This window comes from Myxococcus xanthus (assembly GCF_013116825.1).
GTDB lineage: Bacteria > Myxococcota > Myxococcia > Myxococcales > Myxococcaceae > Myxococcus > Myxococcus xanthus_B.
Window position 1 is genome coordinate 1 of sequence record NZ_JABFNS010000033.1, and the last position, 57,543, is coordinate 57,543.

46 protein-coding genes (1 of these 46 only partly in view) are annotated in these 57,543 nt (G+C 68.9%); 24 read left to right on the forward strand and 22 right to left on the reverse strand.

Translation table 11 applies throughout. The features are described 5' to 3' along the window. The first annotated feature begins 216 nt into the window (after positions 1 to 216). The gene (gene carB / locus HNV26_RS12060; protein WP_171441734.1) at positions 217 to 3,468 is read left to right on the forward strand and encodes a carbamoyl-phosphate synthase large subunit; all 3,252 of its coding nucleotides are present in this window, start codon (positions 217 to 219) and stop codon (positions 3,466 to 3,468) included. A 77-nt stretch (positions 3,469 to 3,545) separates the two neighbouring features. Here the strand turns inward: carB and HNV26_RS12065 are convergent, their stop codons facing one another. Further along, on the reverse strand, positions 3,546 to 4,631 hold the full coding sequence (locus HNV26_RS12065) for an NADH:flavin oxidoreductase (protein ID WP_171441735.1): 1,086 nt from the start codon (positions 4,629 to 4,631) through the stop codon (positions 3,546 to 3,548). A 294-nt stretch (positions 4,632 to 4,925) separates the two neighbouring features. On the opposite strand from HNV26_RS12065, the gene HNV26_RS12070 reads away from it, so the two are divergent. Beyond that, positions 4,926 to 6,077, forward strand: a complete 1,152-nt coding sequence (locus HNV26_RS12070) for a fatty acid desaturase family protein (RefSeq protein ID WP_171441736.1) — start codon at positions 4,926 to 4,928, stop codon at positions 6,075 to 6,077. Positions 6,078 to 6,164: 87 nt separating this feature from the next. Here the strand turns inward: HNV26_RS12070 and HNV26_RS12075 are convergent, their stop codons facing one another. Then, positions 6,165 to 6,644, reverse strand: coding sequence for a hypothetical protein (locus HNV26_RS12075; protein WP_011553425.1), 480 nt, complete (start codon positions 6,642 to 6,644; stop codon positions 6,165 to 6,167). 519 nt (positions 6,645 to 7,163) lie between these two features. Here HNV26_RS12075 and HNV26_RS12080 point away from each other — a divergent pair. After that, a complete protein-coding gene (locus tag HNV26_RS12080; protein WP_253816493.1) occupies positions 7,164 to 7,877 on the forward strand; it encodes a ferritin-like domain-containing protein in 714 nt (237 codons plus the stop codon). 22 nt (positions 7,878 to 7,899) lie between these two features. Next, positions 7,900 to 8,505: a peptide deformylase gene (def, locus tag HNV26_RS12085; protein ID WP_171441738.1), complete on the forward strand. Its 606-nt coding sequence runs from the start codon at positions 7,900 to 7,902 to the stop codon at positions 8,503 to 8,505. Between the two features lie 18 nt (positions 8,506 to 8,523). Here def and HNV26_RS12090 read toward each other — a convergent pair whose 3' ends face one another. Further along, on the reverse strand, positions 8,524 to 9,018 hold the full coding sequence (locus tag HNV26_RS12090; protein ID WP_090491336.1) for a PaaI family thioesterase: 495 nt from the start codon (positions 9,016 to 9,018) through the stop codon (positions 8,524 to 8,526). Positions 9,019 to 9,121: 103 nt separating this feature from the next. Between HNV26_RS12090 and HNV26_RS12095 the strand changes: the two genes are divergently transcribed. Beyond that, positions 9,122 to 9,970, forward strand: coding sequence for an MBL fold metallo-hydrolase (locus HNV26_RS12095; RefSeq protein WP_171441739.1), 849 nt, complete (start codon positions 9,122 to 9,124; stop codon positions 9,968 to 9,970). Between the two features lie 136 nt (positions 9,971 to 10,106). After that, on the forward strand, positions 10,107 to 11,264 hold the full coding sequence (locus HNV26_RS12100; RefSeq protein WP_171441740.1) for an FAD-dependent monooxygenase: 1,158 nt from the start codon (positions 10,107 to 10,109) through the stop codon (positions 11,262 to 11,264). Positions 11,265 to 11,283: 19 nt separating this feature from the next. Here HNV26_RS12100 and HNV26_RS12105 read toward each other — a convergent pair whose 3' ends face one another. From HNV26_RS12105 to HNV26_RS12125, 5 genes are all read right to left on the reverse strand, one after another. Further along, complete coding sequence (locus HNV26_RS12105; protein ID WP_171441741.1) at positions 11,284 to 11,994, reverse strand: hypothetical protein; 711 nt, start codon at positions 11,992 to 11,994, stop codon at positions 11,284 to 11,286. Positions 11,995 to 12,086: 92 nt separating this feature from the next. Then, positions 12,087 to 13,643, reverse strand: coding sequence for a DUF4139 domain-containing protein (locus tag HNV26_RS12110; protein WP_171441778.1), 1,557 nt, complete (start codon positions 13,641 to 13,643; stop codon positions 12,087 to 12,089). Next, a complete protein-coding gene (locus tag HNV26_RS12115; RefSeq protein ID WP_171441742.1) occupies positions 13,643 to 15,850 on the reverse strand; it encodes a DUF4139 domain-containing protein in 2,208 nt (735 codons plus the stop codon). The genes HNV26_RS12110 and HNV26_RS12115 overlap by 1 nt, the downstream gene beginning before the upstream one ends. A 123-nt stretch (positions 15,851 to 15,973) precedes the next feature. After that, positions 15,974 to 16,522 carry a M15 family metallopeptidase gene (locus HNV26_RS12120; protein ID WP_171441743.1) on the reverse strand — a complete coding sequence of 183 codons (549 nt, stop codon included), beginning with the start codon at positions 16,520 to 16,522 and terminating at the stop codon, positions 15,974 to 15,976. A 176-nt stretch (positions 16,523 to 16,698) separates the two neighbouring features. After that, on the reverse strand, positions 16,699 to 17,229 hold the full coding sequence (locus tag HNV26_RS12125) for an FHA domain-containing protein (RefSeq protein WP_171441744.1): 531 nt from the start codon (positions 17,227 to 17,229) through the stop codon (positions 16,699 to 16,701). A 190-nt stretch (positions 17,230 to 17,419) separates the two neighbouring features. Between HNV26_RS12125 and greA the strand changes: the two genes are divergently transcribed. The 5 genes from greA (at position 17,420) to thrC (ending at position 23,615) form a co-directional block, all read left to right on the forward strand. Then, positions 17,420 to 17,938, forward strand: a complete 519-nt coding sequence (gene greA / locus HNV26_RS12130) for a transcription elongation factor GreA (RefSeq protein ID WP_140862600.1) — start codon at positions 17,420 to 17,422, stop codon at positions 17,936 to 17,938. 112 nt (positions 17,939 to 18,050) lie between these two features. Next, positions 18,051 to 20,948, forward strand: coding sequence for an ATP-dependent DNA helicase RecG (recG, locus tag HNV26_RS12135; protein ID WP_366816855.1), 2,898 nt, complete (start codon positions 18,051 to 18,053; stop codon positions 20,946 to 20,948). A 27-nt stretch (positions 20,949 to 20,975) separates the two neighbouring features. Further along, complete coding sequence (locus HNV26_RS12140; RefSeq protein WP_171441745.1) at positions 20,976 to 21,614, forward strand: protein-L-isoaspartate(D-aspartate) O-methyltransferase; 639 nt, start codon at positions 20,976 to 20,978, stop codon at positions 21,612 to 21,614. 100 nt (positions 21,615 to 21,714) lie between these two features. Then, complete coding sequence (locus HNV26_RS12145; RefSeq protein WP_171441746.1) at positions 21,715 to 22,278, forward strand: hypothetical protein; 564 nt, start codon at positions 21,715 to 21,717, stop codon at positions 22,276 to 22,278. After that, the gene (gene thrC / locus HNV26_RS12150; protein ID WP_171441747.1) at positions 22,275 to 23,615 is read left to right on the forward strand and encodes a threonine synthase; all 1,341 of its coding nucleotides are present in this window, start codon (positions 22,275 to 22,277) and stop codon (positions 23,613 to 23,615) included. Before HNV26_RS12145 ends, thrC begins: the two co-directional genes overlap by 4 nt. A gap of 33 nt (positions 23,616 to 23,648) precedes the next feature. Here thrC and ribB read toward each other — a convergent pair whose 3' ends face one another. After that, positions 23,649 to 24,800 carry a 3,4-dihydroxy-2-butanone-4-phosphate synthase gene (gene ribB, locus HNV26_RS12155; RefSeq protein ID WP_171441748.1) on the reverse strand — a complete coding sequence of 384 codons (1,152 nt, stop codon included), beginning with the start codon at positions 24,798 to 24,800 and terminating at the stop codon, positions 23,649 to 23,651. Positions 24,801 to 24,977: 177 nt separating this feature from the next. Here ribB and HNV26_RS12160 point away from each other — a divergent pair, with 177 nt between their 5' ends. Both HNV26_RS12160 and tmk read left to right on the forward strand, forming a co-directional pair. Next, the gene (locus tag HNV26_RS12160; protein ID WP_216612149.1) at positions 24,978 to 25,316 is read left to right on the forward strand and encodes a hypothetical protein; all 339 of its coding nucleotides are present in this window, start codon (positions 24,978 to 24,980) and stop codon (positions 25,314 to 25,316) included. Then, the gene (gene tmk, locus HNV26_RS12165) at positions 25,313 to 25,978 is read left to right on the forward strand and encodes a dTMP kinase (protein WP_171441750.1); all 666 of its coding nucleotides are present in this window, start codon (positions 25,313 to 25,315) and stop codon (positions 25,976 to 25,978) included. The genes HNV26_RS12160 and tmk overlap by 4 nt, the downstream gene beginning before the upstream one ends. A gap of 4 nt (positions 25,979 to 25,982) precedes the next feature. Here tmk and HNV26_RS12170 read toward each other — a convergent pair whose 3' ends face one another. The 6 genes from HNV26_RS12170 to HNV26_RS12195 form a co-directional block, all read right to left on the reverse strand. Beyond that, the gene (locus HNV26_RS12170) at positions 25,983 to 28,448 is read right to left on the reverse strand and encodes a heavy metal translocating P-type ATPase (protein ID WP_171441751.1); all 2,466 of its coding nucleotides are present in this window, start codon (positions 28,446 to 28,448) and stop codon (positions 25,983 to 25,985) included. Positions 28,449 to 28,798: 350 nt separating this feature from the next. Further along, on the reverse strand, positions 28,799 to 29,425 hold the full coding sequence (locus HNV26_RS12175) for a DUF305 domain-containing protein (protein WP_366816856.1): 627 nt from the start codon (positions 29,423 to 29,425) through the stop codon (positions 28,799 to 28,801). Positions 29,426 to 29,734: 309 nt separating this feature from the next. After that, positions 29,735 to 31,135 (reverse strand): sigma-54-dependent transcriptional regulator, encoded by a 1,401-nt coding sequence (locus HNV26_RS12180; protein ID WP_171441753.1) that lies wholly within the window; start codon positions 31,133 to 31,135, stop codon positions 29,735 to 29,737. Further along, positions 31,132 to 32,559, reverse strand: coding sequence for a sensor histidine kinase (locus HNV26_RS38955; RefSeq protein ID WP_171441754.1), 1,428 nt, complete (start codon positions 32,557 to 32,559; stop codon positions 31,132 to 31,134). The genes HNV26_RS12180 and HNV26_RS38955 overlap by 4 nt, the downstream gene beginning before the upstream one ends. A 162-nt stretch (positions 32,560 to 32,721) precedes the next feature. Continuing rightward, the gene (locus HNV26_RS12190) at positions 32,722 to 34,116 is read right to left on the reverse strand and encodes a multicopper oxidase family protein (protein ID WP_253816496.1); all 1,395 of its coding nucleotides are present in this window, start codon (positions 34,114 to 34,116) and stop codon (positions 32,722 to 32,724) included. 167 nt (positions 34,117 to 34,283) lie between these two features. Continuing rightward, positions 34,284 to 34,739, reverse strand: a complete 456-nt coding sequence (locus tag HNV26_RS12195; RefSeq protein ID WP_171441756.1) for a cupredoxin domain-containing protein — start codon at positions 34,737 to 34,739, stop codon at positions 34,284 to 34,286. Between the two features lie 353 nt (positions 34,740 to 35,092). Here HNV26_RS12195 and HNV26_RS12200 point away from each other — a divergent pair, with 353 nt between their 5' ends. The 6 genes from HNV26_RS12200 to HNV26_RS12225 all read left to right on the forward strand — a co-directional run bounded on the left by HNV26_RS12200 (position 35,093) and on the right by HNV26_RS12225 (position 41,988). Beyond that, on the forward strand, positions 35,093 to 37,378 hold the full coding sequence (locus tag HNV26_RS12200; protein WP_171441757.1) for a heavy metal translocating P-type ATPase: 2,286 nt from the start codon (positions 35,093 to 35,095) through the stop codon (positions 37,376 to 37,378). Between the two features lie 186 nt (positions 37,379 to 37,564). Next, entirely contained in the window at positions 37,565 to 37,945 is a 381-nt protein-coding gene (locus tag HNV26_RS12205; RefSeq protein WP_011553456.1) for a cupredoxin domain-containing protein, read from the forward strand. Positions 37,946 to 38,024: 79 nt separating this feature from the next. Further along, a complete protein-coding gene (locus HNV26_RS12210) occupies positions 38,025 to 38,444 on the forward strand; it encodes a hypothetical protein (protein ID WP_171441758.1) in 420 nt (139 codons plus the stop codon). Positions 38,445 to 38,468: 24 nt separating this feature from the next. Beyond that, positions 38,469 to 39,929 carry a TolC family protein gene (locus HNV26_RS12215; RefSeq protein ID WP_171441759.1) on the forward strand — a complete coding sequence of 487 codons (1,461 nt, stop codon included), beginning with the start codon at positions 38,469 to 38,471 and terminating at the stop codon, positions 39,927 to 39,929. 43 nt (positions 39,930 to 39,972) lie between these two features. Continuing rightward, positions 39,973 to 41,295, forward strand: coding sequence for a multicopper oxidase family protein (locus tag HNV26_RS12220; protein ID WP_171441760.1), 1,323 nt, complete (start codon positions 39,973 to 39,975; stop codon positions 41,293 to 41,295). A gap of 57 nt (positions 41,296 to 41,352) precedes the next feature. After that, positions 41,353 to 41,988 (forward strand): RNA polymerase sigma factor, encoded by a 636-nt coding sequence (locus HNV26_RS12225; protein ID WP_171441761.1) that lies wholly within the window; start codon positions 41,353 to 41,355, stop codon positions 41,986 to 41,988. Positions 41,989 to 42,182: 194 nt separating this feature from the next. Here the strand turns inward: HNV26_RS12225 and HNV26_RS12230 are convergent, their stop codons facing one another. Then, on the reverse strand, positions 42,183 to 42,407 hold the full coding sequence (locus tag HNV26_RS12230) for a heavy-metal-associated domain-containing protein (protein ID WP_171441762.1): 225 nt from the start codon (positions 42,405 to 42,407) through the stop codon (positions 42,183 to 42,185). 534 nt (positions 42,408 to 42,941) lie between these two features. Here HNV26_RS12230 and HNV26_RS38355 point away from each other — a divergent pair. Genes HNV26_RS38355 through HNV26_RS12240 form a run of 3 tightly spaced genes read left to right on the forward strand, consistent with a single transcriptional unit; the run spans position 42,942 to position 46,091 of the window. Beyond that, the gene (locus HNV26_RS38355) at positions 42,942 to 43,103 is read left to right on the forward strand and encodes a heavy metal-binding domain-containing protein (RefSeq protein ID WP_253816497.1); all 162 of its coding nucleotides are present in this window, start codon (positions 42,942 to 42,944) and stop codon (positions 43,101 to 43,103) included. Next, positions 43,100 to 44,608 (forward strand): TolC family protein, encoded by a 1,509-nt coding sequence (locus tag HNV26_RS12235; protein ID WP_171441763.1) that lies wholly within the window; start codon positions 43,100 to 43,102, stop codon positions 44,606 to 44,608. The genes HNV26_RS38355 and HNV26_RS12235 overlap by 4 nt, the downstream gene beginning before the upstream one ends. Next, positions 44,589 to 46,091 carry a multicopper oxidase family protein gene (locus HNV26_RS12240; RefSeq protein WP_171441764.1) on the forward strand — a complete coding sequence of 501 codons (1,503 nt, stop codon included), beginning with the start codon at positions 44,589 to 44,591 and terminating at the stop codon, positions 46,089 to 46,091. Before HNV26_RS12235 ends, HNV26_RS12240 begins: the two co-directional genes overlap by 20 nt. A gap of 181 nt (positions 46,092 to 46,272) precedes the next feature. On the opposite strand, the gene HNV26_RS12245 is transcribed toward HNV26_RS12240, so the two are convergent. Continuing rightward, complete coding sequence (locus tag HNV26_RS12245; protein ID WP_171441765.1) at positions 46,273 to 47,460, reverse strand: lipase family protein; 1,188 nt, start codon at positions 47,458 to 47,460, stop codon at positions 46,273 to 46,275. An 833-nt stretch (positions 47,461 to 48,293) separates the two neighbouring features. Between HNV26_RS12245 and HNV26_RS12250 the strand changes: the two genes are divergently transcribed. Next, on the forward strand, positions 48,294 to 49,127 hold the full coding sequence (locus HNV26_RS12250) for a hypothetical protein (RefSeq protein WP_253816498.1): 834 nt from the start codon (positions 48,294 to 48,296) through the stop codon (positions 49,125 to 49,127). Between the two features lie 204 nt (positions 49,128 to 49,331). Here the strand turns inward: HNV26_RS12250 and HNV26_RS39260 are convergent, their stop codons facing one another. From HNV26_RS39260 to HNV26_RS12270, 4 genes are all read right to left on the reverse strand, one after another. Beyond that, a complete protein-coding gene (locus HNV26_RS39260; protein ID WP_171441767.1) occupies positions 49,332 to 53,333 on the reverse strand; it encodes an IPT/TIG domain-containing protein in 4,002 nt (1,333 codons plus the stop codon). Positions 53,334 to 53,383: 50 nt separating this feature from the next. Further along, a complete protein-coding gene (locus tag HNV26_RS12260; protein ID WP_171441768.1) occupies positions 53,384 to 54,514 on the reverse strand; it encodes a peptidoglycan-binding protein in 1,131 nt (376 codons plus the stop codon). Positions 54,515 to 54,530: 16 nt separating this feature from the next. Further along, the gene (locus HNV26_RS12265) at positions 54,531 to 54,920 is read right to left on the reverse strand and encodes a hypothetical protein (RefSeq protein WP_171441769.1); all 390 of its coding nucleotides are present in this window, start codon (positions 54,918 to 54,920) and stop codon (positions 54,531 to 54,533) included. Between the two features lie 148 nt (positions 54,921 to 55,068). After that, positions 55,069 to 56,334 carry a glycosyltransferase gene (locus HNV26_RS12270; RefSeq protein ID WP_171441770.1) on the reverse strand — a complete coding sequence of 422 codons (1,266 nt, stop codon included), beginning with the start codon at positions 56,332 to 56,334 and terminating at the stop codon, positions 55,069 to 55,071. Between the two features lie 162 nt (positions 56,335 to 56,496). On the opposite strand from HNV26_RS12270, the gene HNV26_RS12275 reads away from it, so the two are divergent. After that, positions 56,497 to 57,237, forward strand: a complete 741-nt coding sequence (locus HNV26_RS12275) for a competence/damage-inducible protein A (protein WP_171441780.1) — start codon at positions 56,497 to 56,499, stop codon at positions 57,235 to 57,237. Positions 57,238 to 57,262: 25 nt separating this feature from the next. Here the strand turns inward: HNV26_RS12275 and HNV26_RS12280 are convergent, their stop codons facing one another. Beyond that, on the reverse strand, positions 57,263 to 57,543 hold the end of the coding sequence (locus HNV26_RS12280; protein WP_171441771.1) for a tetratricopeptide repeat protein. It continues 4,798 nt past the right edge of the window; the window shows 281 of its 5,079 coding nt (coding positions 4,799–5,079); its start codon lies off the right edge, out of view; the stop codon is at positions 57,263 to 57,265.

Genomic DNA, 57,543 nt, shown 5'->3' on the forward strand with positions numbered 1-57,543 from the left:
GGGCTGGGCGCCTTCGGGCGCGGGGGCGGCGGCATCCTGGGCGAGGGCAGGTGACGCGAGTGAAACGAGCAGTGCCAGGGACCAGTGGCGCATGGAACCTCCGTGGGCGGCGGAGCCTAACAGAGGACAGCGGGCGCGGGCCCGGCGTCCGTGCGAGCGGGCGGCTTCAACACAGTCCTCGCATGTGGGGGCGGACGTTGGTATGGGGGCGCCCCGATGCCCAAGCGTACCGATATCCGTAAGGTTCTGGTGATTGGCTCGGGTCCGATTGTCATCGGGCAAGCCGTCGAGTTCGACTACTCCGGTACACAAGCCATCAAGGCACTCCGGGATGAAGGCGTGGAGGTGGTGCTGCTCAACAGCAACCCCGCCACCGTGATGACGGACCCTGAGTTCGCGCATCGCACCTACATCGAACCGATTACGGTGGAGGCGGCGGAGCGCATCCTCGCCTCGGAGCGGCCGGACTCACTCCTTCCCACCATGGGTGGCCAGACGGCACTCAACCTCGCCAAGGCGCTGGCGGAGCAAGGCATTCTGGAGAAGTACGGCGTGCGCCTCATCGGCGCGTCCCTGGAAGCCATCAACAAGGCGGAGGACCGCCAGCTCTTCAAGGCGGCCATGCAGAAGATTGGCGTGGCCCTGCCCAGGAGCGGCTACGCGACGACGCTGGACCAGGCGATGAGCCTGGTGGAGGACATCGGCTTCCCGGCCATCATCCGCCCGTCCTTCACGCTGGGTGGCACCGGCGGTGGCATCGCGTACAACCGCGAGGAGTTCGAAGCCATCTGCCGCTCGGGCCTGAAGGCCAGCCCCACCACCACCATCCTGGTGGAGGAGAGCGTGCTGGGCTGGAAGGAGTACGAGCTCGAGGTGGTCCGCGACACGGCGGACAACGTCATCATCGTCTGCTCCATCGAAAACCTGGACCCCATGGGCGTGCACACCGGTGACTCCATCACCGTGGCGCCCGCGCAGACGCTGACGGACCGCGAGTATCAGCGGATGCGGCAGGCGTCGCTGGCCATCATCCGGGAGATTGGCGTCGACACGGGTGGCTCCAACATCCAGTTCGGCATCAACCCGAAGGACGGCCGCATGGTCGTCATCGAGATGAACCCGCGCGTGTCGCGCTCCAGCGCGCTGGCGTCGAAGGCGACGGGCTACCCCATCGCGAAGATCGCCGCGAAGCTGGCGCTGGGCTACACGCTGGATGAGCTGCGCAACGACATCACCCGCGACACGCCGGCCTCCTTCGAGCCGACGCTGGACTACGTGGTGGTGAAGGTGCCGCGCTTCAACTTCGAGAAGTTCCCGCACGCGGACCGGACGCTGACCACGAGCATGCGCTCGGTGGGTGAGGTGATGGCCATTGGCCGCACCTTCCCGGAGGCGTACATGAAGGCGCTGCGCTCCATGGAGCTGGGCCGCGTGGGCCTGGAGTCCCCGGAGCTGCCGGCGGAGAAGGAGGAGCGGGAGAAGGTGCTGCGCGAGGCGCTGCGCATCCCTCGCCCGGAGCGTCCCTGGTTCGTGGCCCAGGCCTTCCGCGAAGGCATGACGGTGGAGGACGTGCACGCGCTCTCCGCCATCGACCCCTGGTTCCTTCGCTACATCCAGATGCTGGTGAACGAGGCGCAGTCGCTCCAGGAGTACGGGCGGCTGGACCAGCTCCCGGACGAGGTGCTCCGGCAGGCCAAGGCGCACGGCTTCTCCGACAAGTATCTGGGCCGGCTGCTCGGCTACCCGGCGGAAGAGGTGCGGGCGCACCGGCACGCGCGCAACATCCGGCCCGTCTACAAGCGGGTAGACACCTGCGCCGCGGAGTTCGAGGCGTACACGCCCTACCTGTACTCCACCTACGAGGAGGAGGACGAGGCGCCGCCCACGGACCGGCAGAAGGTGCTCATCCTGGGCAGCGGCCCCATCCGCATCGGCCAGGGCATCGAGTTCGACTACGCGTGCGTCCACGCCGCCTTCGCGCTGCGCGAGGCCGGGTACGAGACGGTGATGGTCAACTGCAACCCGGAGACGGTGTCCACCGACTACGACACGTCGGACCGCCTCTACTTCGAGCCGCTGACCATCGAGGATGTGCTCGAGGTGTCCCAGCGCGAGAAGCCGGTGGGGGCCATCGTCCAGTTCGGCGGCCAGACGCCGCTGCGCATCTCCGTGCCGCTGGAGAAGGCGGGCCTGCCCATCCTGGGCACGTCGCCGGACGCCATCGACCGCGCGGAGGACCGGGAGCGCTTCGCCGCGCTCATCGAGAAGCTGGGCCTGAAGCAGCCGGAGAACGGCGTCGCGCGCAGCCACGCGGAGGCCTTCAAGGTGGCCGAGCGCATCGGCTACCCCGTCATGGTGCGGCCCTCCTACGTGCTGGGCGGCCGGGCCATGGAGACCGTCTACGACGTGGCCAGCCTGGAGCGGTACATGCGCGAGGCGGTGAGCGCATCGCCCGAGCACCCGGTGCTCATCGACCGCTTCCTGAAGGAAGCCATCGAGGTGGACCTGGACCTGGTGGCGGACCGCACGGGCGCGGTGATGATTGGCGGCGTGCTGGAGCACATCCAGGAGGCGGGCGTGCACTCCGGTGACGCCGCGGCCACGCTGCCGCCGCACTCGCTGTCGCCGGACCTGGTGGAGCGGATGAAGGACCAGGCCATCGCCCTGGCGCGCGAGCTGGGCGTGGTGGGCCTGATGAACGTGCAGTTCGCCATCCAGGGGAAGACCATCTACATCCTGGAAGTGAATCCGCGCGCGAGCCGCACCGTGCCCTTCATCTCCAAGGCCACCGGCGTGGCGATGGCGAAGATCGCCGCGCTCTGCATGGTGGGCAAGACGCTCAAGGAGCTGGGCGTCACGAAGGAGCCGGAGTTCAAGCACGTGGCGGTGAAGGAGAGCGTGTTCCCCTTCGCGCGCTTCGCGGGCGTGGACGTCATCCTCGGGCCGGAGATGAAGTCCACCGGCGAAGTGATGGGCCTGGCGAACGACTACGCGTCCGCCTTCGCCAAGAGCCAGCTCGCCGCGGGCGTGAAGCTGCCCAAGAGCGGCAAGGTGTTCATCTCCGTCAAGGATGACGACAAGCCGGCGGTGGTGGACCTGGCGCGGCGCCTGCGGAGCATGGGCTTCTCCCTCGTCGTCACCTCCGGTACGCACAACTACCTGGCGACGAAGGGCATCGAGGCGCAGGTGGTGCAGAAGGTGACGGAGGGCCGCCCGAACATCGTCGACAAGATTGTCGACGGCGAAATCGTGCTGGTCATCAACACCACCTTCGGCAAGCAGGAGATCGCCGACAGCTTCTCCATCCGCCGCGAGTCGCTGATGCACTCGGTGCCGTACTACACGACGGTGCAGGCGGCGCGGATGGCGGTGGGCGCGCTGGAGTCGCTCAAGTGCGCGGAGCTGGAAGTGAAGCCGCTCCAGGAGTACCTGGGCATCAACGCGGCGCCCCCGGGCACCCGGCGCTGAAACGCAGCGCTCGTTGGACGTGAGCCATGCGGCCCCGCTCCTCCTGGGAGTGGGGCCGTCTGCGTTTCAGGGCAGCCTCAGGCCGGTTGGTCCGTCACGAAGCCGCGCCAGTTGCGCATGTAGTTCACGAAGACGTCGGACAGGCCCTCTGCGTTGAGCGTGGTGGGGGACAGCGGCGGCACCTGGAGCGCGTCGCCTCGCTGCACGCGGCGCGGCCAGTCATGATTCGCGATGGCCGCTCGGCCCACGGCCACGGCATCCGCGCCGCGCGCGAGCTGGGCCTCTGCCTCCTCGCGCGTGCGCACCTCGCCCGCGACCACGATGCGGACACCGGTGCCCACGGCCTGCCGGAAGAGCGGCGTCGCGTGCTGGTCCGGCCGCTTCAGGGTGTTGTGGGCCGCCTTCCATAGGGACAGGTGGAGGATGTCCACGCCCTCGCGCGTGAGCATGCGCGCGACCTCCAGCGACTCGTCCAGGTCCAGGCCCCTGGCCTGCCTCGCGTCCTCCGGCGACAGGCGCACGGCGAGGACCAGGGCGGGCGCCGCGCGCCGCACCGCGCGGACTGTCTCCTGAAGCAGGCGCCAGCGGTTCTCCAGCGAGCCGCCCCATCGGTCCTGCCGGCGGTTGAAGACGGTGCTCAGGAACTGCGAGAACAGGTAGCCGTGTGCTCCGTGGAGCTCCACGGCGTCGAACCCCGCCTCGGCGCAGCGGCGCGCCGCGTTCGCGAAGGCCTCGATGACGCCCTCGATGTCGGCCTCGGTGGCTTCGCGGCAGCGGAGGCCTTCCGCGTCATACGCGCTGGCGCTCCACACCTCGCGCTGGCTGACCTCGGCGTTGGCGCGAAGTCCACCGTGGAAGAGCTGCGCGGAGAGCAGGGCGCCCCCTTCATGGATGCGCGCGGCCATGCGCTTCAGTCCGGGCAGCATCGCGTCGTCGTGAACGCCCAGCTCGCCCGGCCACGTCTTGCCGTCCTGGGACACGTAGGCGGCGCACGTCTCCACCACGCCGAACCCGCCATCGGCGCGCATCGCGAGGAAGCGAAGCTCCGCGTCGGAGAGCGTGCCATCGGGATGGCTCTGGGTGTTCGTCAGGGGCGCCAGCCAGATGCGGTTGGGCGCGATGACGCCCTTTCGGAGTTCGAGGGGAGCGAACAGGTCTGTCATGTCGGCATCTCGCTTTCGAAGTGGACGGGTCCATTCGCTCGGGCTGATGGGGGCGCCAGGTCGCTTGCCTTGCCGCGCGGCGGCCTGCTTCCCCTTGACGTCGAGGTCGCCCTATGGGCCGGACTCGAGGCGCGGGTATAACCTGCGCCTCGGGGCTCCGCATGGCCTCGTTCGAAAGCAGGGGCCGAGGGCAAAGCGTGGCTGGACGCCCGCGGACCCTGGCGGCTACGGTTCGCGCCGAGCTGTTGCCCCCCCTTCGCCCGTGTCCATCTCCGCGACCGAGGAGAGCCGTTCATGCCGTCCCAGGCTGCCCCCGACTTCGACATTTCTTCCGTGGACGTGGAGGGGTTTCACCGTGAGTTGAAGGCGCTTCGTGAGCAACTGGACGCATCGCTGGGCGAGGCGGACGCGGCGCACCTCCGGAAAATCGAGCGTTGGGGTCGGGCGGCGACCGCGCTGGGGGCGGCGACCTGCTGGCTGGCGCCGAACCCGCTCAGCGCGGCGGCGCTCAGTGTCGGGCGGTCCACGCGTTGGCTGCTGATGCACCACGTGGGGCATCGGGGCTACGACCGGGTGCCGGGGCTTCCGGCGTCTCGCACGGGGAAGGGGTTCGCGAAGGGGAGCCGCCGCTATCTGGACTGGCTCGACTGGATGCTGCCGGAGGCCTGGGTGTTCGAGCACAACGTGCTCCACCACTCGCACACGGGAGAGGATGCGGACCCCGACCTCCTGGAGCGCAACGCGGAGGGGACGCTGCGCAACCCGGAGCGCCCGCTGGCGCTGCGTTATGCGCAGCTCGCGCTGCTCGCGCTGACGTGGCGGGCCAGCTACTACGCGCCGGAGACGCTCAGTTCGCTGCGCCGGAAGAGCCGACGCAAGGGCGGGGAGCTGACGCGCGAGGAGCTGAAGGAGCTGCTGCTGAGCTGCTATCTGCCGTATTCGGCCGTGCAGTTCGGGCTCTTCCCGGCGCTCTACCTGGTGCTGGGGCCTTGGGCGTCGTTCAGCGCGTTCTGCAACTCCGTGATGGCGGACATCCTCACCAGCCTGCACACGTTCCTGGTGGTGGGGCCGAACCACACGGGCGAGGACCTGTACCGGTTCGACTCGAAGCCGGAGAGCCGTGGCGAGCGCTACGTGCAGCAGGTGATTGGCAGCGCGAACTACCGCACGGGCGGGGACCTGAACGACTTCGCCCACCTGTGGCTGAACTACCAGATTGAGCACCACATCTGGCCGGACCTGCCGATGCTGAAGTACCGCGAGGTCCAGCCGCAGGTGAAGGCGCTTTGCGAGAAGTACGGCATCCCCTACGTGCAGGAGAGCGTCTGGACGCGCGCGAAGAAGATGGTGGACGTCGTGGTGGGCAAGTCGTCCATGCGCAAGCTCGCGCCGAAGCGCCAGGCCCGTGATGCCGGAGTGGCTGCTGCGCCTGCTCCCGCGGCGTGAGGCAGGGACGTCCGGCTACTCGGTATAGGCCGCGAGGTTCGCCAGGGTCGAGGTCAGTCCCGGCGGCCTGTTCGTGAGCGGTGCGGCTTACGCGCGCCGCGTGGTGCGTGTCAGCGTCTTCCGCGGCGGAGCTTCTGCGGCGTCGTGCCGGACGGCCTCGACATCAACCACGCGTGAGCCATCTGGCGGAACCGGTGGCCCCAGCGTCACCACGAGCACTCGGTAGGACTCCTCCAGCCGCTTGTGCAGCTTGGAGAAGATCAGCTGGGCGGTGCCGGGCATGTCCTCGGTGTACGTGAAGTACCAGCGCAGCTCGTCGAGGCGGCCGTAGAAGTGGTCCACCACGGCTTGTTCCTGTTCGGGCAGGTGGATGAGCTGGTCGAACGCGCCGTCGGCGTACCGTGACGCGATGGTGCCCAGGAGGGGTTCGCGGCTGCGCAGGCGGGAGAAGAGGGCGAACATCTCATCCCGGCGGGCATCGAGCCTGCGCATGATGCCCGCGGCGTCCATCGCGAGCAGGTTTCGGACGCGGGAGGCCATCTCATCGGCCTTCTTGCGACGAGCCATGGCCCGTCAGCCTAACATCTGTAGACGCGCAACAAGTGGGACCGGCACACGAACCGTGGGGTGCGGAAGTCGATGATCTCGATTTCGCCCGTCGTTCGGTCGTGGTGGGCGCTTTCGGCGGCGGGCCTTCTCCTGGATTGCCAGCCGCTCCGAAGCTGCTGGCTCGGGAAGCCCAGGCGGTCCCTGCCTGATTCACCAGGCGGGTTCCTGGGAATACCGGCGCATCGTCGAGGCCCTTCTCAATCGCCTCCCGGAGGCGGCTGAAATACGGGTCGATGAGACCGTTGGTGACGCGGAGTTCGGCCTGATCGCCGTGCGCGCGATTGCGTGCAGTCCCCATCAGGACATGGGGTGCGACCGTGCGGTGTCCAACGCAATGACTCACTGCGACAAGCGACTCCTTTACCGCCGTCTGTCTCGCGCGTCGGCTACGATCAGTGCTTCGAGGCCACCATGAACAATGCTCCTGATGATGGCTGTCCGGCCGACCAGCGCTTGCTGCGGAGACCGGGTAGAACGATGCCAGACGCACTCCGGCGGTTCGTCGCGGAGACCTGGGTCTTCCGCAGGCAGGAGGAGCTGGAGGCGGGGCTGCGCTTCGCCCGATTGGCGGGAGCGCTCGAACAACTGGCCACGCCCGAAACGCTGGTGGAGCTCGCGCGCCGCGCCGCGGAGGACGAACGGCGCCACGCGGGCATGTGCGAGCTGATGGCGCGTACCTACGGACACGCGGTCATGCCCCCCGTTCCCCTGGTGGCGCGGGAGACTGCTCCGCAAGCCCTCGGCTTCCACGAGCGCGTGCTCTACGACGTCGTCGCCGCCTGCTGCATCTCAGAGACGGAGAGCACGGCCGGGTTGACCTCGGTGCTGGCCGTGGACGGACCACCCCGGGTGCGCGCGGTACTCCGAGACATCCTTCGGGACGAGGTCGCGCACAGCCGGCTGGGGTGGGCCTACCTCGCGCATGCAGCCCAATCGGGCTCCGTGGCGTTCCTGTCGCCGTATCTGCCTGCGATGCTGGAGGAAAGCGTGTCGCCCAGGCTCTTCGCGAAGGGCCTGTCTGATGCGGAGGGTTCCATGCTCCTGGCGCACGGTGTGTTGCCGCATGCGCGCAAGCTCGAGGTGTTCATCCAGGCCCTGCACGACGTCGTCTTTCCCGGGCTGGAACGGTGCGGAGTGGACACTACTCCTGGACGGCAGTGGGTGGAGCATTGTCGTCGGTCGGGAGCCTAGCGGGCCCTGCTACGCTGGCGGCATGGTGCTCAAGATTGTCCAGGCAGGGGACCCGGTGCTGCGTCGGAAGGCGCGCGATTTGACGCCGGAGGAGATTGCCAGCCCGGAGACGGCGCGGCTCATCGAGCAGATGCGCGACACGATGCGGGACGCACCCGGCGTCGGGCTGGCGGCGCCCCAGGTGGGCGTGGGCCTGCGAGTCGTCGTCATCGAGGACCGGCCCGAGTATCAGGCAGGCCTCTCGGAGAGCGAGCGGGCGGCGCGAGGACGAAAGCCCGTTCCCTTTCACGTGCTCATCAATCCCCGGCTGGTGGTGGAGGACGCGGCACCCGCGGAGTTCCATGAAGGCTGTCTGAGCGTGTCGGGCTTCGCGGCCCTGGTGCCCCGAGCCAGCGCCGTGCGCGTGGATGCACTCGATGAGCGCGGCCAGCCCGTGACGGTCCAGGCCCGGGGCTGGTACGCACGCATTCTCCAACACGAGCTGGACCACCTGGACGGCACGCTCTACGTGGACCGGATGGAGACACGGAGCTTCACCACCGCGGAGAACCATCGCCGGTACCAGGCGGGGCGCAGCACCGCGGAGCTGCGCGCCGAGCTGGGACTGCCAGTGCCCGACAAGGGGTAGGGCACGACGTCTTTCGCGTCAGCCTTCGCGGCCGTGCGCCGCGGCCTTCAACTGGGCCGTGTCGACGCGGACGAAGATGGAATCACCCACCGCGGTCAGCGTCTCGCCCGCGAAGACTTCACAGAGGACTCGGCTCTTGCGCCCGACTTCGCCTTCGACGCGTGCGCGGAGGGTGAGCGGGACGCCCATGGGCGTGGGTTTGATGAACTTCACGCCCAGGCTTCCGGTGACGCATTCGATGACCGGCGAGCTGCCAGGTGAGCGGCCCTCGGCGCGGTAGTGGTACGCCATGGCCGTCCAGTTCGAGTGGCAGTCGACCAGCATGGCAATCAGACCGCCGTAGACGAGCTCCGGCCAGCCGCTGTACCGGGCATCGGGCGTGTGGCGTGCCACCACGTGGATGCCGTCCTCATCCCAGTAGCTTTGGATGTGCAGGCCGTGAGGGTTCTTGCTGCCGCAGCCGTAGCAGATGCCTTCTGGCGCGACGACTTCCTGGAGAGATGAGGTTTCCATGTGGGGCCCTGATGGGAAGGGAGGCGCAACGATGCGCGCATCCTGGCCCAGCAGGGGCCTTTCGTCGCGTGTCTCGTCCATGCCCAGGATAGTGTCCGTGCCGATGCTCACTGAAGTCCAGGCAGGTCCCTACACCGTCCGAGGTGTGTCAGTGGGCGGCGTGTACACGTCGCTCCAGGTCCCCGAGCTGGACGTCGTGCTCGACGTGGGGCTCCCCATTCGTTCGTTCTGTGGCTCGGACCGCATCTTCTTGAGCCACGCGCACCCGGACCATGCCAGCGGGCTCGGCTCGTTGCTCGGCATCCGTCGGCTCATCGGCAAGGGGGCACCCCAGGTCTTCCTGCCCGCGGAGATCGAGGCGAACGTCCAGGCGTCGCTCGCCGTGATGTCGCGGCTGCACCACACCTCCATGGAGGTGAACACCGTGCCGATGTTGCCAGGGGACGTGCGGCCCCTGGGGCAAGGTCTGTTCGTCCGCGCGTTCCGGACGCATCACCCGGTGCCGTCGCTCGGCTACCAGTTCTTCCGCCGTGTCGCGAAGCTCCGCCTCGAGCACCAGTCACTCCCGCCGCAGGAAATCGCCAGGCGGCGGCGAGCAGGCGAAGCGCTCTTCGACGAAGTGGAGCGGCTGGAGCTGGCCTATGCCACCGACACCCTGTCCCGTGTCCTGGACACGGAGCCAGGCCTCTTCGACTCGCGCGTGCTCATCCTCGAGTGCACCTTCGTCGACGCGCGTCACTCCGTGCAGGACGCTCAGGCGAAGGCGCACCTCCACCTGGACGAACTCCTCGCGCGCGCGGACCAGTTCCGCAACGAGGCCCTGGTCCTGATGCACTTCAGCCAGGCGCTTCCTCCTGAATCCGTCCACGCCACGTTGCGCGAGCGACTGCCGCCATCGCTGGCCGAACGCGTCCGCGTCTTCGCTCCCGAATCGGGCCGCTGGTTCGGGTGAGCCGCGCCCGTGAAGTACGGGTCAGCGAGCCAGGCCCGGTACGGCAACGACGCGGCGGTGGTGCAGCACCGACCTCCCGTCACTGTGTTGCACATGAATCGCGACTCGCCATGGCATACCTGTTAAATCGCGGCGCATGAGCACGTCATCGCCCAGGCATGTTCTCGTGGCTGGGGCTGGAATTGGTGGACTCACGCTGGCTTGCGCGCTTCGGCGCGCGGGCCTCTCCGTCACTGTCTTCGAGCGCTCCGACGCCTTGAAATGGGTGGGCGCGGGCCTCACGGTCCAGATGAACGCCTCGGCGGCGCTGCGCCGCATTGGCCTGTGTGACGAGGTGGCCCAATCCGGTGCGTGTCCCACGGACAGCGCGATTCTGAAGCCGTCGGGTTCGGCGCTCACGCGGCTTCCGGTGACTCAAATTCAGGAGGAGCTGGGGCTGCCGCTGGTCTGCATCCATCGGGCGCGGCTCCAGTCCGTGCTGCTGGCCCATGCCGGGGAGGAGCACGTCCGGATGGGGCTCACCGTGACGGCGTTTCACGACGATGGTCAGACGGTGACGGTGCGGTTGTCGGACGGCAGCTCGGTGACGGGCGATGCGCTGGTGGGCGCGGACGGGCTGCGCTCGGTGGTACGTGGGGCGCTGCTGGGCGACGCGCCGTTGCGCTATTCGGGCTACACGAGCTGGCGGGGCGTGTGCTCGGACGTCCCGAGCGCGACGCCGGGACTTGTTTCAGAGACGTGGGGGCGTGGGGCGCGCTTCGGTGTGGTGCCCATTGGCTTCGGGCAAACGTACTGGTTCGCCACGCAGAATGCTCCGGCCGGAGGGCAGGATGTCCCCGGTGAGGCACGGGCCCGGTTGCAGTCCCTCTTCGGCGGGTGGCACGCGCCCATCAAGGACCTGATTGCCGCGACGGAGGAAGCGAACATCCTCCGCACGGACATCCACGACCGGCCGCCCGCCAGCCGCTGGAGCCGGGGCCGGGTGACTTTGTTGGGAGACGCCGCGCACCCGATGACGCCCAACATGGGGCAGGGCGGGTGTCAGGCCATCGAGGATGCCGTGGTGCTGGCCGAGCTACTGGCCGCGGAGGGCCCCGTGGATGCGGCGCTGGCGGCCTACGAGCAACGCCGGCTCGAGCGTGCCAACAGCTTCGTGACGCGCTCCTGGAGCCTGGGGCGCGTGGCCCAGTGGGAGAGTTCAGCGGGGCGCTTCATTCGCAATGCGCTCTTCCAACTCGTGCCTCGAGGGCTCGCCGCCCGGCAGGTGCGAGCGATGGTGCTCGACACCGAGTAGGGTTCCCGCGGAGCGGTTTCTAGAGGTCCAGTCCAAGCAGCGCCCCCGCGAACGGGCCATCGAGCGAAACCGTGAACGTGGCCGCATCAGGAGTCGGCTGAAGCCCGTCCGCCTGTTCGAAGTAGCGCGTATAGCCCCCATGGACGCGCGCATGCACGTAGCGACTCAGCTTGACCTGGATCGCCGCCAGTCCGCCCGCGCCGAAGGCCCACTTGCGCATGCGGCCCTCGTAGAAGTTGTTGCCGCCAATGGGCGTGTAGCCCGGCTCCCCTGGCTGCACCTGAGCAATCTGCCCCGTGGGGAGTGAGACCTCCGCCGCGCTGCCGAACGCGCTCACCCCGAGCGTCACGTGTCGCGTCAGCGAGAACCGCTTCTCCAGCCCCGGCCGCAGCGCCAGGACCTGGACGTCTCCACCCGCCAGGTACCAGTCGATGCCGTTCGTCCACCACCAGTCGCTCCGTTCGGAGCCACGGAGGAGGTTGAAGTGGAGTCCGCCGGAAAGGCGCGCGGCTCCGCTTCGGGCGTTCACCGTCTTCACCCGTGAACGCAGCGTTGGCACCTCCGTCGCGGGATGCCGCATCGGAGACAGCGTCCCACCGACCTCCACCGCGAGCTGTGGCGGCGGGGGCGTCGCTTCCCGCTCGGGGGGCGGCTCTGCTCCCAGGGCCGGAGCGGACAGGCAGGCAGACATCAGCAAGCCGAGGGTGGACACCGCGCGAGTGACGCACATGGGGCTTCCTCCGGGGGGATGAATGCTTCCGCCGGAACCCTGGTGGAAGTCCCGGCCCCCCAGGGCTGTTTCGCGGTGGAACCCGGGTCTGCTTAGAGCCCGGCCACCTTCGCCGCGCTCGTCACGACGTAGTCCATCGCCAGCTCCTGCTGCGAGCGGGGCGCCGCCGTCAGCTCGAAGCGGACGATGCCATCCTCGCTGACGCGCGCGGGCGCGGGCTTCGTGCTCTCCTTCTGCAGTTGGATTTCCACCGACTCCACCTCGGAGACGGGAATCCGTTCCTCGATGGCCACCGGCACCGCCTTCGCGCCCATGTTGGAGAGGAACAGCCGCACCTTGTGCGTCGTCACCTTGCGTCCGGTGAGCCGGCTGGCCTCCCGCCCCACGTCCTCGGTTCGCGCCACGCGCAGCGCGTCCTCGCTGCCGAAGCCCAGCTTCACGCGCTCGCCCTTGCCGGTGAAACGCAGCTGCGCACGCCCTACATAGCCGTGGGTCCGCACCAGCTTCACGGGGCCCGCGAGCAACACCGTGGGGCCCGTGTTGTCGAACCGGGCCACCCGGTGCACCAGGGGGGACTGCTCCGGCACGGCCACCAGCTCGGAGGCCGCGGGCGCGGTGAACTGGAACAGGGGCACGCGGTAGGGCTCGCCGTCCGGCGGCACACTGGCCCGATGCGGGGCCGTCACCGTCAACGGTTCACCTCCGTCGTCCATGCCCGGTAGCGCATCCTCCCGCCGGGCAGCGCCGGGCTCGCCCGTCGTCTGGATGACCTCCTCACGGATGGCCACCTCCACCACCTGCTTCTCGCGCTCCGTCTTGTCCCGCAGCCACAGCCGGTCCTCCTGGAGCCGCGGCGGCGTGGCGCCCAGCGTCGGCCGCGCGGTGGAGAACGCCAACTCCACGTCCTTCCACTCCTCACCGGTGCGCTGCCAGACGACGGCCTCGCACTCCAGTGTGACGGACTCACCGGAGGCTTCGCGGGACAGCGTGGCGCGGTAGGAAGGCCGCCAGGCCGTGCAGGGGACCAGGTACGTGACGGACAGCGTGGCGGGCCCGCCCGTGGGGTGGCCCACCTCCAACTCGGCCTGGGTGTCGACCGTAGGCTCCAGGAGCTCGACAGCCGTCTGCGAGGCCCGTGCTTCGTCGAACTGCTCCCGCAGTCGCCGCGTCCGGCGCTCAGTCTCTCGGAGCGCCGAGTCCGCCGACAGCTGCTCGCGGCGCACCGTCTCCAACTGCTCTCGCCACGTCTCCGGCCGCGACTGTCCGGCGCCTGCCTGCTCGGAGATGGCGCGGTGGACATCGGCGCGCGCGGTGTCCAACAGCCGCAGCCGCGCCGCCAGCCGGGTTTCGTCCGCGACCGCATTCCGGAGCTCCTGCTCCAGCTCCGCGACGCGCTTTCCGAGCGCCGTGCGGTGTTCGCGCTCGGCCTCGGGTGGTTGGGGCTTCGTCGCCCGGCGGAGGCGCGCCTGGGAGATGGTGCCACCCGCGACCTTCGCCTGGAGCGAGCGGTCCACGGCGAGCGGGGACAGTCCCTGGATGACGAGTCGCTGCGTTCCCACGGACAGGGGAATCTCCCCCCGCCGCTCGACGAGCGCCCGGTCCTCGAGGACGGTGACCTTGACCACGGGCAGGATGAAAGGGGTGCCCATCATGTCCTCCGGTTTCCGCCGCCGAGCATCTTGTTGCCCGGAATCTTGACGGTCCATGTCGCCTTCAGCGTCTGCGCTTCACCTGGCTGGAGCACCACGCGCCACGCGCGCTCTCCCTCCACCTTCGCTTCACCGGGCAAGGGCAGGCGCTTCTGCCAGAGCGGCGCCACTTCCAACTCCTCCACCTTGATGTCCTTCTCCGTGTGGACGGGAACGGTCGGCACGCGCTCGCACACCTCGACCAGGATGCGATTGGCCAACCGGTTGGCCAGCTCCACCGACACGTGGTGCGTGAGCATCGTCGAGCCGCCGAACATGCCGCCCGTGGCCTCGTCGAACCGCGTGTTGCGCGCGACCTTGATGGACTCCTCCACACCGAGCCCCAGCCGCTGCGTCGAGCCCGGGGCCATGGTGGGCAGGGGGGACGTCATCAGGAACTCGTTCTCCAGCGTGACGTCCACGGGACCCGCCAGCAGGGGATACGGCGTCCGGTTCTCCACGCGCACCGTGCGGAACGCACGCGGCTCCACGGAGGGGACGCAGACGTATTCCGCGGACAGCCCCACTGGCACCGACAACACCGGAACGGTGTGCCACGCTCCATCCGAAGGCACGTCCGCGCGCGTCTCCACATCGAAGCGCGCATCGAAGTGAGGCGAGGACGTGCGTGGCGGCTGGGACCACGCCGGCGCGGGGGCCGCCCAGATGGAAGAGGTCTCCTGCAGACTGAGGGCGACTCGCACCGTGATGTCGATCTGCGCGTGGACCTCCGCCAGGGCCACCAGCTCCTGGGTGAGGTGCCCGGGGCGCGGTTGCAGTCTGCCACGCGCGCCCAGGTCATCCGCGGGCGGCATGGTCAGGCGGTCGTAGTCCAGCAGCGTGTCGGAGGGCTCCTGCCTCGGAGGCGTTCGCTCGCCACCACCACCACCGCCCAGCGAGGCGGCATCCATGCTGAGCCCGTCTCCGTCATCGTCGAATGAACTCTCGGGCGCCTCCTCGCGCTCGGCCGGAGGTGGCGGTCGGCGCGCGCGCGACATCAGGCCACCGCCTCGCGATCGCGATCGCGAATACGTCTCCTCTTCTTCCTCGGGGGCAGCGGCGCTGGGGCGCATCGGAGCACTTCGAGGGGCCGCCGCCAGCGGAGGCGCGGCCGCTTCTGCCATGGCGAAGTCGGGCTCAGGCGCGATGGGCACGGCGCTGCGCTTGTTCTTCTGGGGCTGCTCGAGGACGGCGGGCATGGGCTCGGGTTCGGCGCTGACCTCGGGCTGAACCGGCGTGGGCGTCCGCGTGGCGTCGTAGCCCGCGAACAGCTCCTCGAGCCCCGGTGGCGCCTCCCTCCAGCCCGAACGCGCGGGCGCCGGTTGGTGGCGGCCAATGCGCAGCGCCTTCAGCTCGGGGACTTCCGCATGCCGGGCGAGGTCCGCGGTGGAGACGGCGAGCTTCACCCCCGTCCAGTCCTCGCCGGTGCGCTGGAGCACGGAGGCGCGCATGCGCAGCGTTCCCTCTTCCAGCGTGCGCGGCAGGCGCAAGTCGTAGGTGGGCACCCAGCGCGCCCCCTGGACTGCGTATTCGAGCGCGAGCCGCGCCCCCAGGTCCGCGGGAAGGGGGCCCGACAGCGTCAGCACGACCGCGCGGTGCACGCGGGCGCGCTGGCCTCGCACGGACGAAGAGGCTTCGGCCACGCGGTCGCGCCGAAAGCGCAGGTCGGCTTCGGCGTCACGCTGTTGCCGCTCCAGGTCCAGCTTCCGCGAATGGAGCGCGGCGAGCTCGGTGTCCACGAAGGACATGAGCGACAGCATCGCGGACACGGGGGCGTCCCGGGGCTCCTGCGCTTCCTTCGGCCGGGGCGGAAACCCGGGGGACAGCTTCGACAGCGCATCCAGTTCCTGACCCACGCGCGCGAGCTGTTGGGTGAGGTCGGAGAGGCGGTGCTCGGCTTCCTCCAAGGCGCGGTGCTCCGCGGGCACGTCGACTTCTGGCGGGAGCTGGACGTCATAGGTGGGCCGAAGGTCGCGCACGGCGAGCCCCGGCGGGCCGTGCACCACGGACGCCCGCAGCGAGCCGGGTTGCAACGACAGGGGCAGGCCATTGATTCGCACCTGCGAGGGCAACATCCCGCCCGCCGTGGGAATCGTGGCGACCCGCGTACAAAGCGCCCCCTCCGCGTGGACGGTGACTGCTTCGAGGTTCGAGGTGACGACGAGCATGGCTGCTCACCGTAATCGAGGTGTCTGATAAAAATCAGTCCCCCCAGACAAAAGGCACCAACCCGTGAGGTCGGGGTGCCCTTGGGCCGGATTGACGACACGCTGCATTGGAGCTAGCGCGCCTCAGCTCTTCTCGGTGCTCGCCACGGGTGGAGACTGGGGTCGCTGACGTTTCAAGGGGCGGCCCACGCAGTCACGCCCCGGCTTCGGCTCGCGGGTGCTGCGCGGGCGGTACTCCCAATGCCAGGGCTCGGAGCGCACCGTGCGCTTGAAGCCGAAGCGGCATGCATTCGACACGAGCCAGTCATAGGTCGGTGTCTTGACGCCGCCGATGACAAGGTCCACCGCGAGGCCTCGTTGATGGTTGGAGCGCCCGGGCCGTGCCGCCTGGGGCCCCTTGCCCTTGCGGTAGCGCTCATAGAGCCGGCGCTGCTTCGCGGGGGAGCGGTAGCCGCTGTGGACCCAGAGGTAGATGTTCTTCGAACGCGCTTCGGCCTTCATCCGCCGGTACGCGTCCGCGGCGTCGGCATGAAGCAACTGCCCGTTCTTGAGAGGAACGAGCCGAGTGCCCTTCGCCTCACTTCGCCGGGGCTTTCTGTCGCCGGCGACGGCTTGGGGCGCGAACAGACACAGGAGGATGAAGACTCCCCAGCGGAGCAGCGCGAGCGACATGTTTGGACGCCGGCCCCGTGGCCGGAATCCGAACTTTCGCGCGTCTGTGCCTCGACGCAAGCAGACGGGAGGGCGAGCGCCTGTTCAGAACAGATTCAATCGCGCGTCCGGAGTCTTCACTTCGCGCGGAGGCAACGGCTGGAGTAACGCTTGCGGTCCCGCAGCCGGACGAAGGCTCAGCCGCTGCGCGAGCCCAGCCCGGTGGCCTCGCCCACGCGCAGGCGCTCATGCAGCGTACGCGTGAGCAGGTACCAGAACTGCACGTTGCCCACGCTCAGGATGTCACCGTCGCGCAGCACGGCCTCGCGGCCACCCAGGGATCGCGCGTTGAGGAAGGTGCCGTTGGTGGAGCCCAGGTCCTGCACGGTGCAGCGCTGGTCGGCTTCGTTCCACCGCAGCTCCGCGTGCATCTTGGACACGGACGCGTCGTCGACGACCAGGTCGCAGTCCATGCGGCGGCCAATGCGCAGCCGGTCGGTGGCGTTGAGCGGCGGCAGGGTGGCCACACGCAGGTGTTCGAACTCGAACAGCAAGGCCAGCATGCCCTGTTCGATTTCCGAGGGCGCCGCCATGCGGGTGGGGGCGAGCACGGCGGTCGAGGCCTCGGAAGGTGGGCGCTGGATGAGTGCGAAAGGCCCCAGTTGACGCTGGAAGGCACTGGAGGGCAGGGCGGCACCGAGCCCGCGCAATTCCTGGACGGACAGCACGGGGGGCAGACTAGCGGGTCAAAGGGCGCGCGCCCAGCCCATCCCCCGGTTCCTGTACGGGTTTCATTGACCAACTTGTCAGTGGTTCCTTACATTGGGCTTTTATTTGGTCGCGGGGGCCGGGCTCCGGAAGAGGAGCGCCGGCCCTCCATTTTATTTGAACCTGGGAGTGGTGGAAGGAGCTGTGTCGATGAGCAGCGGGAGCGACAACATCCCGATGACCCCGTCCGGACTGCGCAAGCTGAAGGAGGAACTGAAGCACCTCCAGTCCGTCGAGCGGGGGAAGATCTCGCGCGAGATCGAGGTCGCTCGCGCACATGGTGACCTGCGCGAGAACGCGGAGTACCACGCGGCGAAGGAGAAACAGTCGCACATCGAGGGGCGCATCCTGACCCTCAACGACTGGATTGCCCGTGCGGAGGTCATCGACCCAAAGAAGCTCGGCGGCGACAAGGTCATCTTCGGGGCGACGGTGGACCTGCTCGATACCGAAACCGACAAGCCGGTGAGCTACCGGCTCGTGGGGGAGATCGAGGCAGACCTGAAGAAGCGGTGGATTGCCGTCACCTCGCCGGTGGCGCGCGCGCTCATCGGCAAGAAGGTGGGTGACATCGCCACGGTGCAGAGCCCCGGCGGCGTGCGCGAGCTGGAAGTCCAGGAGATCCGCTTCGAGGAGCCCGAGGAAGAGGCCCCGGCGAGCGAGAGCTGAACCGCGGGAGCCGCAGTGAGTTGACGGGGGAGCGGGCCAGGGCTCGCTTCCCCGGTCTCGTTTTGTGGGAGACGTCATCCCCGTTCCGTAGGATGTACGGCGGAACCCCCGCGTGAACCACCCGCTCGCCAGCCTTGTTGGACCCCTCCGGTACGTGTGCCAGCGCGACTTCGCGATGCTGGCCACGGTGAAGTCATTGCGCCCGGTGTTGGAGCGCGCGCTTGAGGGGGCCAGTGGCGTGGATGCACGGGCACTGGACCACTTGAGGGCCGCGCTGCCCGACGTGGACCACGCCATGCCCGAGCGCCGCAAGGCCGCGCTGCGGCGAGTCGTGGCCGGGCTGAAGGTCAGCGGGGTGGCGCTGCCCGCGGAGCTGCAGGGCGTGACGATGGAGGGCGCGGTTCCGGCTCGGCCGAGGTCCCCGCAGGGCGCTCCGGTGGGCGCGGGAGGCACGACGCCCCCGGGGTATGTGCCGCCCTGGAAGTCGGTGGAGCCGCTGCCCACGTCGGGCCCTCGGCCGGACGCGCATCGAGGACCGGCTTCGCGTGGCGCCTCGGCCCCTGCACGTGGAGGCGGCGTTGAGGGCCCCATGCCGCGCATGAGTCCTGATGGGCCGCGGGGACGTCAGGCCGGAATGGACTCGGACCTCCTGCCTGCCCGTCCACCGCGGATGGCGCCGGTGACACGGCCTCCGCCGTCGAATGTCGCCGCGCCGCAGCCAGCCACCGGGCGGCAGGGCGCGCCGCCGTCTCGGGCGAAGGCGGGGCTCCGTCAGGCCGCGCTCGACACGGGGCCAGAGGCGGTTCCCGGAGCGAAGACGCGCAAGGAGAAGGCGCAGCGAAAGAAGAAGCGGGCGGTCGCGGCGGAGGCCTCTCGCTCCGAGGCGAAGCTCCTCTCCATCGCGCCGCGCTCCGGGCCGCTGGCGTCGCCGCTGAAGACGCTGGGCAAGCGGCTGGGGCCCAGGCTCGTCTCGGCGCTCGACAAGAAGGGGCTGCGCCGCATGGGCGACATCCTCTTCATGCTGCCGCGCTGCTACGAGGACCGCCGCCAGTTGCGCACCATCGCCGAACTGGAGCCCGGCGAGCGAGGCGTCACGGTGGGCATCGTCAAGGTGGCCGACTTCGTGGCGGGCCGACAGGGCCGGCGCATGTTCCGCGCCGTCGTGGGGGACCGCTCGGGCTCCATCGCCGCGACGTACTTCAACGCGGGCCCCTGGTTGAAGAGCCGGTTCACCGTGGGCAAGCGCATCGTCCTCTCCGGCGAGGTCCGCGCCACCATGTCGGGCCGGGAGATGCCCCATCCGGAAATCGAACCGGCGGAGGACATCGAGTCCACGACGTCGGTCCACTTCAACCGCATCGTCCCCGTGTATCCAGGCTTCGAGCGCGGCGAGCAGCGCTCGTTCCGCGAGCTGACCTCGCGCGTGGGCGAGCAGTACGCGCACGAACTGGATGACCCGCTGCCCGCCGACCTGCGCCGCCGCCTGGACCTGATGGGCCTGCCGGACGCGCTGCGCTTCATCCACTTCCCGCCAGGGGACGCGGACCTGGAGGCGCTCGACGCGCACCAGAGCCCCGCGCACCGGCGGCTCGCCTTCGACGAGCTGTTCTTCCTCCAACTGGGCATGGCCCTCAAGCGGCAGGGCGTGAAGGCGGAGGTCGGCATCTCCTTCGACGTGTCGGAGCCCCGGCTGGCGAAGGCGCGCAACGCGCTGCCGTTCCAACTCACCGGCGCGCAGGCGCGGGTGGTGGAGGAGCTCTGCTGGGACATGGCGCGCCCGGAGCCCATGAACCGGCTGGTCCAGGGAGACGTGGGCAGCGGCAAGACGGCGGTGGCCATGGTCTCCGCCCTCATCGCGCTGCAGGCCGGCTACCAGGTGGCCGTCATGGCGCCCACGGAGATCCTCGCTGAGCAGCACGAGCGCAACTTCCGCAAGGTGATGGAGCCGCTGGGCTACCGCGTGGGCCTGGTGAGCGCGGCGGGCACAGCGAAGGCCAAGCGCCAGGTGCGGGAGGCCGTGGCCCGAGGCGAAATTCACCTGGCCGTGGGCACGCACGCGCTGCTTCAGGCAGACGTCTCCTTCGACCGCCTGGGACTGGTCGTCATCGATGAACAGCACCGCTTCGGCGTGCTCCAGCGCCACACGCTGATGAGCAAGGGGCCCAAGCCGGATGTGCTGGTGATGACGGCCACGCCCATTCCCCGCACGCTGGCCATGACGCTGTACGGCGACCTGGACTTGTCCGTCATCGACCAGCTTCCGCCGGGCCGCACGCCCATTCAAACGCGGGTGTTCAACGACAAGCAGCGCGCGCTCGTCTACGAGTCCGTGGGCGCGCAGCTGGCCAAGGGGCACCAGGCCTACGTCGTCTACCCGCTGGTGGAGGAGTCGGAGAAGCTGGACCTGGAGGACGCCACGCGCGGCGTGGAGAAGCTCCGGAAGGTGTTCCCCGACGCGAAGGTGGGGCTGCTGCACGGGCGGATGAAGGCGGAGGAGAAGGACTCCGTCATGGAGGACTTCCGCGAGAAGCGCCTGCACCTGCTCGTCTGCACCACGGTGGTGGAGGTGGGCGTGGACGTGCCCAACGCCTCCGTGATGGTGGTGGAGTCCGCCGAGCGCTTCGGCCTGTCACAGCTTCACCAGCTCCGGGGCCGGGTGGGGCGCGGCGCGGCGGCGAGCTTCTGCCACCTGGTGGCTGGAAGCGCCCGCTCCTGGGAGTCCGCCGAGCGCCTGACGGTGATGGAGCAGAGCAGCGACGGCTTCGTCATCGCGGAGAAGGACCTGGAGATTCGAGGCCCGGGTGAATTCCTGGGCACGCGCCAGAGCGGCCTGCCCGAGCTGGCGGTGGCCAACCTGGCGCGGGATGGCGACCTGCTCTCCATGGCGCAGTCCGAGGCCCGGCGCATCCTGGAGAGGGACCCGGAGATGAAGGCGAAGGAGAACCAGGGCCTCGTGAAGGCGCTCGAGGAACGCTGGGAAGGGCGGCTCGCGCTCGCGCGGGTGGGTTAGGGCGCCTGTCATGACTAGGTTGGGGGCATGGGTGACTGGGGAAGGGCCGACTACCTGTCGCGGCACGGCATCAAGGACGCGCGAGTCCTGGAGGCCATCGCTCGGCTGAACCGCGCGGACTTCGTGCCGGAGGACCTGCGCGCAGAGGCGAGCGCGGACTCGCCGCTGCCCATCGGGCATGGGCAGACCATCAGCCAGCCCTATGTCGTGGCGCTGATGACGGAGGCGCTCCAGCTGAAGGGGGACGAGCGTGTCCTCGAAATCGGCACCGGCTCGGGCTACCAGACGGCGCTGCTGTCCCTGCTGTGCAGAGAGGTCTACTCCGTGGAAATCGTCCCCGAGCTGGCCCAATCGGCGCGAGAGGTGTTGCGGCGGCAGGGCTTCGAAAACGTCTCGTTCCGGGAAGGAGACGGCTCACGGGGCTGGCCGGAGCAGGCGCCCTTCGACGCCATCCTCGCCGCCGCGGCGCCACCCGATGTTCCGCTTCAGCTCCTTTCACAGCTCAAGCGGGGCGGACGCATGGTCATTCCGGTGGGCCCCCAGGGGGGCACCCAGCAACTGCTGCGCATCCAGCGAGCCCTCCGGCCCGGAGAGGTACCGCAGGTGGAGTCCCTGCTGCCGGTTCGCTTCGTCCCCATGACGGGGCAGCCGCTCTCCCAGGGGTGACGTCCTGAGCTCGGGTGGCTCCTGACCCAGCGAGGCGGGAGACAGGCTCTCTATCCGCTTGCTCGCCATGTCGGCGGCGGCCCGCTAACGTTCGGACATCATGATCATATGTCCGCTCTGCGACCACGTTCAGCCCGAAGGGACGGAGTGCGACGTCTGCGGCAAGCGGTTCCCCGCGGCCGTGGCGGAGGCCGCGCCCATCGCGACGTTGCCGGAGCTGGAGGTGACACCGCATGCCGGAGGCCGCGCGCCGGTGGTCGCGGCCGTGTTGCCCGACCTGGACGTGACGCGGCTCCGTTCCGGGCCCGATCTTCCGGCGCAGGTGGTTCCCGACCTGCAACTGACACGCGCCAGGGACATGGGGCCCGTTCCCGTGACGCCCATGTCCGAGCTGGACACCGGGCGTGCTCCGGACGACGGAGTGCGCACCGCCGCGCCGCTGGGCGCCGTCGTCTGCCGTTACTGCCGCGTCACCCAGGCGGTTGGCCTGCTCTGCGACAACTGCGGCATGCGCCTGCCTCGGGCGAAGCCCCCGGTGGCAGCGGCGCCTGGAAGACCTTCTGGCGACGACGATGGCTGGCGCTCTTGCGCATCGTGTCATACTCGCGTGCGGCCCGGTAAGGCCTGTCCGGAGTGTGGCACGCGGGCCCAGGAGGAGGCATGAGCGAGGCGTCGGCTTCGGATTTCCGCGCGGAGTACGCGTGCAGTGAGGGCTGTGACTTCCGCGCCTCGCTGATGGACGTGGTGTACCGGTGCCCGCGCTGCGGCGGCCTGCTGGAAGTCGCGCACGACGTGAACGCCCTGCGCACGGTCTCCGCGGCGGAATGGAAGCGCCGTTTCGAGACGCGCTTCGGCTCCGCGCGCCTGCCGGATGGCTCGGGGGTGTGGGGCAAGCGGGAGTGGGCGTATCCGCAATTGCCGGCGGAGGACATCGTCTCGCTCGGTGAGGGGCGCGTGCCGCTCAAGCCGTTGCCGCGCATGGCGACGGAGCTGGGGCTGGCCGCGCTGGACTTGAAGGAGTGCGGCGTCTCGCCCACGGGCAGCTTCAAGGACTGGGGGATGACGGTCCTGGTCTCCGCGGTGAAGCACATGCGCGCCCGGGGCGTTCCGCTGCGCGCGGTGGCGTGTGCCTCCACGGGCGACACGTCCGCGGCGCTCTCCGCCTACTGCGCGGCGGCGGGGATTCCGGCGGTGGTGTTCCTGCCGCGCGACAAGGTGTCGCTCGCGCAGCTCGTGCAGCCCATCGCCAATGGGGCGCGGGTGCTGTCGCTGGACACGGACTTCGACGGCTGCATGAAGCTGGTGCAGGCGGTGACGGCGGATACGGGGCTGTACCTGGCCAACTCGATGAACTCGCTGCGCATCGAAGGCCAGAAGATGGTCGCCGTGGAGCTCTGCCAGGACCTGGGCTGGGAGCCGCCGGACTGGGTGGTGATTCCCGGCGGCAACCTGGGCAACGCCAGCGCCTTGGGCAAGGGCTTCGAGCTGATGCTGTCGCTGGGGCTCATCACCCGCCGGCCGCGCATCGCCGTGGCGCAGGCCCAGAAGGCCAACCCGTTGGCGCGCTCGTACCGAGGCGGCTTCCAGGAGCTGGTGCCCCTGCGGGCCGAGCCCACGCTGGCGTCGGCCATCCAGATTGGCAACCCGGTGTCATTCAAGCGCGCGGTGAAGGTGCTCAAGGCGTTCGACGGCGTCGTGGAGGACGCCAGCGAGTCCGAGCTGGCCAACGCCGCCGCGCGGGCGGACCGCGAGGGAACCTTCACCTGTCCGCACACGGGCGTGGCGCTGGCGGCCCTGGAGAAGCTGGTGGCGAAGGGCGTGATTGCCCGGGGCTCGCGCGTGGTGGTGGTGTCCACCGCGCACGGCCTGAAGTTCGCCGACTTCAAGGTGGGCTACCACCGCGGCTCGCTGGCGGAGGTGACGAGCCAGTTCGCCAACCCGCCCGTGGAGCTGCCCGCGACGCTGGACGCGGTGAAGGGCGCGCTGGCGGACCTGGGCTGAGCCTCGGGCCCGGTCCGCCCGGCGAGCGGCGCGTCAGTCCGGCTGGAGCGGGACGCGCTTCTCGATGGTGAGGCCGAAGCCCGCGAGCCCGCGGTAGGTGATGTCCGAGTTGGTCATCACCTGGAGCGTGCGGATGCCCAGGTCCGTGAGAATCTGGCAGCCCATGCCCAGGTCACGCGACTCCTGCGGGCCACGCGTGGGGCCGCTGCTGCCGTCGTTGTTGCGCTTGTGGTGGATGCCGAAGTCGTCCCCGTGCATGCCTGGCAGGTACACAAGCACGCCGGAGCCTTCGCGGGCGATGCGCGCCAGCGCCTGGTCCAGCAGGACGTTGCAGTTGCAGGTCGGGGAGCCGAACACGTCACCCATGGCGCAGGCGGCGTGCAGGCGCACCAGGGCGCTGGGGCGCGACGCCGGGTCGCCCTTCACGAGGACCAGGGACTTCACGCCGTCGGGCAGCCACGAATAGGTGAGGGCGGTGAACTCACCGTAGCGGGTGTTGACGGTCTGCTGGCCGGGCTCGCGGCGCACCAGCCGGTCCTTCCGGCGGCGGTACTCGATGAGGTCCGCGATGGTGATGAGCGACAGCTTGTGCTCGCGGGCGAAGACCTTGAGGTCCGGCATCCGCATCATGGTGCCGTCGTCCTTCACCAGCTCACAGAGGATGCCGGAGGCGGACAGGCCGGCGAGGCGGGACAGGTCAACGGTGGCCTCGGTGTGGCCGGCCCGGCGGAGCACGCCGCCCTCGCGGTAGCGGAGCGGGAAGATGTGCCCGGGGCGCAGGAAGTCATCGGCCTTGCTGGAGGGGTCCACCAGGGCACGGATGGTCTTCGCGCGGTCCGCCGCGGATACGCCCGTGTGGGTGCCGTGGCGGTAGTCCACGGAGACGGTGAAGGCGGTGCGATGGGATTCCGTGTTGTCCGACACCATCTGCGGGAGGCGGAGCTCGTCCAGCCGCTCCGCCAGCATGGGCATGCAGACGATGCCGCTGGTGTGGCGCACCATGAAGGCCAGGTGCTCGGCAGTCACCTTCTCCGCGGCCATGATGAGGTCGCCCTCATTCTCGCGGTCCTCGTCGTCGGCGACGATGACGAACTTGCCCTCCTGGATGTCACGGATGGCGTCGTCGATGGAGGAGAGCTCGCTGGCGTGACTCATGGAGGTTTCGGTCCGGGCGGAGGGCTGCATGAGTCGCGCATGTAGCGTGGGCGACGGTGGCTCGCAAGCCAACCGGTAGCCGGGCGCATGTGGGGATGATGGCGGGGATGAGGTGGACAGGGGGCCGTTGGAGGGCCTACGGCAGGCTGGTGGGTAGGCGCCGACTCGACGTGACGGGCGCAGTGATGTAGGGTGCTTGGCGCCGTGATGACTTCCAATACCCAGGAACTCCGGGCTCGGCTCGACCAGCTCCAGGCCAGCCTTTCTACGCGTGAGAGCACGACACGCTTCGCCCGCGCGGGGGTGTCCACCGTCATTGCCCTCCTGGTGGGTGGGGCGTCGGGCAAGCTCTTCTACGATTCTCTTCGCACGCCCCTGCTGGCGTGGGCGGCGGCCCTGGTGTCCGTGTCGCTGTTCGTCTACGCCTTCATCAGCTACCGCTCGGGCCGGAAGGTCCTGGTGGATGAGCTGAAGCAATACGAGTCGATGCTGGCCCTGCGCAGCGAGCTGCGGCTGGACGACCCCTCGGCGCTGCTTCCCCGGTGAGCGCCGCTCGGAAGAAGGCCTCAGCGCGCCGTCCAGGGCGTTTCATCGTCCTGGAGGGACTGGATGGGGCCGGTACCACGACGCAGGTGGAGCGGCTTGCCGCGGCCCTGCGCGCGGAGGGGCACTCGGTGCTGACCACGCGGGAGCCGTCTGACGGCCCCGTGGGGACGATGATTCGCCAGGCGCTCACGGGCCGGTTGGGACTGCCCGGAGGGGCGGGCCCGCTGGCGCCAGAGACGCTGGCGTTGCTGTTCGCCGCGGACCGGACGGACCACCTCACGGCCCGGGTGCTCCCGGCGCTGGCGGCGGGCCAGATTGTCCTGTGTGACCGCTACGTCCTGTCGTCCCTGGCCTACCAGGGCGCGTCGCTGCCCATGGAGTGGGTGGAGGCGGTGAATGCGTGCGCGGTGTCGCCGGACCTGACGCTGTTCGTCGGCGTGGCGCCGGAGGTGGCGGCACGGCGCCGCAAGGCGCGCGGCGGGGCGGCGGAGCTGTTCGAGGCGGACGAGGCACAGCGGCGGATTGCGAAGCAGTACATGGCCGCCATCCGCCGCCGGGAGAAGCACGAGCGCATCGTCCACGTCGACGGCGAGCAGGGCATCGATGCCGTGACGGCCGCGTCGTTGGTGGAGATTCGCAAGCTGCTGGCCCGCAAGCGCTGAACGGTCAGAGGTCCAGCCGCTTCAGCCGCAGGGCATTGGCGATGACGGAGACGGACGAGATGCTCATCGCCGCGCTGGCAATCATGGGGCTCAGCAGCAGCCCGAAGAAGGGGTAGAGGACCCCCGCCGCGATGGGGACGCCGAGCACGTTGTAGATGAACGCGAAGAAGAGGTTCTGGCGGATGTTGTGCACGGTGCCCCGGCTCAGGTGCCGGGCGCGGACGATGCCACGGAGGTCACCCTTCACCAGCGTGACGGCGGCGCTCTCCATGGCGATGTCAGTGCCCGTGCCCATGGCGATGCCCACGTTGGACTGGGCGAGCGCGGGCGCGTCGTTCACCCCGTCTCCGGCCATGGCCACCACGTGCCCTTCGGCCTGGAGGCGCTTCACCATCTCGTTCTTCTCCTCGGGGCGCACCTCGGCGTGGACTTCGTCGATGCCCAGGCGCCGGGCCACCGCCTCCGCCGTCGTCCGGCTGTCACCCGTGAGCATCACGAGGCGCAGCCCATCGGCGCGGAGCTGCTGAACGGCCTCGGGGGTGCTGGCCTTCACCGGGTCGGCCACGCCGAGCAGCCCGGCCAGCTTGCCGTCCACGGCGACGAACATCACCGTCTGCCCTTCTCGCCTCAGGGCCTCCGCCCTCTCCAGGAACGCCCCTGCCTCGATGCCGAGCCCCTCGAGCAGCCGGGCATTCCCGAGCGCCACCTGCGCGCCATCCACACGCCCCGTCACGCCCTGGCCCGTCACGGACTTGAAGCCGTGCGTCTCAGTGAGGACGGCGCCGCGTGCCTCTGCGCCCTTCACGATTGCGGACGCGAGCGGGTGCTCGCTCCCGCGCTCGATGCTGCCGGCCAGGTGAAGCAGCCGCGCCTCGTCGAAGCCGGGGGCGGTCACCACCGTGGTGAGGCTCGGCCTGCCCTCGGTGAGGGTGCCCGTCTTGTCGACGACGAGGGTGTCCACCTTCGCCAACTCCTCGAGCGCCGCCGCGTCCCGGATGAGGACGCCGGCCTGCGCACCACGCCCCATGCCCACCACGATGGAGATGGGCGTGGCCAGGCCCAGGGCACACGGGCACGCGATGATGAGGACCGCCACGGCGTTGACCAACGCGTGGGCGAGCCGGGGCTCGGGTCCCCACATGCTCCAGATGAACGCCGTCAGGACGGCGATGGCCACCACCGCGGGCACGAACCACCCGGAGACGGTGTCAGCCAGTCGCTGGATGGGGGCCCGGCTGCGCTGGGCCTCGGCCACCCGCTGTACGATTTGAGAGAGGAGCGTGTCGCGGCCGACGCGCTCGGCCCGCATCACGAAGCCGCCGGTGCCGTTGACCGTCCCTCCTGTCACCCGGCCGCCAGGTGTCTTCTCGGCGGGAATCGGCTCACCCGTCACCATGGACTCGTCCACGGCGCTCTCGCCCTCCAGGACCACGCCATCGACGGGGACCTTCTCGCCCGGTCGGACGCGGAGGCGGTCACCCACGTGGACCCTGTCCAGCGCCACGTCCTCTTCGCGCCCGTCCTCGCGCAGCAGCCGCGCCGTCTTCGGAGCCAGCCCGAGCAGGGCCTTCAAGGCTCCCGAGGTGGCGTGGCGGGCCCGGAGCTCCAGCACCTGCCCCAGCAGCACCAGCGTGGTGATGACCGCCGCGGCCTCGAAGTACAAGGGCACATGGCCATCATGGCCAGTGAAGGCGTGGGGCAGGAGGCCGGGGAAGAAGGTGGCGAAGACGCTGAAGCCGTAGGCGGCGCCCGTCCCAAGGGCAATCAGCGTGAACATGTTGAGGTGCCGGTTGCGCACCGACACCCAGCCCCGCTGGAAGAAGGGCCAGCCCCCCCACAGCACCACGGGCGTCGCCAGGGCGAACTGCACCCAGGCCATGAGCGGCCCTGGGATGAGGCGCTGGATGGGCTGGCCCGGAATCATCTCGGACATGCCCAGGATGAACAGCGGGAGCGAGAGGACGACGCTCACCCAGAAGCGCCGCCGCATGTCGAGGTACTCCGGGTCGGGCGCGTCCTCGAGGGTGACGGTCCGCGGCTCCAGGGCCATGCCGCAGATGGGGCACGCCCCCGGCTCGGGGCGCACGATTTGCGGGTGCATCGGGCAGACGTACTCGGTGCGCGTCAGGAGGACCGGCTGCTCGGGTTCGAGGGCCATGCCGCACTTGGGGCAGGTGCCGGGATGGTCCTGCCGCACCTCCGGGTCCATCGGGCAGATGTAGATGGCGCCCGCGGGGGCAGGCTCCGGCGGCTGGGGCTCAGGCGCGAGGTACTTCCGCGGCTCCGCCGAGAACTTCTCGCGGCACTTCGGGTTGCAAAAGAAGTACGTGTGCCCCTCGTGCACGTGGCTGCCGCCCTTCGGTGCCTGGGGGTCCACGAACATGCCGCAGACGGGGTCCTTCGTCTTGCCCTCCGGCAGGTGCGGAGGGTGGTGCCCGATGTGAGCTTCTGAGGGGAGATGAGTCGTCATCGTCGCGATTCCTTTGCCGGGGATCACGAAGCACCCCGTTTCTTCTTACAGTTCCGAGCGAAGCGGCCTGTCGCCCGAGGCGGGCGCATGGCTGCCTGCCAGGAGTGCTCTCAGGGCGAACCCGTGCGGCTTGTCAGCTCGGGTAGCAAGCAACCCCGAGGCCAGCCGTGCCAACGGGCAACCTCCGAGATTGACTCGGCTGTGCCTCCGTCTGGCGTAACCCGCGCTGTTACACCCGGACGAGGGAGGTCACACTTTTCTGCATCCCACGCTGCGGTCGCTTCGGTCAGGGGCTCAAGGCGGTGGAGGCGGTGGCTCGCCGCCTCCTGTCGTGAGTGTGTCGATGCCCGCTACGGTTGACTGCCGTACCAAGACTTGCGCCACTCAATCAGCTGACCGATCTCCTTCGTCTGTGCGTCGATGATTCCGCGGGCGAGTGCGCGAATCTCCGCGTTGCTGGTCCGGCGAAGCGCGACGCTCGCCATCAGAACAGCGCCCGAGTGGTGCGGCATCATCGAATCGATGAACGCCTTGTCGACGTCCGGTTGTCGCGCGAGCTCGGCGGTCATCAGCATGCCGCTGTTTTGCATCTCGGACTCGCTCATCATCGTCGGCACATCCGAGGAGCCGAAGTGGGCCTGCTTGAGGGCCTTCAGTTCCTCGATTTCTTGGCGTTGGTCCTGAATCATTTTCGTGGCCAGCGCGCGGAGCTCCTGACGCGTGCCGCGTTGCTCCTCGACCGTGGCCATCTCGGTGGCCATCTGGTGGTGCGCGGCCATCATGTCGATGAACCGCTCGTCGGAATAGTTGCCGTCCACGACGAGCCGCTCGGGGGCAACGTCACTGCCCATGGGCATGCCCTCATGCGACTCGTCATCTCCACATCCCGCTACCGCTGCGAGGAAGACGACCACCAGGGCGCTGCACAGCATTGAGGATTTCATATGTTCACAGCCTCCAGGGCGGACGCCTGGCATCCGGGGTGGGCCGAATTGCCAGGGCGTGCGCCGCGCCGGATGCTGTGCATGGAGGAGGCCCGCGGCACCTGTGAGCGGCGGGGTTACAGGTCACCTCACAGGGGCTTCCGAACGGCGCGCGAGGCTGCGTCGGCGATGCTGCGCGTCCCGCGGTCTGGTGGGTGATGAAGCCCAGGGGATGGGGACGCGATACATCGAGGGGGCTGGCGTCAAAGCCGATCAGGCTCTTGCCGTCCTCGTTGCCCACGTACGTGAGGCGGTCGTTCCCCGGCCTTCATCGGACGCATGCAGCTTGATTGCATGCGTTGCTCAGGGTTGCTCCTTGAAGTCATCGGAGCGCAGGCCAAAGCGCTTGAGGAGCCGGTGGAGGCTCTCGCGCTCCATGCCCGCGCGTTCAGCAGCCCGCGTCACATTGCCCCCGAATTCCCGCAGCAGCGCGATGAGGTAATCGCGCGATGCACGGTCCCTCGCCAGGTCCACCGCCTCCCGGAAGGGCATCTTCACCAGATGGTCCGCGGGCAGTGCTCCCTGTTGTCCGCCCGTGACTTCAGGGGGGAGGGCGTCAGGGCCCACCCGGGAGCCCGTGGTGATGGCCACCGCGCGTTCGATGGCATTCTCCAACTGGCGCACGTTGCCCGGCCAGTTGTACCCGGTGAGCGCGCGCAACGCGTCCGGCTCCAGGCCATCCACCATCTGCCGGTAGGTCTTCGCCGCCTTCTGTACGAAGTGCATGGCCAGCAGGGGGATGTCCTCGCGCCGCTCTCGCAGGGACGGCAGATGCACCGGGAAGACATTGAGCCGGTAGTAGAGGTCTTCGCGGAAGCGGCCCGCAGTCACTTCGGCCTTGAGGTCGCGGTGGGTGGCGGTGATGACGCGTGCGTCGATGCGGCGCGCAACCGCGTCTCCGACACGGCGCACCTCCTTGTCCTGGAGCGTGCGGTTGAGCTTCACCTGGACGGACAGGGGCAGCTCTCCAATCTCGTCCAGGAAGATGGTTCCGCCGGAGGCTGCCTCGAAGAGACCGGCCTTGGTCTCTACCGCGCCGGTGAAGGCGCCCCGGGCGTGACCGAACAGCTCGCTCTCGATGAGTTCGGAGGGCAGCGCGCCGCAGTTGACCGCGATGAAGGGCCGGTCCTTGCGTGGGCCGTGGTGGTGGATGGCCCGCGCCACCAACTCCTTGCCCGTCCCCGTCTCTCCGGTGATGAGTACCGTGATGTCCAGTTCGGAGGCGCGCTCCAGCAGGCCGTAGAGCGCACGCATGGGCGCGCTCCTGCCAATGATGTTCTGGAAGCTGTAGATGCCCTCCAGCTCGCGTCGCAGTGAGGCGGCCTGCTCCTTGAGCCGCTTGCGCTCGAGGGCGCGGGCTACCACCAGGGACGCCTCGTCCGGGTCGAAGGGCTTGGGCAGGTAGTCATAGGCCCCCTCCTTGATGGCCTCTACCGCCTTGGGGACGGAGGCGTACGCCGTCATCAGGATGACCTCGGTGGTGGGCGCATGCTGCTTGACTGCCTTGAGCACCTCGAAGCCGTCCGCTCCCGGCATTCGGATGTCCGTCACCACCACGTCGAACGGCTGCGTCTGGATGAGGGAGAGTGCACGGCCTCCGTCTTCAGCCGTCCTCACCTGATAGGCGTCACCGAGAATGCGGGTGATGAGGTGGCGCATGTTCTCCTTGTCGTCGACGACGAGAACACTCGGTCTGTCCGTCACGGCGTACTCCGGGGGAGATGCAGGGTGAATTCCGCACCACGTCCAGGCAGGTTGCGCGACTGGATGTGGCCACCGTGGGCCTGGGCGATGGCCTGCGACACCGCCAACCCCAGCCCGGTGCCGTGGGGCTTGGTGGTGAAGAAAGGCTCGAACATCCGCTTCTGTGCCTCGGGAGAGAGGCCGGGCCCGCTGTCGCGGAATGAAAGCGCCACCTCGCCTTCGTGGGCGTGGATGGCCACTGTCACCTGTCCCGAGGGACCTGCGGCCTCCATGGCGTTCTTGACCAGATTGGTGACCACCTGCCGCAGCCGCTGCGGATGCCCCGCCACCCGGGCTTCGCCTTCCACGGTGAGGGATGCCGCGGAGTGCTGGGCGGACTCCCGCTGCCGGGAGACGACCTCCTCCACCAACTCTCTCAGCTCCAGCGTCTCGCCCGGGACCTGGAGTGGCCGCGACAGGTCGAGCATCCCCTCCACGATGTCACGGCAGCGCAGCGTCTCCTCTTCGATGATGTGCAGGTCGTCCGCGAGCGGACCCTCTGCCTTGCGCTGAAGCAGGCGCACGTAGCCGAGGATGACGCCCAGGGGGTTGTTGATTTCATGCGCCACCCCCGCCGCCAGGCGGCCGATGCCCGCCAGCCGCTCGCTTTGAACCAGGCGCTCCTGGTGCTCACGCAGCGCGGCGGTCATCCGGTTGAACTGCTGCGCCAGCCTTCCGAACTCATCCGGGCGGTCCAGCGCGATGCGAGTCGTGAGGTCGCCCGCGGCGATACGGGCCGCGCCGGCCTCCAGCAGCGAGACCGGGCGGGCCACCGAGCGGCCGATGTAGAGGCCTACGCCCGCCGCGAGCAGGGCTGCGGCGGCCAGGATGGCGACCGTCCACTGGAAGCTGGCGTGCTGGACCGTGCTCGCGTGCTCCTCGAATTTGCCGATGGCGCGCTCGTAGTGCGAGGCCAGGGTGTCCGCGCTCTCCTGGATGACGTCGACCAGTTCCAGGGCCCTGGCGTGCTCACGGGCCGCGGTGGCATGGTCCTGGCGCAGCACGGCTGGCACGAGTGCCTCGCGGAAGAGCCGGTCCAACTCCATCGTGGTGCGGCGCATGGTCTCCACCTGGGCGCGTTCCTCGGAGGTGGTGGCCTGGGCCTGGACCGCTTCGAGGCGCTCCATGGCACGGTGATAGGCGCTGTCGTAGAGGGGCAGGTGGCTGGCGTTGCCGAGGATGACGGTGTGCGCCTGGTGTGCGTAGAGGTCTCTGACCGAGGTCGCGAGCGACAGCGTGGTGCGCACGGCCGTCTCCTGCCGCCGCACGCTGTGCAGGGCCTCGTGGATCTCCGCCATGCCCTCGAGCGCGGCATAGGCTGCCGCGCCGAAGGTCAGGACGAGGAGCGAGAAGGCGTAGAAGAGCCTGCGAGCGGTTCCGGACACGACATCCCCTGGCGAACGAAGGTAGGGGTTTAGCAACAGGCAGGCCACTGTGGTGCGCGCTGCATGTGGCTGAACTCATTCCTGGGCGGCGTTCCCTCATCGTTGCGGGAAGAAGGCCGGGTGTGACCAGGCCGGTCACACTGTAATGGGCCGGGGGCTCGCTTAGTGGGAGCCCTCCGCATGGACGTCCACGAGCGTCATCATCCCGGCCTCGGCGTGCTCTTGGATGTGGCAGTGGAGCATCCAGGCCCCCACGTCCTGCGGGAACATCGCCACATCCACCGTCTCCCTTGGACGAATCAGCACGGTGTCGCGCCAGTGTCCCTCGTCCACCGATGCTCCATTGCGCGCCACCACGCGGAAGAACTGGCCATGCACGTGCATGGGGTGCAGGCGGGAGGACTCGTTGACGAAACGCAGCGTGGCCCATTGGTGGGCAGGGAGCCGGTAGACCTTGTGGTGCGCGGAGGCATGCTCCCCCTCGTGGTGGAACGCCTCGTCATTGATGGTCCACTCGATGCCGAAGGGGCCTCCCCGCCTCGCATTCAGCCGGAATGTCTCCGCGGGTTGTAGTGCGCGCGCTGGAGAGAGGTCAGGGCTGGGGGGCGGGGCTACTGCTGCCACTTCGGGCGGCCGCACGACCTCTCCAGACACCACCAGCGTTGCGAGAGGGAACGGCCTGCGTGTGAAGTGGTCCATCACCTCCAGGCGCGGGTTGCTCAGCGCCTGGGGAACGGTGAAGTCCAGGTCGACGCGGTTCCCAGGCGCGAGCTCCAGGCGGGAGGCCGGCAGCGGCCGGTCCGTGGCCAGCCCGTCGATCGCGATGACAGATGCGTCCAGTCCTTCGAAGGAAGGCGCGAACACGCGCCCGTTCGCAACGTTGACCATTCGCAGGCGCACCCGCTCGCCGGGCTGCAGCGGGACTTCTGGCTGGGCCGCGCCGTTCACCGTGGAGACCTGCCCCCAGCGGCCGTCGTGCGCGAGGTCGTGGCGCGTGTTGAATCGGCCGTCAATCTGGCCACCCGCGTCGAGTCGCCAGTCGTCGAGCACCCAGACGAGCTCGCGTGAGAAAGGGCCGGGCTTCGCGTCCTCCACGATGAGCACGCCGAACAGCCCGCGCTCGACTTGCTCGCTCCCGCGCAGGTGCGGGTGAAACCAGTAGGTTCCTGCGTCCTTCACCTTGAACTCATAGACGAAGGTTCCCCCAGGTGGGATGGGAGGCTGGGTCACCCCGGGCACGCCGTCCATTCCGTTCGGAAGCCGGATGCCGTGCCAGTGGATGGTCGTCGGCTGCGGCAGCTTGTTGGTGAATCGCACGCGGACCGTGTCGCCATGGGTGGCGCGAAGGGTGGGGCCGGGGACCTGGCCGTTGTATGCCCAGACCTCCAGACTCCGGCCATCCAGGAGGGGGAGGGCTGTCGGGGCCGCGACGAGCTCGAACTCGCGCACGCGGCCCGTGGACGGGATGTCTTCAGGGTAGGGCGGTGCCACGCGCGGCTGCGGGGGCGTCGCCACGGCGGCATCCTCCTCCTGGCCGAGGCCGAGTGCCGCGAGCATTGCGAGGAGGGCAACGAGCGCTGCCCCGATGAACCAGCGATTGCGATGCATGAAGCCTCTTCACGAATGATGGAAGGCGCGGGCGAGGAGGGGACCACGCCGCCGTGGTGGCGTGGCCCGGCCCGCAAGCGCGCGAGCTCGGTGCGGAGCCTGCCCGGAACGGCGCTCTACTGGATGGTGACGAGCCCGCTGATGTGGTCCATCGCGCAGGCGTAGCGCAGCGTGCCCGACTTGCTGGGGGTGAACTCCACGGTCACCGGCGTGTCCATGGGGAGCGGCTTGTTGATGCCCAGGTCGGCCATGACGATTTCCGTGGCGCATGTCTTGGCCGTCTTGCGCGTGACCACGAGGCGGACGGGCTGCCCCGCCTTCACCTTCACGTCCGACGGTTCGAAGCCCTTGGAGGTCACCGTGAGGTCCACGGTCTGGACGCCGTTCTTGGTGGCCGGGGCCGAGGCGGGCTTCTGTGCGGGCGCAGCGGCCTTCTTGGCCGTGCCTCCGTGCGCGGAGTGATCGCCGTGCCCGGCGTGCTCGCTCTGTTTGGCGTGCTCGTCAACCGCGACCGCGGGGGCCGCGGCAATCAGGGGGAGTGCAGCAAGGAGTCCCATCAGGCTCTTCTTCATCGCTTGGTTGCTCCCAGAGTGAGGATGCCTCGGGGACGTCCGGCATCCTGTGAAGCCGGTCCGCTGGAGCACAACGCGTGCCGAGGACTGAACGCGCCTGTTCATGCGGGGTTGCCGTGGCGCGACACCTGTCCGGAGTACCCAGATGGGTTTCGCTGTAACCGTCACGGTCACAGGTGGAGCGTGATGCGGCGTCGCTCCACGGCCGCCGTGAAGTGCCGTTCATGGCCGACGCGCTGCGGGTCGCGCACGCGGTGCTGGCCACCGCGGCTGGACCTCTTCGCAGGTGTAAGCCTTTCGGGGGAGGCGCGTCAGTGGGGGGACCCGCTAGCTCGCGGGCAGGAGGAAGCCCCATGAATGCCGTTGAAGCAGCCTCGTCCCGGTCTCCCGCGGGCGCCCTGGAGCGGATGGACCTCGCCGTGTCGGGGATGACGTGCGCCGCATGCGCGCGCCGCGTGGAGCGCACTCTGAGCGAGGTGGAGGGTGTCCAGGAGTGCAGCGTCAACTTTGCCACGCGCCGGGCCAGCGTGCTCTTCGATGCTCGGACCACGTCCGTCAGTGCACTGGCCCATGCGGTGGCCGACGCCGGCTATCGCGCCGAGGTGCCCCAGGCTTCCACCGCCGAAGAGACGGACGCCGCGGAGGAGCGAGGGCTCCGGCGCCGGCTCGCCGTGGCCGTGCTCTTGGGCTTGCCGGTGGTCGTCCTGGCCATGTCCCACGGAGCGCTCGACTTCACCGGTTCCACCTGGGTGCAGCTCGGCCTGACGCTGCCAGTCATGGCGTACAGCGGTGGTCCCATCTTCCGGGCGGCGTGGGCCGCGTTGCGGCACAGGGCGGCCGACATGAACGTCCTGGTGGCGCTCGGGACCGGCGCGGCTTTCATCTACTCGGTGGTGGCCACCGTGTGGCCGACATTCATGGTCACCGGGGACCACGGAGGTCATGGCGGGCACGGAGCCGCACCTCCCATCTACTTCGAGGCGGCGGCCGCGGTGATTGCCTTCGTGCTGCTCGGGCGCTTCCTGGAATCGCGAGCACGCACCCGGGCAGGGGATGCCATCCGGCGGCTTCAGGCGTTGGCCCCTTCCATCGCCACCGTGCTGGAGAATGGCGTCGAGCGAGAGGTTCCTCTCGCCGAGGTGCGGGTGGGGGACCGGGTGGTGGTGCGTCCGGGGCAGTCCATCCCCGTCGATGGCTCCGTCGTGGATGGGGCCTCCTCGGTGGACGAATCCATGCTCACGGGGGAAAGCCTGCCGGTGGAGAAGGCAGCGGGCGCGGAGGTCTTCGCCGGGACGATGAACGGCACGGGCCGCCTGGTCTTCCGCGCCGCCAAGGTGGGGAGTGACACCGCGCTCCAGCAGATTGTGCAGGTGGTGGAGCGCGCCCAGGGCACCAAGGCGCCCATCGCGCGCCTCGCGGACGTGGTGAGCGGCGTATTCACTCCGGTGGTGCTGCTCATCGCCATCGCCACGTTCGCGGCCTGGTTCGTCCTGGCCCCCGAGGAGACGCGCCTGACGATGGCCCTGCTCAACGCGGTGGCCGTGCTGGTCATCGCTTGCCCGTGCGCCCTGGGCCTGGCCACGCCCGCGGCGCTCATGGTGGGGATGGGGCGGGGTGCGCAGCTCGGAGTGCTGGTGAAGAGCGCCGCGTCGTTGGAAGGCGCGAGCCGTATCGACACCGTGGTGCTCGACAAGACGGGCACGCTGACCCAGGGGCGCCCGGCGGTGGTCCGCGTCCTCACCGCGAGCGGCATGACGGAGGACGAAGTGCTGGCCCTCGCCGCCGCCGCCGAATCGGCGAGCGAGCATCCGCTGGCCCGTGCCGTCGTGTCCGAGGCCTCCAACCGGGGCCTGAAGGTCGGCGCGCCGGAGTCGTTCACCGCCACTCCGGGACATGGCGTGGAGGCCCAGGTTGACGGGCGCAGGGTGCTCGTGGGCAGCCGTCGGATGCTGGACGGACGGGGTGTGTCCGGGAGCGAGGACGCCGAGCGTGTGCTCACCGCGGACGGGCAGACGCCCGTGCTCATCGCGGTGGACGGGCGCTGGGTCGGCGCCATCGGCATCGCGGATCCAGAGCGGGAGGAGGCCGCCACGGTGGTCCAATCCCTGCGGAGCATGGGGCTGCACGTGGTGATGCTCACGGGCGACCATGAGGGACCGGCCGGACGGGTGGCGCGCGCGCTCGGCATCGACCGGGTCTTCGCCGGTGTGCTGCCGTCTGGCAAGGCGCACGTGGTGCGTACGCTCCAGGCGGAGGGACGGCGCGTGGCCATGGTGGGGGATGGCATCAACGACGCGCCAGCCCTGGCGGAGGCGGACCTCGGTGTCGCCATGGGGACAGGGACGGACGTGGCCCGGGACGCCGCGGGCGTCGCGCTGCTTCGCTCCGACCTGCGAGGACTGCCGGCGGCGCTCGGGCTGGCTCGCACCACGATGCGGGTCATCCGGCAGAACCTGTTCTGGGCCTTCCTCTACAACGTGCTTGGCATCCCGGTCGCGGCGGGGCTGCTCTACGGCCTGACAGGCTGGCTGTTGTCACCGATGCTGGCGAGCGTGGCCATGTCCCTGTCGAGTGTGTCGGTGCTGCTCAACAGCCTGCGTCTGCGGCGCCTGCGCTTGCCAGCGCCCCAGGCGGCCTGAGCCAGACCTTCCTTACGAAGTCCCCACGGCGCCACGGTCCTCCATTCGGGACCGTGGCGTTCGTGCATTCACGGCACCTGTAAGAGCCCGGCTCCTGGCGCGTCAACAGGGTGAACGCGGTGGACATGAGGGCGCGACCTGCTCCCTGGCCCGCTGCGTGGAACCTGCGTCCAGGGAGAGCGCGTCATGTTGGATTCTATCGAAGTGGGAGTCGTCTCTGGCAGCGTGCTGGCCGCGGCGGCCACCGTCCTGTTCTTCTTCGGCCCGCGCCAGCGCACCCGGGCCCGGAGCGAGGTGGGCGGCGCGCAGGAAGTGGACCTGATGGTGGACGGCGGCTACCGCCCCGACCGCATCGTGGTCCGCGCGGGCGTGCCGGTGAAGCTCAACGTCCTGCGCACGGACCGCTCCGCGTGCTCGGAGCAGATCGTGCTCGGCGACCTCGGCGTCTCGCGCACGCTGCCCACCGGGCGCGTGGTGACCATCGACCTGCCCGCGCTCACGCCCGGCGCGTACGACTTCACCTGCGGCATGAGCATGCTGCGCGGCCGCCTCATCGCAGAGGTCTGAACCCCGGGCCTGTAAGTCGCCGGCCCCTGCCACGTCCAAGGGGCCGAAGCCGGTCACCTGCTCCGAAAGGAATCCCATCATGAAGAAGCTCCTCGTCCTCTCCTTGTTGTCTCCCATCACGGCCTGCGCCGCCGCTCCCTGGAGCGCGCTCGACGAGGACTCCACGTCGCCCACTTCCCTGCGTGCGCCGGAGGCCCCCCGTCCGAATCTGGTCGCGGTGCTGACGGATGCCGATCCGCTGCGCGCGCCGTCGGGGATTGCCTCCGACGACGGAGTGAAGGGGAGCGACCACGCGGGCCATCCAGGACACCCAGGCGGTCATGGAGGCACCGCTCGGCAAGGCAACGCGACAGGGCATTCCTCTGGGCACTCGGGCCACGGTGGGCACTCGGGCCATGACGCGAAGCAGGGGAACGCTCACGAGGGACACGGGGGGCACTCCGATAGCACCCCGGATGCCGGCGTTCCCACCCCCAGCCACGACCATCACCAGCACTAGCCGCCCGCGACGGAGAGAGGCACCATGAAGACCTGGTCATCGTCACGTTGGAAGCGGCCCGCCGCAGGCACCCTCGTTGCGTCCATGCTCACGTTGGGGGGATGCGTCACCGTTCCCCTGGCGAATGATGCGCGTGACGTGCACACGACGCTCGGCGCTCGTTGGATGCCTGGGGACCCGATGGCCGGGCTCACCAGCGAGGCCCTCCGGGGAGAGGACGCGGATGCGGCCGTGCAGGCGCTGCTGGCCCAGCCGCTCACCGCCGACACGGCCGTCCGCATCGCCCTGCTGAACAACCGCGACCTGCGCGCCGCGATGCACGCGCTGGGTGTCGCCACTGGCAACCTGGTGCAGATGAGCCTTCCTCCCAATCCAGAGGTGGAGCTGGAGATGCGAAAGCCCACCCGTGGCGGGCAGCCTCTACAAGGGGACATCGGGCTCGAGTACGACCTGTCCGAGCTCATCCTCCTGCCGCAGCGCCGCGGGGTGGCCCTGGCCGAGCGCGCGGCCGAGCGCGCACTCACGGCGGGCGAGGTGCTGCACCTGGCCTACCGCACGCGCCTGGGCTTCTACGAGGTCCAGGCCCGGCACCAGCAACTGGAGCTGCGCAACCGGGCGCTGCAGGTCGCACAGGCGGGCTACGGCACGGCGGTGGAGCTGGAGAAGGCGGGCAACGTCCGCGCCCTGGAGGTGGCCACCGAGCGCTCCGCCGTGGAGTCCGCGCGCCTGGCCGTGGCAGAAGCCGAGAGCGCCCTGCTGGACTCGCGCGAGGCCCTCAACGTGTTGCTGGGCCTCTTTGGGCCCCGCACGCAGTGGACGGTGGATTCGCCGCTGGCCGACCCCGTCAACGACCTGGAGCTGGGGGAGGGGCTGGAGGCGCGCGCCATCGAGGCGAGCCTCGACCTGGCCGAGCTGCGCGGCCGCATGGAGGCCGCCGACCGGCGCCACGGGCTCGCGCGGACGGAGGGGTTTCTGCCCCACCTGTCCGGCGGCTTCCACGGCGAGAAGGACGAGGACCGGTGGGAGATGGGGGCGCACCTCACGGTGGGGTTGCCGCTGTTCGACCGCAAGCAGGGCGTGCGCATGGCGGCCCTTTCTTCTCGCGAGTCCCTGAAGGCCCGCTACGAGGCCACGGCCACCGCCATCCGCGCCTCGCTGCGGCAGGCCCGCGGCCGAGTGGAGTCCACGGGGCGACGAGCGCGGCACGTCCGTGACGTGCTCCTGCCGGCCCGGCGCCAGGTGCTCGACGAGACATTGCTTCAGTACAACGCCATGCAGGTGGGCGTCTTCGAGGTGCTGCGTGCCGAGGCCGCCGTGACGGATGCGGCCAGCACCTACGTGGAGACGTTGCTCGACCACCACCGCGCCCGCTCCGCGCTGGAGCAACTCCTGGCGGGTCGTCACCGAGGCTTGGAGCTGGGCTCCATCCGCGTTTCGTCGATGAGCGCGAGCGCCGGTCCGGCCGCCGCGGCGGACGCGCACTGACCTTCACATTCACGGCACTTCGACGTTGAGAGGACACACCACCATGGACCGCAGGCAGTTCATTCAGCTCGGTGCGCTCGCTGGAGGCACGCTGGTCGCAAGCCACGCCCTCGCGCAAGGACAGACCCACGCCGTGCCTTCCGCTCCCGTCAGCGCACGCGCCAGGACGCCGAGCATCGTCGCTCCGGGCGGGCAGGTGGCCGTCACCACGCCCAACGGCTCCACGCTGCCCTGGAGGAAGGTGGGGGGCGTGAAGGTGGGCCATCTGGTGGCCATGCCTGTGAAGCACACCTTCGCCCCTGGGCTGGAGGTGGAAGCATGGGGCTACAACGGCTCGACGCCAGGGCCCACCATCGAGGCGGTGGAGGGAGACCGCCTTCGCATCTACGTCACCAACCGGCTGCCCGAGCCGACCACCGTGCACTGGCACGGGCTCATCATTCCCAATGGCATGGATGGCGTGTCCGGGCTGAACCAGCGCCCCATCGCCCCCGGAGAGACCTTCGCCTACGAGTTCACGCTGAACCAGCCGGGCACGTACATGTATCACCCGCACTACGATGAGATGACCCAGATGGCGCTGGGGATGATGGGGATGTTCATTGTCCATCCGAAGCGTCCGCGCGGCCCGAGAGTGGTCCGCGACTTCGCGCTGATGACGCACGAGTGGAAGGTGCTTCCAGGCATGCGCCGGCCGGACCCCAACGCGATGAGCGACTTCAATGTCCTCACGTTCAACTCCAAGGCCTTCCCGGCCACCGAGCCGCTCGTCATCGGACGCGGGGAGCGGGTGCGCATCCGCCTGGGGAATCTGTCCGCCATGGACCACCACCCCATTCACCTGCACGGCCTGTCCTTCGAAATGACGGGGACGGATGGGGGCTTCGTCCCCGAGTCCGCCCGCTACCCGGAAACTTCGATCCTGGTGCCGGTGGGGAGCACCCGGGTCATCGAGTTCGTCGCGGACGAACCGGGTGACTGGGCCATGCACTGCCACATGACCCACCACGTGATGAACCAGATGGGACACGCGGCTCCGGTGACGCTGGGCGCTGACGCACGGGCCATCGACCGGCGGGTGCAGGCGCTGGTGCCGGGGTACATGACGATGGGGCAGGAGGGCATGGGCGGCATGGAGGAGATGGGCATGCCAATGCCGGCCAACAGCATTCCCATGAAGGGCGGCAAGGGGCCCTTCGGCCCCATCGACATGGGCGGCATGTTCACGCTCCTCAAGGTGCGCGAGAACCCGGACACCGAGGATGGGAGCGGCTGGTATGTGCACCCGAAGGGGACGGTGGCGGAAAGGGCCGACCCGGTGCGCATGGACGCGGACGGCATCAATCCGGACGAGCGCTTTGGTTGATGGCGAAGGGGCAGAGGACGGCTTGCACCGGGTCCTCCGGCCCTGTACCTGAACGGCATGAGTGACATGAATCAGGGTGCGGGTGCGGAGACCGATGGCGTGGTGCGGCCCCTGTCCGCCGACGTCATTTCCAGCCTGGTGGAGAACCACCGGGAGTTCTTGCGCTTCCTCGAGCGTCGGGTTGGGAGCCGCGCGGTGGCGGAGGACATCCTCCAGGATGCGTTCGTCCGTGGCATGGGCAAGGCGGAGACGCTCCGCGAAGATGAATCGCTGACGGCATGGTTCTACAGCGTGCTGCGCAACGCGGTCATCGACCATTACCGGCGTCGTGGCACGACGGAGCGCGCGCTGGCTTCGCTGGCCAGTGAGCTCGAGGAGGGCCATGCCCCGGAAGCGGAACTGGCGCAGGCTGTTTGCCAGTGCGTGGGCCGGCTGGCCGGCACCCTCAAGCCCGAGTATGCCGAGGCGCTGCGGCGCGTGGAGGTGGAGGGCGTCAGCGTCCCGGATTTCGCCCTGGAGGCGGGCATCACGTCCAACAACGCGGCGGTGCGACTGCACCGTGCTCGCAAGGCGCTCAAGAAACAGTTGGAGGTTTCGTGCGGTACGTGCGCCTCGCACGGCTGTCTGGACTGCACGTGCGCGACGCCGGGCGCCGAGAAGAAGCCCGGGGGCTGCGGGAGCGCGAAGGCATGACCTGACCGCGGCTTCAACGCGACATGCCCGGCTGCTCCAATCGATGGGCGCAGCCAGGCCGCGCGGAGCCCGAGTCCTTCTGGGCTTCACGCGCATGTTGGCTGTCATTGCCGCGACGGCGGCTCACACGAGGGACGGGGGGCGCGGCTGGCGGTGCGGACGGGCAAGGGGGCCCGTCCGCACACGGAGGCAGCTCATGCGGTGGGGGCGGACTCGTACCCGGCGTCGCGGAGCGCCTCGATGAGGATGTTGACGTTCGCGGTCGCGGCGTCGTGTTTCACGAGGACCTGGCCGTGCTCGAACCGCACGTTGACGTCCTGCACGCCTTCGACTTTCCGCAGCGCGGTGTTGACGTGGCTGACGCAGGACCGGCAGGTCATTCCGTCGACCTTCAGGAGGGTCTCATCATTCGGGTTCATCGGGTGGCTCCATCATCGAGCGGCGTTCATCGCCGGCTCGAAGAGGGAGACGCAGACCGTCGCGGGGACTTACAGTCGCGCCTGCTCGCCAGGGGAGGGACGGCTGAGCGGGTTGTGCAGGAATCCGCATCCAGACGAGGCAACCTCCGTTTTTGAGCATCGTGCTCTGTGTTCTCGGCCCAAACTGCGTCTTCCTGACAGTTTCAGTGTCTCGGAGAGTCAGTGCGCCACCGGTGGCTTTCGCCATGCGGATGCAGGTGGTACGGCACCCCCATTGAGGGCCCCATGTGCCGAAACCGATGGCTGCTGGCGAGCATCGTTTCCTTCGTTGCCTGTGTCTCCGAGCCGAAGAGGCTGCCCGCCTCGATGGACCCATCGAATCCAGATGCGCCCGAGGCCCCGCCTGCGCCCCAGTTGACCGCGTTCGCGGCCTCCACCCCGGAAGTGCCTGCGCCTGACATGTCGCAAGGAGAGATGGGGCACTCCCATCACGGTGCATCCTCGGATGGAGGCGCTGTCGGCTACACGTGCCCCATGCACCCTGAGGTGCAGTCCAGCCAGCCTGGAAGGTGCCCGAAGTGTGGCATGGAGTTGATCCCGGAGACGCCCGGAGGTGCGGAGGAGGGGGACGCAGGGGCACCCGGCGCTGCACCTGCCGGCCATGACCACGCCCCCGGTCACGGAGGGCATCCGTGAGGCTGTCCTTGCTCGTGGGTGCGGCACTGCTAGCAGGAGGGTGCGCGTCCATCCAGAAGGAGCGAGGCCATGCGGAGGTTGCGGCGCTCGTCGAGGAGCGGCTGGGCCACAAGACACGTTGGAACCAGGGGACGCCGGAGGATGCCGAGGTCGCGCGCCATCTCGACGCGCTCCTGAAGGAGGACCTCACCTCGGACCATTCGGTGGAGGTGGCCCTGCTCAACAATCCGGCGCTCCAGGCCACCTACGAGGACCTGGGCGTCTCGCAGGCCGACATGGTTCAGGCCGGTCTCCTCTCCAACCCGACTTTGGACGGGAGCATCGGCTTTCCCATCTCCGGGCGTGGTGTGTCAGAGCACGAGGTCTCGTTGGTGCAGGACTTCGTGGATCTCTTCACGCTGCCGCTGCGCAAGCGCGTCGCCCAGGAGCAGTTCATGGCGGACACGCTACGGGTGGCGCACGAGGCGCTGGCCACCGCGGCCAAGGTGCGCAAGGCCTTCAGCGAAGTGCAGGCGCTCCAACAGCTCATGGAGCTGCGCCGCATGGCGCTCCAGGCGGCCGTGGCGGCGGCGGACCTCTCCGCCCGGCTGCGCACCGCGGGCAACATCACCGAGCTGGAGCTTGCGAGTGAACAGGCCGCCGCCGAGGGAGCCCGGCTCGAACTGGCGGAGGGTGAGCTCGCCTTGATCGAGGCGCGGGAGAGCCTCAACCGCCTCATGGGGTTGTGGGGGCCCCGTACGCAATGGACTCTCTCCGAGAAGCTCCCGCCGCTGCCTGACCAGGAGGTCTCACTGGCGCACCTGGAGTCGCTCGCCATCCGTCAACGGCTGGACATCGACGCCGCCCGAAAGCAGGTCATGCTGCTCTGGAATGCGCTGGAGATCGCGCGGAGTACTCGCTTCTTCGGGCGCGTGGAAGTGGGCGTTCACGAGCACCGGGACGCGGACGGCCCCAGGCTCTTTGGTCCGACCCTGTCTCTGGAGTTGCCCATCTTCGACCAGCGCCAGGCGCTCATCGCCCGGCTGGAAGCGCAGCACCGCCAGGGGGAGCGCCGGCTGATGGAGCTGTCCGTCAACACCCGCTCGGAAGTGCGCGCCGCCCGCGCCCGGCTGCTGGCGCTTCGCCAGGTGGCCGACCGCTACCGGCGAGTGGTGTTGCCCCTTCGTGAGAAGGTCGTCGAGCAGTCGCAGCTCCAATACAACGCCATGCAGATTGGCCTCTTTCAACTGCTCTCCGCCAAGCGCGAGCAGGTGGAGGCGTATCAGGGCTACATCGAGGCCGTCCGCGACTACTGGATGGCGCGGGCAGACCTCGAGCAACTCGTGGGTGGCCGGCTGCGGGAGGGCCGCGTGGCACCCTCGCCATCCCCCTCGCGGCCTTCCCAACACGTACCCCCTGGGCCGCCCAGCCCGCCCGCGCAGCCAGCACAACCCGGGACACCCACCGGGCACGAACAGGACGTCCCCCATGGCACGGAGAGCCCCCATGAGCACCCGCACGACTGACGCCGAGGGCGCACCGAGCCGCGATGACGACGCCACTGGACCTCTGGAGCGCAGGGGGGATTCTGGTAACGCTCCGGCGATTGCAGCCGAGGGAACGCTGACGCGGCGGAGCATGCTGGCCACGGCGGGAGCCACGCTCACCGGAGGCGCGCTGCTCCTGAGTGGCTCCGCGGCGCGCGCCCAGTCATCCGTCCCAGGCGCACGCGGGGCTCGTGAGGGCTCCGCGCCTGACAGCCGCCAGCGGTCTGCGCGGCAGGACTGGCTGCGCCCCGGAGTGCCCGGCCGGGACTACCGGCCCGTGGTGGTGCCCAATGGCTCCAAGTTGCCATGGAAGGTCGTGGGCAACGTGAAGGTCTTCCACCTGGTGGCCGAGGAGGTGGAGCATGAGTTTGCCCCGGGGCTGAAAGCCCGCTGCTGGGGCTACAACGGCCGAGTCCACGGGCCCACCATCGAAGCGGTGGAGGGTGACCGGGTGCGCATCTACGTCACGAACCGGCTACCCGCGGCCACCACCGTTCACTGGCACGGACTCCTGCTTCCCAGCGGTATGGATGGTGTGGGCGGCCTCAGCCAGAAGTCCATCGCTCCGGGTGAGACGTTCCGGTACGAGTTCACCCTGCGCCAGGCGAGTACGAACATGTACCACTCGCACCATGACGAGATGACGCAGATTGGCCTCGGGATGACAGGAATGTTCATCATCCACCCGCGCCGACCCGTGGGGCCCCGCGTCGACAGGGACTTCGTCATCCTCCTGCATGAGTGGCGCATCGATGTCGGAACGGAGCGGCCCAATCCCAATGAGATGACGGACTTCAACGTGCTCACCATGAACGCGAAGGCGTTCCCGGGCACGGAGCCGCTCGTGGCGCGCCAGGGCGAGCGGGTGCGCATCCGGCTGGGCAACCTGAGCCCGCAGAACCATCACCCCATCCACCTGCACGGCTTCCACTTCCGTATCACCGAGACGGATGGCGGGCGCGTCCCCGAGTCCGCGCAGCAGCCGGAGGGAACGGTGCTCGTCCCCGTGGGCAGCACACGCGCCATCGAGTTCGTGGCGGACGTGCCCGGGGACTGGGCCATGCATTGTCACATGACGCACCACATGATGAATCAGATGGGCCATGACTTCCCCAATCTGATTGGCGTGAAGCCGGGGGGCCTGGACGCGAGGGTCCGCACATTGCTGCCGGGCTACATGACGATGGGCCAGACGGGGATGGCGGAGATGGGCGAGATGGGGATGCCCGTTCCGCCCAACTCCATTCCCATGCTGGGGGCCCAGGGCAAGCACGATTACATCACGGCGGGAGGCATGTTCACCGTGCTCAAGGTCCGCGAACGGTTGGAGAGCTACGCGGACCCTGGCTGGTACGACAACCCGCCCGGCACGCTGGCGGTGGCGGCCACCTCGGACGAACTGCGCCGGGACGGTATCGACGTGAACGCCCCGGCGCGGGTTGATCCCGGCGCACCGGCCTGAGCCGAGCCGGGCCTGCCTCTCGGGGGCGCTAGAGAAACGCCTCAAGGGCCGACTGAAGTTCGGAGTCGCCATAGAAGCTCTCGCGCACGAAGAGGGTTTGGTCTTTGATTTCAATACTCTTCGTGCCCGGGTCGTGCCGATGGGGCGACTGTTCCCCGGCGCAGGTTCGCTGTGGGGCCCGTCAGCGTGCAGCCGCGGCGCGACTCACGCTCTGGGGGGCCGTTCGGGAGAGGGAGCCCAGCCACCGCTTGAACATCTTCTGGAGCGCGGACCGGGAGCCTTCGGAAACCAGCGATTGGACACCGAAGAGGATTTGATAGGCATCCAGGTGCTGGTACCCGACTTCGGCCCAGAACTGGGCTTCGGTCGTGATGGGATTGGAGCCGTGGAAGGTGCCCGGCACCTTGATGTTGGGGAGTTGCGTGTAGGGGCCGGGAAGGGCGCCGCCAGCTTCCGAGGCCAGGACGGCGAGGTTGACCAGTTTCGTGATGTCCGCGGGGACCTTTCCACCATCCCAGTTCGCGGGATAGAGGGTGGGAATCTCCTTGAGGCTGTCGACGACCCACGCGTGTGGCACCGCGTCGAGGCTGTTCCAGATGTTCTGGTTCCAGGCGTATTGGGGCTGGGGCAGGTTCAGGCTGACCGGCGGGAACACCCGCTCGAAGAACTGGGAGAGCCCCTGATTGCCAGGGGTGGGACCTGCGGCCGGGAGCACGTAGACGTGGTCCCAGTCCCCGGTGCTGAATGGCCCGCCTGATGGATTGAACAGGGCCAGCGCGAGCGTCGGCGCCAGCGCGCCGCCCAGACTGTGGCCACTGAAGATGAGCGTCTTTGAGCCCGTCGCGCTCACCGAGCGTAGAAATTCCACCAAGGTTTGCTGGGTCGTCAGCGTGTCGGTCATGCCCAGCAGATTGTTGACGCCCAGCGCGGTCCCCGTCGAGAGAACGGGCCAGGGATTGATTCCCGAAGGGACTCCGTAGGACGGCAGGTTCGGGAACGCAGCCGTCCAGAGCTGGGTGGTGTTGACGCTGTTGTCCTCTTGATTCTTGTCATAGTCGGAAGACGCGTTGGTTCCCGCGATGGCGACGACGTAGACGGACTGGTCGGGGCTCGCCGCGACGTACATGACATTGTCCGCGTAGCTCGTTGGGCTTTCCTGGTCCACGAACACCGCCGGGCCCCAGACGAGCGACCATTGCCCCTCCATGGCCTTCTTGACGTCCGACAGGGCCAGGAAGGTGGTGAGCTTGGTTTGCAGTGTCTTGGCCAGCCTCTTGGCGTCGCCTGGTGTGTCGCCCACGCCGTTGGACTCCCAGGCGAGGAGGAAGGCCTTCTGACAGAGATTGAGGGGAAGGGTGGTGGATGACATAGGGGTCCTCTGTGCTGTTGTGAGACCCACCCAGGGATACTGAGTGGGATATGGGCCTCCCGGGCTTCGGCCCGCGTGCCCGCTCGCCGGAAGTGCAGGGGAGGTGCCAACACCGCAACCTGAGGGAATTTCTCACTGCCCCCTGGCTAGGAAGCAGGCCTCGCCTGGGAAATGACGTGTCAGCCCTCTGTTTTGACGTGTCTGTTCTCTCCGCGATTCCTATTGCATCGGCGGAGAGCGGGACCGCCCGTGAGGAGTTGGTCGTTCATGCGTCGTCTCGGAGCGCGCCTGCCGATGAAGCTCCCGGGCCGAGGCAATCGCGACGCCCGTCAGGCGTAGTCGATGCAGGCCATTGCCTTGGAGTGCTCCCATGTTCCGCTGCCCGTTGCCATTCGTGCTGCGCGTCCTCCTGCCCGCGATGGCTTCCTCCGCCGCGTCTCCAGAAGCGGAGCGCTGGTGGGGGCACGTTCGCGTGCTCGCGGATGATGCGCTCGAGGGGCGGGAGACGGGCCATGGACAATGCGACGGGCGTGCATCCGGAAGGGCGTACCCGCCCTGTTCTTCAAGTTCGGCCATGCGCCGGGCTCTCCCGAGGAGCGCGCGGTGAAGGCCTGGCACGCCCGGCACTATCACGCGCCCTCCGATGACCTGCGCCAGCCGATGGACCGAGAGGCAGCGGCGAAGTTCGTTCGGCTGCTCTCGGACCTCACCCTCACCGTGGCCAACCCAGTCTCCAAACCTGCCCCCTTTTGTGAGGCGCGGAGTGCGTGCAGAGTGAAGCGCTTCTCGCGGAGGCCCAGACGGCCATGTCCATGCTCCAGGTTCCCAGTCCCATGCGCCGACGTTCGGGCGCCGTCCTCGTCCTCGCCACCGCCATGCTATTCACCGGAGCCGCGCCGGAGAGCGCCCAGGAGCAGGTGCTGGGTTCAGCGGGAAGCGACCCGCGCATCGAGGCCGTGGCGATGCCATGCAAGAGGGGCCAGCGTGCGCTGCGTGTTCGCCGCGGCGACGCGAAGCGCACGGCGACACTGTCCGAGCCCTATGACGCACTCACGTGCGATGTGGTGAAGGCCACGGCGTCTGGATGGAACTGGACCGGTGGCGATGAGTCGACCTCCTGGACCCTGCATCTCCGGGCCGTGGACCTCCTGGGTGGGCCAACGGCGCTCCTCATCACCCACGCGGCCGGCTACGAACATGTGCACCGCCAGCATGCCCTGTTCCTCGCGGACGCGAAGGGCGTGACCCGGGCCTGGGAGGGGACCGAGGGGCAGGGCCCCACCTCCTCCAGCGTGGAGGTCCAGGACGGCCGGCTTCTCTTCACACGCACACTCGACATCGGCGTGGGAGATTCGGCGGACAGCTGGGCCCTCTCCGAGCTGCGCTGGGACGTGGGACGGAAGAAGGTGGTGGAGCGGCCTGCCGAAGCCTGGGCCGTCATCCTCCGTACGGAGGACTCGGTGCCGGCGGCCCGCGCGGCCGAGGCGCGGTTGGAAGCGGACTGCAAGGGCTCGACGCTGCTCATGGTGAACACCAACGACTTCGCGCGGCTCACCCGGGACAAGTGGGTGGTGGCCAGCTTCCTGCCGACACGCCAGGGCGCCGAGGTCGCGCTCCGGCGGCTGCGGCCGTGCGCACCGGACGCGTACCTCAAGCGCGTCCAGTGAGTGCCGTCGCACACGGTGGATACGGCGAGCCCGCAGGTATTGACTCGCCAGGCTCCACCGCAATGGGATGAAGAGGGCGCTCTCCCTGGACCTGCCTTCCACCCACGTCAGCTGCCCCGTGCGAGGATTGAGCGTTCGAGCCAGGTAGCGCCTCGGGTTGTTGCCGGGAGTCACCGCCAGCCCCCCGTGTTCAGTTGTCCTGCTTCAGGTCCACGTAAAGTTCGGCCCGTCGCTAGCGACCTCTGGCATGGCTCTCCCCATGTCGAGTCCCAGCGTCAGGTGGTGGAAGAGCGGCAGCAAGGCATACGCGGCGCCGTTGTAGTGCGCGTTGTTCATCATTAGATGCGTGAGGTTGTAGTCCGCCGCCGCCTCGATGTTGTCGGGGGCGACAACGTATCCCGGGTTGTAGTGGTTGAGCAGGTTCGTTAGCGCACCTTGCGCGACGTGGGGTGAGTCGACGAAGGCGGCGATCTCCCCGTCGTACTGCATGCTGCGGAAGGACCAGTTGGCGGTGCCACAGACCAGCCAGCGGTCGTCGAAGACCGCGACCTTGGAGTGCACATAGACATTGGTCGCGCCAACCGCGGCGAAGCAGGAGTAGAAGTGGAGATCCCCCTCCACCGTGGTGATCTTGTGAAGGGGCACCGTCGTGGTGGGGCTGGCCAGCGTCTGCTTGAACTCGATGCAGTCTTGTTCGAGCCACCGGTTCCTCAGTCCTGGGGTCGGACTGTTGGTGTCGAAGCTGTCCACGACGTTCCATGTGGCACACGTCGTGCGGTCGACTTGCTGGGGCGTGCCCGCGTCATCGACATAGCTGACGACCCGGCAGTAGGGCGTCCCATTGGGCTTCAGGAAGCGCAGCACCATGTGCAGCCAGGCACGGCGGGTCATGTACGCCATGGAGCCACCCTGCATCGGCACGACGATGACGACCTTCAGTTCGTGACCCGCGAGTCTTCGCGCCTCATGGCGTCGATAGACGGCCTGGAGCAGGTCAGGGTCCGCGAAGTGGTAGTTCTCGAAGTAGAGGTAGTCGTTCGCGGCGTTGATTCGCTCGAGGATCTTGTCTCGGATGTGGCGGTAGCGGGTCGACCCCACGGAGCGCGTGAGCGCGATGCTCACGCTGCGGTTGTCGGCGTGACGATCCTGCCGGGTGGTGTTCTCGTGGATGCTGACGGCCTGTTGCTTCACGGTCGTGCTGGACCAGTAGGCGTAGTTACGCGCCACGATGTCGCCGCCGCTCCCAAAGGCGTTCCACACCCATTGGGTGGCCACGTCGTTGGTCCGTCTCCAGCGCCGCATCCACTCCGCTTCGACGTCATCGGTCACCGGCCCCCGGAGTCGCACGGCGGTGTCGTGCCAGGTCTGGGCTCCGCCATGGTCGTGGGGCGCGAAGTAGTGGTTGGAGAGGTTGAGCCCGCCAACCAGGGCCGTGCGCTGCCCCGCGATGGAGACAATCGCGATTTTCTGATGGTTCGCCGCGCCGACGAGGTCCCCCTCGTAGCGTTCCAGGAACATTCGCGCGCGTCCCACCCCGAGGCCCGTGGCGAGGGCGTCGGTGTCGATGCGCCGGATGGCTTCGGCGAAGGACTCGTTTGCCTTCGCGACATCGTCTGCCATTCCGTTGAACTGCCGCTCATGCCTCGGGGCATGCCAGGCGATGATGTCGACGTCGTGACCCGCCCGCACGATCTTCTCGATGTAGGTCAGCAATCGATGGGCGGGCTGCTCGAAGCAGGTCGCGTCACCCACCGTCACCGAGGGCTCAATCATCCAGAAGGCCAGGCGGACATACGTGTTCGGGTTCCGCGGCGCCTGCCGGACCTGCTCCAGCAGCAACCGGAGCTCATGGAAGTACGCTTCCCCATCCAGGATGAACACCACCTCGTTGTCACCCGACTCGACGGGCGTGGTCATGTAGGTGAAGGCGTTGTTCAATCTCGCGGGACGAGGCTCGTCGGGGTTCCGTACGGAGAGGTTGACCGCACCCGGTTCGTGTCCCGGAAGCCGGACTTCCAGGTGTTGGGCATCGACGAACGTCACCCCGGTGAGCTCGGTGTTGTCCAGGAAGACTCGCGCGCCCGCGGTGAAGTTCTGCCCTGTGAGCGTGACCCACCGGCCACCGACAGGGCCTCGCGCCGGGGTCACCGAGACGAGCCGCGCCGCGTCCCGGTAGGTGTAGAGCCCGGCACCGATGACCGCCACGGCGCCTGGGTTCGTGACACCGACATTCGAGGCGACCCGCAGCCCTCCCATGCGTGGAGGTGGGCCGAAAGGGGTCCTCGCGGTGATGGTGGTTGGCGACACCACCTGGACGTGCGTCGCGGGCTGCCCGTCGACCGTCACGGCCGCGCCTGCCTGGAAGTGGTCGCCCGTGAGGGTGATGGTGGTGCCGCCATCGAGCGGGCCCTCGCTGGGCTCGACGGCGTGGATGACCGCGAGCCCCTGATAGACGAAGCCACCGGCGACCCGGTTCACCACCGCGTTGTGGCGCACGGCGATGTCGACTGGCCCGATACCGGCTCCCACCGGGGTGGTGGCCGCGAGCTCCTGCGCTGAGCGACGAACGAGCGCCGCGGCGGCGAGCCCTCCAAACTCCACCGTCGTCCCATCGGCGAACGGGCCCCCGCGGAGGACCACCACGGTCCCTCCCGCGAGCGGGCCGGCGGCGGGCTCGATGGCGGTGACGGGCGAATAGGAGAAGCCGTTCGCGAGGGTGAGCGCCCCCACGGCGTTGTGCACCGCGAGGTCCACCGTCCCCTCGACGTGCGCGGGGGTGGTGGCGGCGAGCTCGTCTGCCGAGCGCCAGACCACCCCCGTCGCGGGGACCCCTCCCAGGGTGACGGTCGCTGCCGGGTCGAAGCCGCTCCCTCGGATGACAATGGCCGTTCCTCCCGCGACAGCGCCCCGGTTCGGCTCCACGGCGCTGACGTCCGAGTAGGTGAAGGCGTTGGCGAGCGTGACCCATGCGCCGCCAGCATTCTGGACTTCGACATCCACCGTCCCCGCCGCGTGCGCGGGCGCGGTGGCCGTGAGGGTGTTCGCGGAGACCCTGACGACATTCGTGGCCGCGACCCCTCCGATGCGGACGTTCACCTCCGCGGCGAAGTGGTTGCCTGTGAGCGTGACGGCGGTCCCGCCGGCCGTCACGCCTCGCGGGGGCTGGACACCAGCCGCCACCGGGGCGCCAATGGACTTGAAGCGCCGGGGCAAGGTCACCGCGGCTTCGCCCGGGTTCTGGACGACGACATCATGCTCGCCCGCTGGGAGGGCGGGGGCCGTCGCGGTGAGGGTGTTCGCGTTGCCCCAGGTCGTGGGCACGGCGTTGATTCCGGCGATTGTAACGACGGCGCCGTTGGCGAAGCGCTGGCCTTGTATCGTCACGGCCGTGCCACCGGCCGCGGGTCCCAGCGCGGGCGTGATGGCGGTCACCTCCGCGCCAACGTACGTCAGTCCACCCGCCAGCGTGCCGACGGGGGCGGCCCCCACGGTGACATCCACGTCCGCGGCCCCGGCTGCATGCGCGGGCGTGCGCGCGGTGATTCGCGTGTCGGACTGAACGACGACATGGGTCGCGGGTGTTCCTCCGATGGTGACGGTCGCACCCGCGCCGAAGTACTGCCCCTGGATGGTGATGTCCGTCCCACCTGCCAGCGGCACTTCGCGCGGACTGACCCCCGTGGTCGCCGGGCCACTGAAATGAAAGCCGTTGCCGCAGCGCCCCCCCGCGGTGCGCGCCGCGGTGGTCCAGACGTCGACGTGCACCGCACCCGCGGCGCAGGGAGGGGTCTGACAAGTCAGCTCGGTGGCGGAGACGATGTTGACGGCGGCCGCGGCGGCGCCGTGGAAGTCGACGACCATGCCGGCGACGAAGCCCCGGCCGGTGACGGTCACCTGGGTGGCGCCCGCGATTGAACCCGCGTCGGGACTGCACTTGCTCACGACCGCGTAGTACTCGAAGGGGGTGGCCCACGGGGCCGACGTTCCGTCGGGGTTCGTCGCCGTGACAGTGACCTGACCTGCCCGCTCCCGCTTGGGCGTTCGCACCCTTATCTGGGTGGGCGGCGTGACCTGGATGTCCGTGGCGTTGGTGTCCCCAAAGCTGACCCGGGCCCCCGCCTGGATTTGCGTTCCCGTGAGGGTGATCTCAACGCCTCCGTCCACGGAGGAGCTGTTGATATCGAGATGGGTGATGGTGATGGGCACGCTTGTTCCCTCGGGCCATGCGTGCACGGCCCATGCTTGCCGCGCCGTTGCTAGGCGAGGTGTTTTTCTTCGATGGCCGCGCGGGTGCTTGCGTCCGGCTCACCGGTCACCGGGAGCCCCTCATCACGCTGAAAGTCCTGCAGCGCGCGGCGGGTCAAGGCGCCCAACTTCCCCTCATCCTTGTCGCAGGGATAGCCCAGGTTGGTCAGGCGTCCCTGCACTCCAGAGAGTGTGTCGAGCGGGTCGAGATGCGCCGCGCGGAAGATGAACGTCTCGCGTTCGAGATCCTGGCCCAGGGTGACCCTGACCTCGGTGGTGGTCGCTGACACGGACTCACGCACGAAGCCATCTGCATCTGTCTTCCCCGTGCGCTCCTCGGTGCCATTCGGGCCGTCAATGGCTATCAGATAGGACTCTCCGCCTCGGGGCCGGTCCTTCCGGTCCAGGAAGCGGATGCGCAGTTGCTCGGACGCATCCTTGCGGCGGATGCGATAGGCGTTCGAGGGCTCCACGTCCCGCAGCGCGAGCTGTCGCGGAGGAAGGATGACGGTGTCCCCCGGCAGGAGGATGTTCTTGTTCTTCCGTCGGCTCTTGAGGTCGCGGTTGTCCGGCAGGTCCCAGACCGTGTCCGCGTGGAGCCCATGGAGGTGGGCGAGCGTCGAAAGGCACTCGCCTTGCTGGATGACGTAGGAGGTGGGGCCCGTTTGCGCCACGGGGCGCGGCGCCGTCCAGGCTGCTTCGCCGCGGCAGGCGGCCCGCTCCGCCGACAGGGGCTCACTGCCGAGAATCTCCCAGCGGTCCTGGTCCAATTCGAGGAGCCCGAGCTGATACGTCCCCGGCGCGAGGCCCTGGAAGCGCAGCGTCCCCGCCGCATCGGTCCTGGCGGACAGGGCTTCGGTGGGGCTCTTGCGCAGCTCGATGAGGATGCCGTCGAGCGGTTTTCCCTCCGTGTCGACGACCGTGGCCTCGAGGGCCTGCAGCGCCGCTTTCATGCAGGGCAAGATGACGTCGCCCCCGGAGGAGATGGACGCGGCGGCGGCCTTCGCGGCCTTCAGTTGGGTGAGTTTCGCCTCGCTCGAATCCTGGGGGCTGGGAGGGGGCTCTCGCGGGCCACACTTGCTGAAGTACGCCCGCTCCGGGTCGAAGACGGCCGAGGGCTTGAAGACGATGTCATGCGCCATGGGGGCCTCCGCCGCGTCACACTTCGATGCCGAATGCCATGCGTGCCTTTGCGTTGCGCGCGGACGTCTCCAACCGCCGCTGGAAGCGGGTCTCGACCCTGTTCATCCGCTCACCGGGTTCAAAGGTCGTGTCGGAGAGGGCCTTCGCCACCCAAGGCTCGTCCTGGTCGAATGCCCAGCCAAAGAGGGCCGCGAGCCCGACGAAACGCGTCTGCAGCTCGCCGCTGGCGAGTCCGTAACCGCGTGCGCGGGTCAGCCCCTCCCGGAGCTCCTGTCGCAGCGAGTCCCCGGAGAGGTCCTTGACCTCATCCGGAAAGTGGGTGTGCAGGTGCACCACCAGCTCTTCGACGAAGTGCGTCTCCCTGACGCCGCGCAGTGCTTCGACCTGTGCGTCACGGATGCGCACTTCACTCTCCCGGAATTGCTTGATTTGAAAGCTAACTGACAGTGAAGTCGAGTTCAAGCACGGTACGGGTTGAGCGCTTCCGAGGCCACCGGGAGGCGCCTGCTTCCAATGCCCGACGGGCGCGCGGATGCGGCGTGAAGGTCATGCATCAATTCACCGCATGGCGGCGGTTCCACATGGCGTGCTCCTGCTCGATGAGCTGCACGGCGCGCGCGGTTCCGTCCTCTGCCCGGATGCGTTCGCCCAGCGCTGCCGCATGGGTCCGCACCGTTGGGGAGAGTGCCGTGCGGATGGCGTCCGCCAGACGTTCGGCTGTGAGCGACTTTTGTGGCACTGGCCGTGGCCCGACGCCCGCGCGTTGAACCATGTGCCCCCAGAAGGGTTGGTCGCCAAGGAAGGGGCTGATGACAGTGGGCTTGCCCGCGCGCAAGCCCGCCATGGTGGAGCCGGCTCCTCCGTGATGCACCACCGCGCTCATGCGAGGGAACAGCCAATCATGCGGCGCGGCCTCCAATCTGAAGACGTTCGGCGGCAGCGCGCCCGTCTTCAAGCCTCCCCAGCCCGTGGCCAGCACCGCGCGCTCGCCCGTCAATGACAGGGCCTGCAGGACGGTGGCGCCACGCGCTTCAGCGTGCGCCGCGCCCATGCTGCCGAAGCCGACGTACACGGGAGGCGGCCCCGCCTCGAGGAACGCGTGTAGCGCCGCGGGCGGTGTCCAGCCGACCGTCTCGTCGAGGAACCAGCAGCCCGTCACCTGCACCTGGGAGGGCCAGTCCGCGGGACGGGGCAGCAACTGCTCGCTGTAGGCGTACAGCGCCGGCACCTCGGAGCCATCGGCCTTCTTCATCGGGTCGGCGAAGCGTGAGAGCGGCGCGATGCCCAGTGTCTTCACCCGGAAGTCGTTGGTCGCGCCGGCCCAGACCGCGTTGGCCAACGTGATGAGCCGGTAGCTCAGCGCGTTGAGCCAGCCGCCGAGCCGAAAGCTCGGGATCATCGGCACTGGAAATTCGCGCGTCGGAGTCAGCGGCAGCGGCATCGCCAGCAGCTCGGCTGCCCCGAGCTTCTCCGCGATGTGGTGACTGCCGAGCGCCTTGGAGTGGTACACGAGCACGTCCGGCTTGAGCGCCTGCGCCGCTCGCCACTCGTCCTCCAGGCCCGCCCGGATGACGGCACTGAACCCCTTGAAGAGCCGCCGCTGCTCGGCGCGCGTAGGGGCGCGAAGGACCGCCTCCGTCAGCTCCAGCACCGCATTGTCCATGTGCGCGTACGGAACGCCGTGGCGCTCCACCATGCCGCGGAATCCGGTGGGCGTGCAGAGCGCCACGTCATGGCCCTTCACCATCAAGGCCTTGCCGAGTGCGACGAAGGGCTGAACGTCACCTCGGGTGCCGTAGGTGGAGATGAGTACGCGCATGGAGGGTCCTCTCTGGAGTCTGGCCTGCTCGGCACGTTAGCCAAGGCGACTCCTTCTCTGATACGGGGGCGCCAAGCCGTCGCTCAGCACCTCCAAGGCGAATTTGACGGGGCCTGGACGCATCACCATCCCCGCTCGGATTCGACTAGAATGACGCCCCTTATGGAGCGGACCGGCGCAGCGGCAGTCATCATCGGCAACGAGGTCTTGACGGCGAAGGTCCATGACCTGAACGGGCCGCACCTCATCAAACGCCTCCGCGAGGTGGGCATCCCGCTGCACTCGGTGGAGACGGTCCTCGACGACGTGGACGCCATCGTGGACGCAGTGGCCCGGGCCCGGCGCAAGGCGCGGTACGTCTTCACCAGCGGCGGCATCGGCCCCACCCATGACGACGTCACCGTGCGCGCGGTGGCCCTGGCCATGGGACGGAACGTGGTCCGGCTGCAGGAGATGCTGGACCTCATCATGTCCCGTGCCACCGAGGAGCGGCCGGTGACGGCGGAAGGACTGCGGCTCGCCGATGCCCCGGAGGGCGCCGTGCTGCTTCCCCAGGCCGACCTGGGGTTCCCCGTGCTCACGGTGGATGACGTCTTCCTGCTGCCCGGTGTGCCGCAGTTGTTCCGGATGCAGTTGGAGACGGTGCTCGCGCGGCTGAGCGGGTCGCCCGTGGCCGTGAGCTGCCTCTACCTCCGGCTGGGGGAAAGCGACATCGCCGCCGTGTTGGATCGGGTGGCGCTCGACATGCCGCACGTCGCCATCGGCTCCTACCCGGAGTTCGACTCGGACAAGGACTACCGGGTGAAGGTGACGGTGGAGTCCGCCCAGCGCGGGCCCGTGGATGACGCCCTGACGCGCATCCTCACGGGCCTGCCGGAAGGCGCGGTGGTGCGGCGGGAGTAGGGCTCCCGCCGCGTTCCGAAAGCGCCTACAGCCCCAGTCCCAGCCGCTGGCGCAGCCGGAAGAAGTCGTCCGTGAAGGTCCACGCCAGAATCGTGCGCAGGCGCTCACCTTCGCGCACGGCCTGGATCATGGGCTCGGGCGTATCCAGCCGGGCACCCGCGAAGTTCGGGTCCTCGCGCAGCACCATGCCCAGGCCCACCGCCACATCGCCGCACATCAGCAGGCCCGCGCGGTCCGCCGAGTAGTCGAGGGCCTCCAGCCAGGGCGCCAGGTCCACCTTCTGCGCGTCGCCCAGCGACATCGCCG

Bases quoted from the DNA above. Each gene is read 5' to 3' on its own strand.
- HNV26_RS12210 (WP_171441758.1), top strand. From the start codon at position 38,025: ATGAAGAAGCTCCTCGTCCTCTCCTTGTTGTCTCCCATCACGGCCTGC.
- HNV26_RS12110 (WP_171441778.1), bottom strand. From the start codon at position 13,643: ATGGGCACCCCTTTCATCCTGCCCGTGGTCAAGGTCACCGTCCTCGAG.
- HNV26_RS12270 (WP_171441770.1), bottom strand. From the start codon at position 56,334: ATGCGCGTACTCATCTCCACCTACGGCACCCGAGGTGACGTTCAGCCC.
- HNV26_RS12120 (WP_171441743.1), bottom strand. From the start codon at position 16,522: ATGTCGCTCGCGCTGCTCCGCTGGGGAGTCTTCATCCTCCTGTGTCTG.
- HNV26_RS12095 (WP_171441739.1), top strand. From the start codon at position 9,122: ATGCTCACTGAAGTCCAGGCAGGTCCCTACACCGTCCGAGGTGTGTCA.
- ribB (WP_171441748.1), bottom strand. From the start codon at position 24,800: ATGCAGCCCTCCGCCCGGACCGAAACCTCCATGAGTCACGCCAGCGAG.
- greA (WP_140862600.1), top strand. From the start codon at position 17,420: ATGAGCAGCGGGAGCGACAACATCCCGATGACCCCGTCCGGACTGCGC.
- HNV26_RS12075 (WP_011553425.1), bottom strand. From the start codon at position 6,644: ATGGCTCGTCGCAAGAAGGCCGATGAGATGGCCTCCCGCGTCCGAAAC.
- HNV26_RS12100 (WP_171441740.1), top strand. From the start codon at position 10,107: ATGAGCACGTCATCGCCCAGGCATGTTCTCGTGGCTGGGGCTGGAATT.
- HNV26_RS12190 (WP_253816496.1), bottom strand. From the start codon at position 34,116: ATGCTCGCGGCACTCGGCCTCGGCCAGGAGGAGGATGCCGCCGTGGCG.
- HNV26_RS12080 (WP_253816493.1), top strand. From the start codon at position 7,164: ATGCCAGACGCACTCCGGCGGTTCGTCGCGGAGACCTGGGTCTTCCGC.
- def (WP_171441738.1), top strand. From the start codon at position 7,900: ATGGTGCTCAAGATTGTCCAGGCAGGGGACCCGGTGCTGCGTCGGAAG.
- HNV26_RS12260 (WP_171441768.1), bottom strand. From the start codon at position 54,514: ATGGCGCATGACATCGTCTTCAAGCCCTCGGCCGTCTTCGACCCGGAG.
- HNV26_RS12175 (WP_366816856.1), bottom strand. From the start codon at position 29,425: ATGCCAGGCGTCCGCCCTGGAGGCTGTGAACATATGAAATCCTCAATG.
- HNV26_RS12140 (WP_171441745.1), top strand. From the start codon at position 20,976: ATGGGTGACTGGGGAAGGGCCGACTACCTGTCGCGGCACGGCATCAAG.
- HNV26_RS12275 (WP_171441780.1), top strand. From the start codon at position 56,497: ATGGAGCGGACCGGCGCAGCGGCAGTCATCATCGGCAACGAGGTCTTG.
- HNV26_RS12215 (WP_171441759.1), top strand. From the start codon at position 38,469: ATGAAGACCTGGTCATCGTCACGTTGGAAGCGGCCCGCCGCAGGCACC.
- HNV26_RS12195 (WP_171441756.1), bottom strand. From the start codon at position 34,739: ATGAAGAAGAGCCTGATGGGACTCCTTGCTGCACTCCCCCTGATTGCC.
- HNV26_RS38355 (WP_253816497.1), top strand. From the start codon at position 42,942: ATGCACCCTGAGGTGCAGTCCAGCCAGCCTGGAAGGTGCCCGAAGTGT.
- carB (WP_171441734.1), top strand. From the start codon at position 217: ATGCCCAAGCGTACCGATATCCGTAAGGTTCTGGTGATTGGCTCGGGT.
- HNV26_RS12245 (WP_171441765.1), bottom strand. From the start codon at position 47,460: ATGTCATCCACCACCCTTCCCCTCAATCTCTGTCAGAAGGCCTTCCTC.
- HNV26_RS12225 (WP_171441761.1), top strand. From the start codon at position 41,353: ATGAGTGACATGAATCAGGGTGCGGGTGCGGAGACCGATGGCGTGGTG.
- HNV26_RS12160 (WP_216612149.1), top strand. From the start codon at position 24,978: ATGACTTCCAATACCCAGGAACTCCGGGCTCGGCTCGACCAGCTCCAG.
- HNV26_RS12115 (WP_171441742.1), bottom strand. From the start codon at position 15,850: ATGCTCGTCGTCACCTCGAACCTCGAAGCAGTCACCGTCCACGCGGAG.
- HNV26_RS12205 (WP_011553456.1), top strand. From the start codon at position 37,565: ATGTTGGATTCTATCGAAGTGGGAGTCGTCTCTGGCAGCGTGCTGGCC.
- HNV26_RS12250 (WP_253816498.1), top strand. From the start codon at position 48,294: ATGCGCCGACGTTCGGGCGCCGTCCTCGTCCTCGCCACCGCCATGCTA.
- HNV26_RS12090 (WP_090491336.1), bottom strand. From the start codon at position 9,018: ATGGAAACCTCATCTCTCCAGGAAGTCGTCGCGCCAGAAGGCATCTGC.
- HNV26_RS12200 (WP_171441757.1), top strand. From the start codon at position 35,093: ATGAATGCCGTTGAAGCAGCCTCGTCCCGGTCTCCCGCGGGCGCCCTG.
- HNV26_RS12070 (WP_171441736.1), top strand. From the start codon at position 4,926: ATGCCGTCCCAGGCTGCCCCCGACTTCGACATTTCTTCCGTGGACGTG.
- HNV26_RS12065 (WP_171441735.1), bottom strand. From the start codon at position 4,631: ATGACAGACCTGTTCGCTCCCCTCGAACTCCGAAAGGGCGTCATCGCG.
- thrC (WP_171441747.1), top strand. From the start codon at position 22,275: ATGAGCGAGGCGTCGGCTTCGGATTTCCGCGCGGAGTACGCGTGCAGT.
- HNV26_RS12240 (WP_171441764.1), top strand. From the start codon at position 44,589: ATGAGCACCCGCACGACTGACGCCGAGGGCGCACCGAGCCGCGATGAC.
- HNV26_RS12105 (WP_171441741.1), bottom strand. From the start codon at position 11,994: ATGTGCGTCACTCGCGCGGTGTCCACCCTCGGCTTGCTGATGTCTGCC.
- HNV26_RS12220 (WP_171441760.1), top strand. From the start codon at position 39,973: ATGGACCGCAGGCAGTTCATTCAGCTCGGTGCGCTCGCTGGAGGCACG.
- HNV26_RS12230 (WP_171441762.1), bottom strand. From the start codon at position 42,407: ATGAACCCGAATGATGAGACCCTCCTGAAGGTCGACGGAATGACCTGC.
- HNV26_RS12170 (WP_171441751.1), bottom strand. From the start codon at position 28,448: ATGACGACTCATCTCCCCTCAGAAGCTCACATCGGGCACCACCCTCCG.
- HNV26_RS12145 (WP_171441746.1), top strand. From the start codon at position 21,715: ATGATCATATGTCCGCTCTGCGACCACGTTCAGCCCGAAGGGACGGAG.